The 57,671-nt window shown below is 65.8% G+C and carries 49 protein-coding genes (1 of these 49 cut by a window edge); 30 read left to right on the top strand and 19 right to left on the bottom strand.

Features of this window, described 5'->3' with window-relative positions; translation table 11 throughout:
- Window positions 1–177 precede the first annotated feature (177 nt).
- A complete protein-coding gene (locus tag ABW18_RS23020; protein WP_197494605.1) occupies window positions 178–327 on the bottom strand; it encodes a hypothetical protein in 150 nt (49 codons plus the stop codon).
- A 127-nt stretch (window positions 328–454) separates the two neighbouring features.
- Between ABW18_RS23020 and ABW18_RS17420 the strand changes: the two genes are divergently transcribed.
- The gene (locus tag ABW18_RS17420; protein WP_049700238.1) at window positions 455–1,525 is read left to right on the top strand and encodes a winged helix DNA-binding domain-containing protein; all 1,071 of its coding nucleotides are present in this window, start codon (window positions 455–457) and stop codon (window positions 1,523–1,525) included.
- Between the two features lie 25 nt (window positions 1,526–1,550).
- Here the strand turns inward: ABW18_RS17420 and ABW18_RS17415 are convergent, their stop codons facing one another.
- Window positions 1,551–2,294, bottom strand: a complete 744-nt coding sequence (locus ABW18_RS17415) for a VOC family protein (protein ID WP_049700237.1) — start codon at window positions 2,292–2,294, stop codon at window positions 1,551–1,553.
- Between the two features lie 71 nt (window positions 2,295–2,365).
- Here ABW18_RS17415 and ABW18_RS17410 point away from each other — a divergent pair, with 71 nt between their 5' ends.
- The 5 genes from ABW18_RS17410 to ABW18_RS17390 all read left to right on the top strand — a co-directional run bounded on the left by ABW18_RS17410 (window position 2,366) and on the right by ABW18_RS17390 (window position 6,890).
- The gene (locus ABW18_RS17410; protein WP_049700236.1) at window positions 2,366–3,208 is read left to right on the top strand and encodes a S49 family peptidase; all 843 of its coding nucleotides are present in this window, start codon (window positions 2,366–2,368) and stop codon (window positions 3,206–3,208) included.
- Between the two features lie 430 nt (window positions 3,209–3,638).
- The gene (locus tag ABW18_RS17405) at window positions 3,639–3,998 is read left to right on the top strand and encodes a rhodanese-like domain-containing protein (RefSeq protein ID WP_049700235.1); all 360 of its coding nucleotides are present in this window, start codon (window positions 3,639–3,641) and stop codon (window positions 3,996–3,998) included.
- 301 nt (window positions 3,999–4,299) lie between these two features.
- Window positions 4,300–5,091, top strand: a complete 792-nt coding sequence (locus tag ABW18_RS17400; protein ID WP_231894316.1) for a DUF4328 domain-containing protein — start codon at window positions 4,300–4,302, stop codon at window positions 5,089–5,091.
- Window positions 5,088–5,879: a glycerophosphodiester phosphodiesterase gene (locus tag ABW18_RS17395; RefSeq protein WP_049700315.1), complete on the top strand. Its 792-nt coding sequence runs from the start codon at window positions 5,088–5,090 to the stop codon at window positions 5,877–5,879. Before ABW18_RS17400 ends, ABW18_RS17395 begins: the two co-directional genes overlap by 4 nt.
- A 24-nt stretch (window positions 5,880–5,903) precedes the next feature.
- Complete coding sequence (locus tag ABW18_RS17390; RefSeq protein WP_049700233.1) at window positions 5,904–6,890, top strand: DUF5926 family protein; 987 nt, start codon at window positions 5,904–5,906, stop codon at window positions 6,888–6,890.
- Window positions 6,891–6,894: 4 nt separating this feature from the next.
- On the opposite strand, the gene ABW18_RS17385 is transcribed toward ABW18_RS17390, so the two are convergent.
- Complete coding sequence (locus ABW18_RS17385) at window positions 6,895–8,166, bottom strand: DUF7373 family lipoprotein (protein ID WP_049700232.1); 1,272 nt, start codon at window positions 8,164–8,166, stop codon at window positions 6,895–6,897.
- Window positions 8,167–8,185: 19 nt separating this feature from the next.
- The gene (locus ABW18_RS17380; protein WP_231894314.1) at window positions 8,186–9,457 is read right to left on the bottom strand and encodes a DUF7373 family lipoprotein; all 1,272 of its coding nucleotides are present in this window, start codon (window positions 9,455–9,457) and stop codon (window positions 8,186–8,188) included.
- A gap of 312 nt (window positions 9,458–9,769) precedes the next feature.
- Here ABW18_RS17380 and ABW18_RS17375 point away from each other — a divergent pair, with 312 nt between their 5' ends.
- From ABW18_RS17375 to ABW18_RS17340, 8 genes are all read left to right on the top strand, one after another.
- Window positions 9,770–11,602 (top strand): dynamin family protein, encoded by a 1,833-nt coding sequence (locus tag ABW18_RS17375; protein ID WP_049700231.1) that lies wholly within the window; start codon window positions 9,770–9,772, stop codon window positions 11,600–11,602.
- Window positions 11,599–13,032, top strand: coding sequence for a GTPase (locus ABW18_RS17370; RefSeq protein ID WP_049700230.1), 1,434 nt, complete (start codon window positions 11,599–11,601; stop codon window positions 13,030–13,032). Before ABW18_RS17375 ends, ABW18_RS17370 begins: the two co-directional genes overlap by 4 nt.
- Window positions 13,029–14,933, top strand: a complete 1,905-nt coding sequence (locus ABW18_RS17365) for an Hsp70 family protein (RefSeq protein WP_049700229.1) — start codon at window positions 13,029–13,031, stop codon at window positions 14,931–14,933. Before ABW18_RS17370 ends, ABW18_RS17365 begins: the two co-directional genes overlap by 4 nt.
- Before the next feature lie 111 nt (window positions 14,934–15,044).
- On the top strand, window positions 15,045–16,634 hold the full coding sequence (locus ABW18_RS17360) for a hypothetical protein (protein WP_049700228.1): 1,590 nt from the start codon (window positions 15,045–15,047) through the stop codon (window positions 16,632–16,634).
- A 166-nt stretch (window positions 16,635–16,800) separates the two neighbouring features.
- The gene (locus ABW18_RS17355; protein ID WP_049700227.1) at window positions 16,801–19,062 is read left to right on the top strand and encodes an ATP-binding cassette domain-containing protein; all 2,262 of its coding nucleotides are present in this window, start codon (window positions 16,801–16,803) and stop codon (window positions 19,060–19,062) included.
- 118 nt (window positions 19,063–19,180) lie between these two features.
- Window positions 19,181–19,597, top strand: coding sequence for a CD225/dispanin family protein (locus ABW18_RS17350; protein ID WP_049700226.1), 417 nt, complete (start codon window positions 19,181–19,183; stop codon window positions 19,595–19,597).
- Window positions 19,598–19,678: 81 nt separating this feature from the next.
- Window positions 19,679–20,095, top strand: a complete 417-nt coding sequence (locus tag ABW18_RS17345; protein ID WP_049700225.1) for a hypothetical protein — start codon at window positions 19,679–19,681, stop codon at window positions 20,093–20,095.
- 112 nt (window positions 20,096–20,207) lie between these two features.
- On the top strand, window positions 20,208–20,765 hold the full coding sequence (locus tag ABW18_RS17340; RefSeq protein ID WP_049700224.1) for an RNA polymerase sigma factor: 558 nt from the start codon (window positions 20,208–20,210) through the stop codon (window positions 20,763–20,765).
- A gap of 17 nt (window positions 20,766–20,782) precedes the next feature.
- On the opposite strand, the gene ABW18_RS23015 is transcribed toward ABW18_RS17340, so the two are convergent.
- The 4 genes from ABW18_RS23015 to ABW18_RS17320 all read right to left on the bottom strand — a co-directional run bounded on the left by ABW18_RS23015 (window position 20,783) and on the right by ABW18_RS17320 (window position 26,203).
- Window positions 20,783–22,450 carry an AAA family ATPase gene (locus tag ABW18_RS23015; RefSeq protein ID WP_420841310.1) on the bottom strand — a complete coding sequence of 556 codons (1,668 nt, stop codon included), beginning with the start codon at window positions 22,448–22,450 and terminating at the stop codon, window positions 20,783–20,785.
- 79 nt (window positions 22,451–22,529) lie between these two features.
- Window positions 22,530–23,615 carry an LCP family protein gene (locus tag ABW18_RS23430; RefSeq protein WP_420841312.1) on the bottom strand — a complete coding sequence of 362 codons (1,086 nt, stop codon included), beginning with the start codon at window positions 23,613–23,615 and terminating at the stop codon, window positions 22,530–22,532.
- A gap of 622 nt (window positions 23,616–24,237) precedes the next feature.
- Window positions 24,238–25,053: a CPBP family intramembrane glutamic endopeptidase gene (locus ABW18_RS17325; RefSeq protein ID WP_049700222.1), complete on the bottom strand. Its 816-nt coding sequence runs from the start codon at window positions 25,051–25,053 to the stop codon at window positions 24,238–24,240.
- A gap of 346 nt (window positions 25,054–25,399) precedes the next feature.
- Complete coding sequence (locus ABW18_RS17320; protein WP_049700221.1) at window positions 25,400–26,203, bottom strand: DUF2470 domain-containing protein; 804 nt, start codon at window positions 26,201–26,203, stop codon at window positions 25,400–25,402.
- 227 nt (window positions 26,204–26,430) lie between these two features.
- On the opposite strand from ABW18_RS17320, the gene pheA reads away from it, so the two are divergent.
- Together pheA and ABW18_RS17310 are read left to right on the top strand one after the other, a co-directional pair.
- Window positions 26,431–27,423, top strand: a complete 993-nt coding sequence (pheA, locus tag ABW18_RS17315; RefSeq protein WP_049700220.1) for a prephenate dehydratase — start codon at window positions 26,431–26,433, stop codon at window positions 27,421–27,423.
- A complete protein-coding gene (locus ABW18_RS17310) occupies window positions 27,423–28,097 on the top strand; it encodes a histidine phosphatase family protein (RefSeq protein WP_049700219.1) in 675 nt (224 codons plus the stop codon). Before pheA ends, ABW18_RS17310 begins: the two co-directional genes overlap by 1 nt.
- 58 nt (window positions 28,098–28,155) lie before the next feature.
- Here ABW18_RS17310 and ABW18_RS17305 read toward each other — a convergent pair whose 3' ends face one another.
- Together ABW18_RS17305 and ABW18_RS17300 are read right to left on the bottom strand one after the other, a co-directional pair.
- The gene (locus tag ABW18_RS17305; RefSeq protein ID WP_049700218.1) at window positions 28,156–28,506 is read right to left on the bottom strand and encodes a metallopeptidase family protein; all 351 of its coding nucleotides are present in this window, start codon (window positions 28,504–28,506) and stop codon (window positions 28,156–28,158) included.
- A gap of 14 nt (window positions 28,507–28,520) precedes the next feature.
- Entirely contained in the window at window positions 28,521–29,822 is a 1,302-nt protein-coding gene (locus tag ABW18_RS17300; RefSeq protein ID WP_420841309.1) for a septum formation family protein, read from the bottom strand.
- 58 nt (window positions 29,823–29,880) lie between these two features.
- Between ABW18_RS17300 and ABW18_RS17295 the strand changes: the two genes are divergently transcribed.
- From ABW18_RS17295 to ABW18_RS17280, 4 genes are all read left to right on the top strand, one after another.
- On the top strand, window positions 29,881–30,276 hold the full coding sequence (locus tag ABW18_RS17295) for an ankyrin repeat domain-containing protein (RefSeq protein ID WP_049700217.1): 396 nt from the start codon (window positions 29,881–29,883) through the stop codon (window positions 30,274–30,276).
- 54 nt (window positions 30,277–30,330) lie between these two features.
- Complete coding sequence (serS, locus tag ABW18_RS17290) at window positions 30,331–31,599, top strand: serine--tRNA ligase (RefSeq protein WP_049700216.1); 1,269 nt, start codon at window positions 30,331–30,333, stop codon at window positions 31,597–31,599.
- 56 nt (window positions 31,600–31,655) lie between these two features.
- On the top strand, window positions 31,656–32,570 hold the full coding sequence (locus tag ABW18_RS17285) for a hypothetical protein (protein WP_049700215.1): 915 nt from the start codon (window positions 31,656–31,658) through the stop codon (window positions 32,568–32,570).
- Between the two features lie 66 nt (window positions 32,571–32,636).
- Window positions 32,637–33,491 carry a DMT family transporter gene (locus ABW18_RS17280; protein ID WP_049700214.1) on the top strand — a complete coding sequence of 285 codons (855 nt, stop codon included), beginning with the start codon at window positions 32,637–32,639 and terminating at the stop codon, window positions 33,489–33,491.
- Window positions 33,492–33,828: 337 nt separating this feature from the next.
- Here ABW18_RS17280 and ABW18_RS17275 read toward each other — a convergent pair whose 3' ends face one another.
- Window positions 33,829–35,556 (bottom strand): glycerol-3-phosphate dehydrogenase/oxidase, encoded by a 1,728-nt coding sequence (locus ABW18_RS17275; protein ID WP_049700213.1) that lies wholly within the window; start codon window positions 35,554–35,556, stop codon window positions 33,829–33,831.
- A gap of 85 nt (window positions 35,557–35,641) precedes the next feature.
- Between ABW18_RS17275 and ABW18_RS17270 the strand changes: the two genes are divergently transcribed.
- A complete protein-coding gene (locus ABW18_RS17270) occupies window positions 35,642–36,640 on the top strand; it encodes a sugar-binding transcriptional regulator (protein ID WP_049700212.1) in 999 nt (332 codons plus the stop codon).
- Between the two features lie 26 nt (window positions 36,641–36,666).
- Here the strand turns inward: ABW18_RS17270 and glpK (ABW18_RS17265) are convergent, their stop codons facing one another.
- Both glpK (ABW18_RS17265) and ABW18_RS17260 read right to left on the bottom strand, forming a co-directional pair.
- The gene (gene glpK, locus ABW18_RS17265; protein WP_049700211.1) at window positions 36,667–38,184 is read right to left on the bottom strand and encodes a glycerol kinase GlpK; all 1,518 of its coding nucleotides are present in this window, start codon (window positions 38,182–38,184) and stop codon (window positions 36,667–36,669) included.
- Between the two features lie 50 nt (window positions 38,185–38,234).
- Window positions 38,235–39,080: an MIP/aquaporin family protein gene (locus ABW18_RS17260; protein ID WP_049700210.1), complete on the bottom strand. Its 846-nt coding sequence runs from the start codon at window positions 39,078–39,080 to the stop codon at window positions 38,235–38,237.
- A 242-nt stretch (window positions 39,081–39,322) separates the two neighbouring features.
- Here ABW18_RS17260 and ABW18_RS17255 point away from each other — a divergent pair, with 242 nt between their 5' ends.
- From ABW18_RS17255 to ABW18_RS17235, 5 genes are all read left to right on the top strand, one after another.
- Window positions 39,323–40,081: an IclR family transcriptional regulator gene (locus tag ABW18_RS17255; RefSeq protein ID WP_049700311.1), complete on the top strand. Its 759-nt coding sequence runs from the start codon at window positions 39,323–39,325 to the stop codon at window positions 40,079–40,081.
- Window positions 40,078–41,583 (top strand): glycerol kinase GlpK, encoded by a 1,506-nt coding sequence (gene glpK, locus ABW18_RS17250; RefSeq protein WP_082938011.1) that lies wholly within the window; start codon window positions 40,078–40,080, stop codon window positions 41,581–41,583. Before ABW18_RS17255 ends, glpK (ABW18_RS17250) begins: the two co-directional genes overlap by 4 nt.
- Before the next feature lie 257 nt (window positions 41,584–41,840).
- Window positions 41,841–44,426: an ATP-dependent Clp protease ATP-binding subunit gene (locus ABW18_RS17245; RefSeq protein ID WP_049700209.1), complete on the top strand. Its 2,586-nt coding sequence runs from the start codon at window positions 41,841–41,843 to the stop codon at window positions 44,424–44,426.
- Between the two features lie 5 nt (window positions 44,427–44,431).
- On the top strand, window positions 44,432–45,100 hold the full coding sequence (locus ABW18_RS17240; RefSeq protein ID WP_049700208.1) for a hypothetical protein: 669 nt from the start codon (window positions 44,432–44,434) through the stop codon (window positions 45,098–45,100).
- A gap of 56 nt (window positions 45,101–45,156) precedes the next feature.
- On the top strand, window positions 45,157–46,446 hold the full coding sequence (locus tag ABW18_RS17235) for a lipase family protein (protein ID WP_420841308.1): 1,290 nt from the start codon (window positions 45,157–45,159) through the stop codon (window positions 46,444–46,446).
- Between the two features lie 3 nt (window positions 46,447–46,449).
- Here ABW18_RS17235 and ABW18_RS17230 read toward each other — a convergent pair whose 3' ends face one another.
- The 3 genes from ABW18_RS17230 to ABW18_RS17220 form a co-directional block, all read right to left on the bottom strand.
- Window positions 46,450–47,823, bottom strand: coding sequence for a lipase family protein (locus tag ABW18_RS17230; protein ID WP_231894230.1), 1,374 nt, complete (start codon window positions 47,821–47,823; stop codon window positions 46,450–46,452).
- Between the two features lie 216 nt (window positions 47,824–48,039).
- Entirely contained in the window at window positions 48,040–48,663 is a 624-nt protein-coding gene (locus ABW18_RS17225; protein ID WP_049700205.1) for a TetR/AcrR family transcriptional regulator, read from the bottom strand.
- Window positions 48,664–48,716: 53 nt separating this feature from the next.
- Window positions 48,717–50,360, bottom strand: a complete 1,644-nt coding sequence (locus ABW18_RS17220) for a Rieske 2Fe-2S domain-containing protein (protein WP_049700309.1) — start codon at window positions 50,358–50,360, stop codon at window positions 48,717–48,719.
- A gap of 208 nt (window positions 50,361–50,568) precedes the next feature.
- Between ABW18_RS17220 and ABW18_RS17215 the strand changes: the two genes are divergently transcribed.
- From ABW18_RS17215 to ABW18_RS17205, 3 genes are read left to right on the top strand one after another with little or no spacing between them, the layout of a single operon-like run.
- Window positions 50,569–51,336, top strand: a complete 768-nt coding sequence (locus tag ABW18_RS17215) for a lysophospholipid acyltransferase family protein (protein ID WP_049700204.1) — start codon at window positions 50,569–50,571, stop codon at window positions 51,334–51,336.
- 55 nt (window positions 51,337–51,391) lie between these two features.
- Window positions 51,392–52,198, top strand: a complete 807-nt coding sequence (locus tag ABW18_RS17210) for a lysophospholipid acyltransferase family protein (RefSeq protein ID WP_049700203.1) — start codon at window positions 51,392–51,394, stop codon at window positions 52,196–52,198.
- Complete coding sequence (locus ABW18_RS17205) at window positions 52,188–53,066, top strand: HAD family hydrolase (RefSeq protein ID WP_049700202.1); 879 nt, start codon at window positions 52,188–52,190, stop codon at window positions 53,064–53,066. The genes ABW18_RS17210 and ABW18_RS17205 overlap by 11 nt, the downstream gene beginning before the upstream one ends.
- A 24-nt stretch (window positions 53,067–53,090) precedes the next feature.
- Here ABW18_RS17205 and ABW18_RS17200 read toward each other — a convergent pair whose 3' ends face one another.
- Together ABW18_RS17200 and ABW18_RS17195 are read right to left on the bottom strand one after the other, a co-directional pair.
- The gene (locus ABW18_RS17200; protein ID WP_049700201.1) at window positions 53,091–54,260 is read right to left on the bottom strand and encodes an acyl-CoA dehydrogenase family protein; all 1,170 of its coding nucleotides are present in this window, start codon (window positions 54,258–54,260) and stop codon (window positions 53,091–53,093) included.
- Between the two features lie 78 nt (window positions 54,261–54,338).
- Window positions 54,339–54,926: a peroxidase-related enzyme gene (locus ABW18_RS17195; RefSeq protein WP_049700200.1), complete on the bottom strand. Its 588-nt coding sequence runs from the start codon at window positions 54,924–54,926 to the stop codon at window positions 54,339–54,341.
- A 414-nt stretch (window positions 54,927–55,340) separates the two neighbouring features.
- Between ABW18_RS17195 and ABW18_RS17190 the strand changes: the two genes are divergently transcribed.
- The gene (locus ABW18_RS17190) at window positions 55,341–56,915 is read left to right on the top strand and encodes a SpoIID/LytB domain-containing protein (protein WP_152930125.1); all 1,575 of its coding nucleotides are present in this window, start codon (window positions 55,341–55,343) and stop codon (window positions 56,913–56,915) included.
- 106 nt (window positions 56,916–57,021) lie between these two features.
- On the opposite strand, the gene ABW18_RS17185 is transcribed toward ABW18_RS17190, so the two are convergent.
- Window positions 57,022–57,671, bottom strand: partial view of a GAF and ANTAR domain-containing protein gene (locus ABW18_RS17185; RefSeq protein ID WP_049700199.1) — the 3' portion only. It continues 73 nt past the right edge of the window; 650 of the gene's 723 nt are visible here — the last part of the coding sequence; its start codon lies off the right edge, out of view; its stop codon occupies window positions 57,022–57,024.

Here is a 57,671-nt window from a genome sequence, read left to right as displayed (position 1 = left end):
CTCGCGCGGGGCCTTCACTGAGTGTTGTGGACGCTCGCGCGGGTAGTTCCAGCCTTCCGCAGACAGTGGGGGAATGCAACAAACACGACCCAACTAACTTCAAGTCGGGTTGAAGTATCAGAAGGCCTATGTGAGCCGGACGCCAACGAGAAGGGCTGCGCCCCAATGGGATTGATGTCAGTAGAGAATCAGCGCGAAGAGGAGCACCAGTAACGCGACGACGCTGAGTCCAATGGTGATGCACGACTGTCGGACGTTGTAGGCCGCGCTCGGAACACCGCGACGCGATCGCGTCACCCGTGATTGTCCCGAAGCGTTAACGGCCATGGAGAACCTCGTCCCGAGTTGTCGATCGTGTGCGGCTGCGCGTTGCCGGTGCGACGCCAGAACCAAGAATAGTGACTGGCATCACAGCGATGTGCGATTAGCCAGAATAGTAGACACACTTCACGCTATGACTCAAATCACGCCGAGGCAGGCCAACCGGACCCTGCTCTCGCGGCAGCATCTGTTGACCAGAGTCGACGACGACGCCATCGAGGTCATCGACCGCATCGTCGGTATCCAATCGCAGGATCCGTCGAGCGCTTTCTATGCGCTCGCGTCGCGGATCGACGAATTTCAGCCCGACGAGCTCGACGCTCTGCTCACCGACCGCGAAGTGGTCAGGATCGCGCTACTGCGAAGCACCGTCTTCTTGCTCGACGGTCTCGACGCACGATGGATTCGTGCGCTGGCACAAGACACGATCGACGCCGGAGTGCGCTCCAACCGAAGCCACGCGCTCGTCTCGTCGACGCCCGAGGCGGTTCACGCCGACGCCGCGGAGCTACTCCGCGGTCGAGCACTCGGCGGTGCCGAGTTGAAAAGCCTATTGGCGCAACGGCATCCGGACGAAGATCCGGCTGCGCTCTCCGCCCATGCGCGGTGTGGACTGCCGCTCGTCCAAGTGCCTCCGCGGGGATTGTGGAAGGGCAGCGGCGCGCCCACCTATCAACTCCTCGACGACTGGATCGGTCCCGGTGAGCCGGCCCTCGTCGGCGACGACGCTCGAAAAGAGTTGATACGCCTGTATCTTCGCGGCTTCGGTCCTGCCTCGGCCAAGGCGATCGCGACGTGGTCGGGGCTCACGCGCCTGCGCCCACTGCTCGACGAGATGGCCGCCGATTGGGAACTCGTGGAACTGGAGGGACCCGCGGGTGAGGTCCTCTTCGACCTCGACGGCCTCGCACTCGCCGACCCGGACGAACCGGCGCCGGTGCGGTTGATCGCACCCTTCGACCACATCCTCGTCGCACAGGCCGACCGCTACCGGATCGCCGACGACGCCGCCTACCGACGCACCGTCACACCCAACGGCCGCTCGCCGGGGTTCGTGCTTGTCGACGGCCGGCTCGCCGGGACGTGGCGCCCGGGCGACGGACCCGACGTCGACGTAGAGCTGTTCTCCGAACTGACCCGGGCGCAGCGCGCAGAACTCGACGCCGAGGTCGAGCGCCTGCGTGAGTTCAGAGCGAGCCGCTGACACCGCTCGGCCGGCTCGAGTCGTGCTAGTCGCCGGTACGCGGATTGCGGGACGTGATGCAGTACGGCCGCCCGACTGGATCGGCCATGACCGTCCAATTGTCGAAACGTTCGACGACCCGCGCACCCCAGTCCTCGTGGCGAGCCACCTCCTGCTGCACCGAGTTCGTTGCAAGATCGACGTGCCCGGTGGCCGACATCTGGCCGTCGGGGTTGACTCGCTGAAGCAGGATTCCGACGGCCAGGTGCGGATCGCGTTGTAGCCGAACGAATTCGGGCCGTGAGACGGGCTGCGTCGGCCTGCCGGTGAGCCGCGCCCAGAAGGTGAGTTCACGGTCGAACAGACTCGCGGGCACGTCGATGCACACCTGGTCGATGATGCTGATCGTGTCGTCGGGCCATCGGATGGGTCGTGACCTCGACGACTCGCCGGCCCAGTCGACGAGGCAGAAGATGAACCCCGCGGGCGATTCGAGCACGAGGAGCTCGCCGAGGTCGTCGCGAATGTGAGCGCCGAGTTCGACGGCCTCGAGCGCAGATGTCCTCGGGTCGTCGACATGGAGGTCGAGGTGCACGCCGCCCGGGCCGGACCCGACCCGCTGCACACGCAGGTGCGGGTCACCGTTGAACGGTTCGAGGGTTGCGAATTCGCGGTGGTCGCCGCGTGGCGGTGACACCGTACTGCCGGCGATCGCACGCCAGAACGTGACCTCGTCGCCGAACTGGTCGGCAGGAAAATCCAGAAACGCCGTGAGCCACCGGATGTCCACGGCTCCAGAGTCTACGGTCGGCTCGAGCGTCGCGTCGGGGGGTGTCGGACTCGCGCACTAGACTCGATCCAATGAATGGGCCACTCGGCGAGATCGTCAAGAAGTTCCAGAAGTCCCGCGCAGACAAGGTTGCGGTGGTGCGCCTCGATGGCGTCATCGGACATGTCGGGGCGGGTCGCGGGATGACCATCGACTCGGTCGAGCCGATGTTCAAACGCGCCTTCGAGACCGAGCGCGTCAAGGCCGTCGTGATCGTCATCAACTCGCCGGGGGGTTCGCCCGCGCAGTCGGAGTACATCGCCGAGCGAATCCGACAGCTCTCATCCGAGAAGGGCGTGCCGGTTCTGGCGTTCTGTGAAGACATCGCGGCGTCCGGTGGCTACTGGATCGCGTGCGCGGCCGATGAGATCTTCGCCGCGCACACCTCACTCGTCGGGTCGATCGGCGTTGTCTCGTCCGGCTTCGGCTTCAACGAGGTGATCGACCGGCTCGGGGTGCAGCGTCGGCTCTACACCGCGGGCGACAACAAGGCCAGGCTCGATGCCTTCTCTCCCGAGAACGCCGACGACGTCGAATGGCTCAAGGGAATGCAGTCCGAGCTGCACCAAGCGTTCATCGCGTGGGTCAAGCAGCGGCGTGGAAAGAAGCTCGCCGGTACCGACGAGGAGTTGTTCAACGGCGACATCTGGATCGGCGCGAAGGCCCGCGACGTCGGGCTCGTCGACGGCATCGGAGTGATGCGGTCGGTGGTGGCAGAACGCTACCCCGACGTCGAGATCACGGTGATTTCCGCCCCGAAGCCGATCCTCGCTCGGCTGCTCAGCGGCCCGTCGGGTGCAGCTGCGCTGACCGATGCTGTCGTCTCGGGAGTTCTATCCGCTGTGGAGAAAACTCAGCGGATCGAGTTTCGCTGAGCAAACCATCCACAGTTGTCCCCACGTTATCCACAGGGCTTGTGATCTTGACCAGATCGTTTACGACGGCGCCGACAATTTCACTGATGTGAAGAGAATATGCTGGCTGACCTGCTGATTAGTGACCGGCATCACACGTTGTGGACACCCGAGCTCGAGTTGTCCACAAATCCACAGCCTCATTCACAGGTTGACACTCGTCCGAGTTGTCTAAAGCGACGCTTGTCAAACCGGCATGTGGATAGCATTATGCAGACATACATAGCGGGATGTGGATGGCGTTCGCGCGTCCGCACGCTGTCAAATTGCGCGTCCCGCGCACGACGGACACGCTCGAAGCATCAGCGAGCCTCGACGAGACCGTGACCGTCGGGTTCAGGCGAGGTGGCAGTTCCGCCCCTGCGCGATGTGCCAACATGGAAACGTGAGCATGGGCGACATTCCACAGGTACCGGTGACCGAGTTGCCGGACGACTTCACCGACGAGCCCGGCCGCGTTCTCCTCGACGTGCGCGAGGACGACGAATGGAACGCGGGGCACGTCCGAGGCGCAGTGCATATACCCCTCGGCGAGATTCCCGGCCGACTGGACGAGATCGACCTGGACTCAGAACTCCTCGTCATTTGCCATTCCAGCGGACGCTCGATGCGTGTCCTGCAGTACCTCGAGCAGGCGGGAATCGACGGTTCGTGTGTGCGCGGCGGCATGATCGCGTGGATCGAGAACAACAAGCCGGTGCAGACGGGACCGGGAGACACGGGTTCCGGCAACTCTCCGGACGCGAACTAGCGGCGGCACGATGTACGACATGTGTCCGCGGTGCCGCATCCAGGCACCGCACCGGGACGGGCGCGAGCACTGTCCGCGCTGCGGCGGCAACCTCGTGGTGGTCGAGTCCGCTCAGGCGGCCGCGCGGGTCCCGCGCCAGTCGGGGCCGCCCACCGCCGGGCCTCCCACACGTCCCGCCGGGCCCCCCGCACCTCCCGCCGGGCCGCCGGTCAACCGCCGCGCCGCGCCGCGGCCCGCGCCCCAGCAGCGTCCACAACAGACCCAAGCGCCTCGCATGTACCGCAGCCGCAACGTGCGCTGGGTGGCCAGGCGACCACCCGAATCGTTTCCGCAGCGTCGACCCCAGGTGTATCGCGGTCCACGACTGATCCCTCGCTACACCTACCTGCCGCGCTGGGGACTGCGCGACGATCCCATCGACGAACATCGGCTCGACGCTCCCGCTGAGCGCGCGTCCGAGACGCTGCGAAGCGCGCTCGTGATCAGCGCAGGAGCCCTCGCCGCGTCGGCCGTGGTGCATCTCCTCCGCTACATCCTGCTGGTGATCAATCGGGGCACCCCGCTGCCGGCGTGGCTGATCGTCGTGAGCGGCGCCCTGGTCATCCTCGCTGGACTCGTCGCCCTGGTCGCCGTCATCAGTACCCTCGTCGCCACTGTGCGCTGGTTGATCGCGGTGCGCGAACACGCTTATCGACACCGCGGACGCCGCGATCCGCGCCCGCGGTGGCAGATCATCGTCCTGGCCGGTATCCCGGTGGTCAACGTGATCGGGGCTCCGCTGCTGCTGCATGAGGCAGCCAACGCGGCGGCCGACGACTGGCGCGAACGAGGCGTCGACGGCATGACGCGCGCGGCACTCGACCGACTCTGGGTCGCGTGGGCGCTCGTCAACGCACTGGCCATCTGGGCGGCAATCACCTGGGCGGTCTCGCTGGCCTCGGGCTCGATCCAGACCGGCGCCGACGCCCTCGCCTTGATCACCATCAGCGCAGCGGTGTCCGCAGCGTTCGCATTCTGGGCGTCGCGCCACCTGCCGAACGTCCTCGTCGCCGATGACCCCGTCGTCAAGAAGCGGTGGGTGGCGGTCGCGTGAGCACCGTCGAGAAGGTGTCGCGGTCGGGAAAACCCGCCGTCGTGGCGCATCGGGGCGCGTCGTCGCAGGCGCCGGAACACACCCTCGCCGCATACGAACTTGCGCTCGACCAGGGTGCCGACGGCCTCGAATGCGACGTCAGGCTCACCGCCGACCACGAACTCGTCTGCATCCACGACCGAACCGTCGACCGCACGTCGAATGGCTCCGGTGTGGTCAGCGAGATGACTCTCGCGGAGCTCCGTGAGCTCGACTTCGGCAGTTGGCACGACGCAGACGCGCCCGCTTCGGTGCTCACGCTGCGCGACCTGCTCACGCTGACTCTCGACTGGCGACGCCCCGTGCGGCTGTTCATCGAGACCAAGCACCCCGTCCGTTTCGGAAGTCTCGTCGAGCAGAAACTGCTCGAGGCGCTGCACGAATTCGGCGTTGCCACACCGCCGTCGGCCGATCACAGCCGCGCCGTGGTCATCTCGTTCTCGTCGGCGGGCGTGTGGCGGATTCGACGTCACGCGCCGATGTTGCCGACGATCCTGCTCGGCGACACGGCCCGGGTCCTTGGCGGTTCGGCGGCGACCGCGGTCGGTGCGACCGGAATCGGACCCTCGGTCGAGACGCTCCGCATGCACCCCGAGATCGTCGACAAGGCCGCGGCAGCCGGACGCGTCACGTACTGCTGGACGGTCGACGAGCAGGCCGACGTCCAACTCTGCGCAGACCTCGGTGTGCGTTGGGTTGCCACCAATCGACCGGCCAAGGTCCGTGACTGGCTGGTGACCGTCGACTGATCCCCAACGTGAGAGGGTGGACCCATGGCCAAGAAGAGCAAACGAGGATCCGGTCCGCGTCCCGGGAGTAACCGAGCCGAGCGCGTCGCCGCGCGAAAGGCCCGCGCTGCAGCGACACTCGAGCCCTCACCCCGTCCGTTCGCGGGCCTTGCGGCCGAGTGCGACCTGGTGGCACTGCGGTCGTTCGTCAGTTCCGCGACAGCGGTACTCGACCTCATCGAGCCGGGGCCCACGCTGCCCGAACCTACGTCGGTGATGCCCGACAACGCGCCCCGTCCCGCCCCCAAACCGGGCGAGCGCAACAAGGTGCTGCTGGCAACCATCCTGCCCGGTGCCGTCCCCGCCGTCGTGCGCGAATTCCGCACCGCGCCACAGGGCGTCGCGGCAACGCAAACCGATCCCGATCCGGATGACGTCAACTCTGCTCTCGCCCAGTCGATTTCATGGGCTGCGCACGCGAAGATCGGCGACGAGTACGCGGGTCCGGCGGCGGAGTACGACGGTACGCTCGCCGACGTTCTGAAAGCCGATGCGCCACTGGACATCATCGTCCACGACGACTTCTCGTGGTGGTTCCCCGACGGTGCCGAGGTGCCCGCCGAGATCGCTCCGATGGTCGAGCGCGCGAGCGACACCGTGCTGCCGACAGCGAGGCTGCACCCCAAGAGCGGCGTCGGCGCTCCGTGGTGGGTCGACGCAGGCGATCGCGCACACCTTCGGTGGGTACGACCAGAAGCCGAGGACGTACTGATGAACGCGCTGGCGCGGTTACACGCGGCCGGGCACCTCACGCTCGGTGAGGGCTCGCGGTTCGCCGGTTCGTTCCGCACGCATGGTCTCTTGGTGCCCGTCTTCGATCTCGACAACGAGATGCACCACGAAGAGTGGTATCCCGGCCTCGATCAATTCGACGCCTGGCTCGCCGAAGCGCTCACCGCCACAAGCGATCTGACCATCGACGAGCGCAGCTCACGAGATGGGCTGCGTACCCGCCAGGTGACGATTCGCTGACCGCTCAGTTTGCCTTCTGGTCGGCTTTGGTGAAGATGACGTACTGGGCAGAGGTCTGCTGGTACACGTCCTTGGGGTCGGTGCCGACCAGCTCGGCCACGTACCGGCCATAGCTGACCTCGCACCAATAGCCCGTGACATTCTGGGTGACCTCGGAGAGGCAGCGCGCCGCAGGAAGATTGGGGGGTGCGGGCACGGGCTTCATTCCGCGCGCACGGTTGGAATTCTCGAAGGTGTCCATGATCTTCTTCGCGCCCTCGGGGGTCTTCGCCCGGTAGACGGTTGCCCTGTCCATCGCGTTGGCGGTCGATCCGACCTCGTTCAGCAGGCGGAAGTCTGCCGGCGGATCCGACGAGAAGAACGACATCGATCGCGGCCCGTATACGGCTCGGACGTTACCCGGATTGGGCGTCTTGACCTTCGCGTCCTTGATCTCCTGGTCGGTGTAGGGCAACGCATAGATCAGGATGTGGTTCTGGTCCATGATCAGCTGCTTCTTGGGCTGATTGCGTGCCTCCCGTTCGGCCTTGGTCGGCGTGGCCGGGAACTGATCGATCAGTGCGGTCTGCAGGTCGACGGCCTTCTTGATGGCAGGCTGTAGCTGGTCCTTCTGCGCGTCTGTCGTCTGGTAGTAGGTGAAGAGCACGTAGGTGTTGTGCGCGGTGATGGAGACGAGGGCGGTGGTTCCGTTGGTGTTCCCGGGGACCGAGATCACCCGGCTCCCCGACATCCCGTCGACGCGAACCGTGGTGGCCTTGGGGCGCTTGAGATAGGCGTCGGCCATCTGATTCGCCGCGGCGGTGGCGTCGGCAGGGGTGATGTAGCGGGTCACGAAGTTGTTCAGTTCCCGCTTGGTGCCCGCCCGAATCGTCTCGTCAGGCGTAGAGGCCGAAACGACGTAGCCGTAGAGGATCGCGTCGTTGGCCTTCACATTTGCGACGTCGTCGCCGACGACCGCTCGGACATTGGTCGTGCTGTAGAGAACCTGCATCGGCAAACCCATGTTGGTCAGGTCGGCGTCGATCTCGAACGGCGCGACGATGTACTGCGCCATCCGCTGCGCGTCGTAGGTGACGACCTCGTCTCCGGTTGCCTCACCGAATGGTTTCCGAGGTTCGGTCGGGTACTTGCCGGTGTCGAGGGACTTGACGTCGACGACCGCGTTCGCTGCCGGGTCGGAGTCGTTGACAGCGTTGCCGTCGACGGTGCACCCCGCGAGTGCGGCGGCAACGGCGAACAGTGAAACTGTCTGCGCGACAACGTGTTTACGACGCATCGGTGCTCTCTTCATGTTGTTAGTTCGCATTCTGATCGGCCTTGGTGAGAATCACGTACTGAGCGGAGGCCTGCTGCTGTACGTCCTTGAGGTCTTCGCCGAAGACCTCGCCGACGTAGCGGCCTACCCGAACCTCGCACCAGTATTGGGTGAGATTGCGCGCGATCTCTTGAGCGCATCGCGCGCCGGGGAGGTTGGGTGGTGCCGGCTGCGACTTGCGCCCGCGGGTTTTGTTGCCTGTGGCGAGGGTGTCCATGATCTTCTTGGCGCCATCGGCGGTCTTGGCCCGGTACACGGTCGACCGCTCGACCGCGTTGGCCGTCGAGCCGGTTTCGTTCAAGAGCGCGAAGGTGCCGGGCGGATCGTCACTTCTGAACGACATCGCCCGAGGGCCGTAAACGGCTCGCACGTTGCCCATATTCGTGTCGGCGATATCGCCTTCTTCGAGTTCCTTGTCGCTGTAGGGCAGCGCATAGATCAGAACGCGGCTCTGGTCCATGAGGAGCTTCTGGGAAGGCCGCGTGTGTGCGGCCGCTTCCTCCTTGGTCGGCGCCGCCGGGAACTGATCGATCAGTGCACTCTGCAGATTGACCGCTTTGCTGATCGCGGGCTCGAGCATGTCCTTCTGAGCGTCGTCGACCGTGTATGAGGTGACGAGCACGTAGGTGTTGTGGGCGGTGAACGACGCCATCGAGGTGTTGCCCGGCTCGCCGCCGGGGGATGTCAGGACACGGCTTCCCGACAATCCGGCCGGGCGAACCGGCGTGGTCTTCGGTCGCTTGCCGTACACATCTGCCATCTGGTTCGCGGCCGCGGTGGCGTCGGCCGCGGTCAGGTATCGCGCCACCATATTGTTCAGTGAGCGCTTGGTCCCGGTGCGCAACATGCTGTCAGGAGTCGACGCCGAGGCGACATAGCCGTAGAAGACGTTCTCGTTGGCGGGAACTCCGCCGACGTCCTCGCCGACAACAGCCTTGACGTTGCTCGACCGACTGAAGAGCATCTGTGTCGGCAAGCCCATCTGAGTGAGATCCCGGTCGATTTCGAAGGGCGCGACGATGAACTGCGCCATCCGCTGCCCCTCGTATTGGAGGACATTCTCGACGGTCGGCTTGCCGAACGGCTTGCGTGGCTCGGTGGGGTACTTACCGGTGTCGAGCGACTTGACGTCGATTGCTGCGCTCGCGGCAGGGTCGGAGTCGTTCACGGCATGCCCGTCGACAGAACAGGCGCTGAGCAAGATCAGCGCAGCAAGTGCGCTGGTCATCGCCGCACGCGTTCCAGGGCGCATGCCAGCCATCACGTTGTTCACCCCCTCCGGTGCTGCGCAATCGGTCGGTTCCGGCCACTGACCGAATTGTTCACTTCGCTCAGCAGGCTAGTACACGACGCCCCGATGACCGCTGCCCGTGTCATTCACGTCATCTAGATGGCACAGTGCCAACGGCAGGACGTTAGACTCACGCCCTGTCGGGCCGCGGATGGGGTTTCGGTCGGAAGCGGTGTACCGGCAACGCGGCGCCGCGGCGAATCCGTCGGGGCATGAATGACGTCCGGGCATCAGCGACGTCGAGGCATAAACGATCGGGTACGGGGCGAGAGAATGGCTGCACAGGCGCAGGGTGCGACGGAGCGGAAATCCGCTGCCGGCGACGCGTCGGCCATTGTCGATGCCGCTTCGACGGTGCTCCGCGCCTACAAGATGGACACCCTTGCCGACGTTGCCGCCGCCAAACTCGCCCGCGACCGGCAAGCCCGCACGGTTGTGGTCGTCGGAGAGGTGCAGCGGGGCAAGAGTTCGCTGGTCAACGCCCTCGTCGGGCAACGGGATCTGTGCCCCGTCGGTGTCGAGGTGACCTCGTCGACCGCGGTGTCGGTCACCGTCGACTCCGCCCTCGACGTCGACGAGACGGCCGAGCTGTTCTTTCCGTCCGGGACGTCGCGGACCACGCCCGTCGACGAACTCGCGCAGTGGGTGACCACCGACGGTGCACATGTCCGCGATCCACAGGCCGAGGAGCTTCCGACGTCGGCCGCGGTCGCGGTGCGGACTGCACGCGTCTCCGACATGACGATGGTCGACACCCCGGGGGTTGGCGGGCTCGACGTCGGGTTGGCCAAACTGGCTACGCAGTCGGCCCAGCAGGCGTGTGTGCTGGTTCTGGTGTGCGACGCGTCGTCGCCGTTGACTGCCCCGGAGATGGAGTTCGTCCGCGAGGCGTCGTCGACAGTCGATTCGGTCATCGTGGTGGTGACGAAAACCGACAAGAATCTTCGACGCTGGCGAGAGATCGTCGGTGAGAACGAGCGCCTGCTGACCCGCGAGATCGGACGTCCATTCCCGGTTTTCGGGGTGTCGAGCCTTCTCGCGTCGCTCTCGACCGAACTCGCCGACCCCGCAGAGCAGGAGCGGCTGGAGCACGAGAGCGGCATCGCGACGTTGCGTTCCGAACTCACCCGACGACTCGACGCCGCGGCCGAGCTCCCGGAGGCCGACGCGGTGCGCACCTGCCTCGAAGGTCTGAAGGTGTTGCGCTCCAAGATCTCTCGTGAACTCGACGCCGTGCAGGCCGGCGCGAAGGCGCTGCCCGACCTCACTGCTGAGCGGGACAGGCTCACCGAATTGCAGGAGCAGGCACGCGAGTGGGAGCAGTACCTCGCCCGTGACCTCACGTTGCTGCGGCAGCAGGCGGTCGATGGTCTCGAACGACGCCTCGACGACGTGCGCGACAAGTGGACGCTGTACGTCAACAAGCACGGCATGCAGGTGCTGCGCCGCAGCGAACAGAAGTTCACCGCCGACATGCACGCCGACCTCCAGTTGGCGATGGCGCAGACTCTCGCCGAGTTCCTGCAGCGACTTCACGACACCGTGGTCGCGCCACGATTCACCGACGACCCCACCGTGTGGGAAGAGTTGCGCTCGCAGATCGTCGAATCCATGCAGGACAAGCGAATCGAGACACATCAGGTCGCGAGCAAGCGGCACGGTCTGCTCGATCCGACGCTGCTGACGATGGGTGTCGTCGGATCATCGACGCTCGGCGGAATACTCGGACTGAGCGCTCTGATGGGTGTCGGCGTCGTGGTCGGCACGGTGTGGGTCGGCGTGAATCTGGGTTTCCGCGCGATCCGAGCAGGCAAAGCGAACCTGCTGACCTGGCTGCGGGAGACCATCGGAGCGACGAAGGCAGCAACCGGTCGCCTCCTCGAGAGTGCCGTCGCGCAGGCGCGGCCCGAGATCGTCATCCGCTATCGAAACTATCTGCGTGAGAACATCGAGACCCTGCAGAACACGATCAACGAGGTTCAGAAGGCGGCGCAGTCCGACTCCGCGTCGCGCGACAAGACCGTCACTCGTCTGACGTCGAACCTCGAGGTTGTCGACAAGCGGATCGCCTCGGCCGAGAAGTACCTGGCTCAGGTGAAACGATGACCACGTCCTCCGGCAACGATCCGGTGCACGCCGCTCTCGATCGCGGTCTGCGACAACTCGCCGGTCTCGGTGGCGACCTCGTCGAGCACGCCAACTCGATCGGCACCATCCTGTGGTCGCCGCCCCGCGTGGTCATCGTCGGACGGCTGAAGGCCGGTAAGTCGACGCTGGTCAACGCGCTGATCGGGGCGCCGGTCGCCGAAACCGCTGCGCTCGAGGCCACCAACGTCGTCACCGTCTACTCCGATGGCAGCCCGTCGCGTGCCGAGATCGTCGGAATCGACGGCCGACGCCATCGCGTCGCCGTCGCGGCTCATCAGCCGGTCGACCTACCGCTGCCGTCGTCGGAGATCCAGTTTGTCGAGCGGTGGATGCCGTCGGCGTCGTTGCGCCAGCTCACGCTGATCGACACGCCCGGATTGTCGACGCTGACAACCGAAAACGACTCGGCGACGAGGCGCGCCGTGATCGACGGGTTCGAGCAGACGCGCACGGCGTCCATCGACGCCGACGCCGCGGTCTTTCTGTTCGACGCCGCGCCGCGCACCGACGAGATCGAGTTCCTCTCCCAGCTCCCATTCACTCCGCTCAACATGCTCGGAGTGTTGTCGCGAGCCGATTCGTTCGGCGAGGGCGCACTCGGACGACGCGACCCGATTCCGTACGCCGCCGACCACGCGCGCGTTCTGGCCAAGCAGTTGTCGGAGACGGTCAGCGACGTCGTGGCGATTTCCGGACTCATGGCCCAAACCAGCCACACCGGCATGCTGACCGAGGATCTAGCGGCGGCGTTGGCGCGGCTCGCGCCGTTGTCCAGGCTCGACGTGGTGCGCACATTCGACAACGACGACGTCCGCAGTGAACTGTCGCCGCAGGTACGCGCGCGCTTGCTCGGCCTACTCGGGGAATACGGCGTGCTCAACGGTCGCCAGATCGCCGCGCGCGGAGCGTCGGAGCTCAATGCCTGGCTGATGTCGCTGTCGGGTATCGGTCAGTTGCGTGGCGAATTGACCACGTCGATAGCCCGGTATGCCGTTCTGCATCGGGCACACCGTATTCTTGCCCGACTCGATCAGTTGGCTTTCACCCATCCGGCGCGCGATCACATTCGGACGCTCACGATGGAACTTCGCAACAAGCCGGAGTTGCATCTGGTCACCGTCCTCGAGGACTACCAGCGCATGCTCCGTACCGACCCCAACGCGGCGGTCACCGAGGAACTGCACACCATCCTCCGTGCAACTTCAGCGGCCGGGCGCGTCGGGCTACCCCCATCCGCACCGTCGCATGCCGTCGCCGCAGAGGCACAGCGTCGTCTGGCGATCGCGCACCAGCGTTCACTCGCCACGAGCTCAGCGGCAGAGGATGCCGCCATCGTCACCCTGATCCGCAGCTACACCCCGTTGACCACACCGACCGCCACCAGATGAGCAACCGCTCACCGAGCAACACACAGGACACCCACACGCATATGTCACCGACCTGGATTCTCGCCATCGACTTCGGTACGTCGAATTCCGCTGCCGCGCATTCGGGTGCGACAAGCGGAAGTATCGAGACGCTGTCGCTCTCGCATACGAGCAATCTGATGCCGTCGAGCGTGTATGTCGCGTCCCCCGAACGGATTTCCGTCGGTGAGCCCGCGCGCAACCTCGCGCAGCAGAATCCGGTCGGTTTCGTCGCCTCTCCCAAGCGACTGATCACGGGTGCCCCCACGACGGTGATCGCCGGCTACACGATGCCGTCGGCGCTGCCGGTGGCCGCGGTGATGTCGGCGATCATCTCCCGCGGCAAAGCAGCGCACGCGGGGCAATTGCCGGCGCAGGTCGTCCTGACCCATCCCGAGGCGTGGGCGCCACAGCAGGTCGGCGTACTCGCCGAGGCGGCGATGCGTGCGGGCATCGACGGCTCGCGCATCACGACCATCTCCGAACCACGCGCTGCCGCAGCGCATTACAGCCGATCACACGCCATGCAGCCCGGAGCGCGGATCGCCGTCTTCGACTTCGGCGGCGGCACCCTCGACATCGCGGTACTCACAGTGACCGGGCCGAACGCGTTCCAGGTGATCGCTGCGCGCGGTGACAACGGCCTTGGTGGCAAGAACATCGATGCGCTGATCCAGCGATGGGTGGAGCAACGGCTCGCCGACCGCGACCCTGAACTGGTCGAGTGGCTGCGTCGACGTGCGCCGGTCGACGTCATGCAGAGCCTGCAGGAGTCCATCCGCAGCGCCAAAGAGCTGCTGTCCGAAGCGCCCTCGGCGACCATCACGATCAACAACACACCGCAGGGTCGGCAAACCCTACAGATCACCCGCGACGAATTCGACGAACTGATCGCGCCGGCAGCCGAGCAGGCGTTGCGTCTGACCAGGGCAACGCTGCTCGACGCCGGGATCACGCATCCGGAACAGTTGACAGCCCTGTACCTGACGGGCGGGTCGTCGAGGATTCCGCTCATCCAGCAGCGGCTCGGTGAAATCGGTCCCGTCGCCACGCTCGACGACCCGAAAACCGTTGTTGCACAGGGCGCTTTGGTGACAGCGGTCGGCGATCGTGCTGCCGACACCCGTGAGCGTCCGGCCGCCCCGGCCGCAGCCGACCTGATGGCGCCGACCGCGCAGCAGGCTGCAGACGGCCGATATCCCGCCGGTGCATCGCAGGCGCCCGCCGGGCAGCGCGCTGCGGCGACGCCGTCGCCGACACCGCCGTCGTCGGGCGGACGAAAGTGGGGTCGGGTCGCGCTCGTCGGTGTCGCGGTCGTCGCGGTGGCCGGCATCGTGGTCGGTGGTATTGCGCTCGCGAATCGTGGTGGCGGAGATGACAATCCGAACCAAGCGGCGCAAAGCTCGACGGCCGCCACGCAGACGGCGGCGAATGGTAGTGCGATCGTCACAGATGAGAAGCAGCTCTACAGCCTCCTGCCCTCGGCGTTGCAGGACGGCGTCGAAGATTGCCGCAAGAGCGACTTCACCACCAATGGCGCGCTCTCCATGATGTGCAACATCAAGGAGGACGGACCGTTGGGGTCGTTCTTCGAGAAGAAGTCCTACGGGGGAATCGACGGGTTCGTCAGCTTTTCGTCTGACTCCACGGGAGCGCAGAGCTCGATCACCTCGCTCCGCAACGGAACCCAGAGCGACGGGAAGGGCACGCTGGTCGAGGATTCCGCTCGCGTGTCGGCAGCGGAGATCAAGCCGGACGGCGGCACCAAGTCGTACATCGCGACCTACGCGAACACGTCGACCAACCTCCAGGTGACCACGTTCGGACTCGAATCGGTCGCCGACGGCAAGACGTATCTGAGTCGCGCCGGATTGATTTCCTGATCCGCGGAACATTCCACGCATCCGGTCGCATCCAATCCCTGAAAGCGTCCAAACCCTGCACGCATCAGTAAGCCCGCTCGAGATGACGGGCTCGAGAGAAAGAAGTCGGACATGAGCGAGACCCGAGATCCCGGCAACATCGCCGACAACATCGAGGTCGAAGGCAACTTGACCGTCGTCTCCGTCGAAGACGCCGACAAGGACGGGACTCCCGAGAAGGTCGAGATGCAAGACGACGCCGGAAACAAGATCGTCGCAACCTTCGAGGACAACGGCGACATCAGCTACACGCGGAACGGCGAGCCCGCGGGAACGCTATCCGCCAACGGGGAGTACTCGAACGCTGACAATTCGAGCACTGAGGCTCCGAGCGAGGATTCGAGCACCGAGCCTCCGAGCACGGAGGCCCCGACTGCCGAGGATTCGAGCACCGAGGCCCCGAGCGCCGAGGATTCGAGCACTGAGGATTCCAGCACTGAGCCCACTGAGGCCACTGCCTCGACGTCCGAGCAGGACGCAAAGCCGAGTATCAGTCCGGACGAGCCCTACGACGAGAAGTCCGCCCCGGACGCCCAGGCAAGCCCTGCCGACGCCCAGTCCGAGAACTCATCGCCCTCGGACCCGGCACCGGCCGAGGACGCGGAGGCGCCGGCCGAGGACGCCGCGCCGGCCGAGGATGCCGCGCCGGCTGATGACGCTGCACCGACTGATGACGCTGCTGCACCGGCCGAGGATGCTGCTGCACCGGCCGAGGACGCTGCACCGGCTGAGGATGCTGCACCGGCTGAGGATGCTGCACCGGCTGAGGATGCTGCACCGGCCGAGGATGCTGCACCGGCTGAGGACGCTGCTGCACCGAGCGAGCCTGCTGCACCGGCTGAGGATGCGGAGGCACCGGCCGATGATGCTGCTGCACCGACAGAGTCCGCTGCCCCGACTGACGCTGCAGCCCCGACTGACGCTGCTGCACCGACCGAAGCTGAGGCACCGGCCGAGGATGCCGCACCGACCGACGCTGCCGCGCCGACCGAAGCCGAGGCGCCGACGAAGGATGCTGCGCCGCAGGAGTCCGAGAAGTCCGCGGTGGAGTCGCAGACCGGGCTGCACGCTGATTCGACTGTTGACGTCGATGGCGACGGCAACGTCGACGTCGTGCACCTCAGCGACGACGACGGCAATCAGGTGAACGCCTACCTCGACAGCGAGGGCAACGTCACTCTCCTCGAGGGAGATACCGATGGCGACGGCAAGATGGACACGGTTGCGTATGCGGGCGAGAACGGCACAACCGTCTTCGAATCGGATACCGATGGCGACGGGGTCGCGGACCTTCGCACGATCACCGACGAGCACGGCCAGGTCCGCGAGGTCGATACGTTCGACGAGCAGGGCAAAGTCGACAGCGCGACCATTGACGTCGACGGGGATGGCACCGCCGACGTGAAGCTCATCGACAGTGATCACGACGGCAAGTTCGACACCACCGTTCTCGACGTCGACAACGACGGCGTTGCCGACACCGTGCTCACCGACGCCGATGGTGACGGCAACGCCGACACCGTGAGCTACGTCTACGGTGGCCCCGACGGCGCGTCCGATCCGTCGGCACACGACGACTCGCACGAGACGTACGGCACCGATTCGGATACCTACGACGACCACGGTGCGCACGACGATCACCACGGAGACGTTTCCGTCTGATCGGCAGGTCGTCTGGTCGAGGCGGAGTTCGACCTGTCGTCCAGTCGCCGGACACCACACATTCGGGCCGCACCGGGCGGCAGCCCCATCGCAGATCGCGGGGCTGCCGCCCGGTGTCGGTCGCGGCGCCTGAGCGTCGTTCACCCATCGAGAAGGCGGACCTTCCATGACAACCACTGTTCCCATGCCCGGAAGCGTGAGTGTCGAATCGTGTGTGTACGCGCTCGGTGACACGACGCGGTTGACAGTGGGAGCGGCGCTCGACAACGACATCGTCGTCGATCACCGGGATGTACGCGAACACCACCTCGCGATCGAATGGCGTGATGACACATGGCATCTCGTGAGTGTCGACGGGGCGACGCTGGTCGTGTCGGGTGCATTGGTCGTCGACTTTCCGATCACCTCGACGACGTCGGTGCACCTCGGACCGCCGGCATCGGCGCCGATTCTCGTCGTCGCGCTCGCGACCGAAGAGGTCGAGCACGGTTCACCCTCCGACAACCCGTCGGTGACGCTCATCGGACGTGGCCCGACCAACGATCTCGCCGTCGACGACGTGCTCGTGTCTCGACGACATGCTCGCCTGGTCGTCGGACCCGGCGAACGGCATCTCGAGGATCTCGGCAGTGTCAACGGCACTTTCGTCAACGGACACAGGATATTTGGGCGAGCCGCGGTCACCGACGGCGACCTGGTCACCGTCGGCAACACCGACCTCATCGTTCGAGGCGGCGATCTCCTCGCAGCGGGGATCAGTGCAGTCGGGTCCAACACTGCCTGGGGAGGGTTGCAGGTCGAGGGCATCGGGCTCGTCGTCGACCGCACCAAAGAACTCCTCCACGACGTCGATCTGGTCGCCGGGCCGGGAACGCTGACAGCACTCGTCGGCCCATCCGGTGCAGGCAAGTCGACCCTGTCGAAGATTGTCGCCGGCCTGACCGCTCCCACGTCGGGGCGGGTGTTGTTCGACGGTCACGACGTCCACGCGGAGTACGAGTCGCTGCGCACGCGCATCGGCATGGTGCCCCAGCACGACGTGCTGCACCGCAAACTGACTCTGCGGCAGGCACTTCGGTTCGCAGCCGAGCTTCGGCTCCCGGAGGACCTGCCCGAATCCGAGCGCGACCGCGTGATCGCGGGGGTGCTCGATGAGCTCCAACTGTCCGAGCACCTCGACACCCGAGTCGACGCGCTATCCGGCGGTCAACGCAAACGAGCCTCGGTGGCGATGGAATTGCTCACCGGCCCTTCACTTCTCATCCTCGATGAGCCGACGTCCGGCCTCGATCCGGCACTCGACAGGCAGGTCATGACGACGCTGCGTCGACTCGCCGACGCGGGGCGCACGGTCATCGTTGTCACGCATTCGCTGACGCACCTCGCCATGTGCGATCAGGTGCTGTTGCTCGCACCCGGCGGCAAGACGGCCTTCCGCGGCCGCCCCGACGAGGTGGCTCCCGCGATGGGAAACAGCGATTGGGCCGAGATATTCTCCTACGTGGCAAGCCATCCCGACGATGCCTATCGCAGGCATCTCGCGCGAACCAACGGGCACGCCTCGCATCGGCACCAATCGACGCCGAGCACACGGGTTGTGCGGACGTCTCCCCAGACCAGTGCTCAGCGCCAGGCGAGCACCATTGCCCGCCGCCAGCTGCGACTGATTCTCGCCGATCCCGGATACCTTGCCTTTCTCGTGGTGATGCCGCTCGTCTTGGGGCTGCTGACGTTGGTGATCCCCGGCAGTGCCGGTTTCGGCGTCAACACGGCTCAGAACACCGCGGGAGAATCGCTTCAGGTTCTCGTCATCATGGTGATCGGAGCCTGTTTCATGGGCACGGCGCTGACGGTCCGCGACCTCGTCGGTGAACGCGACATCTTCGAACGCGAACGCGCAGTAGGACTTCGCCCCGGCTCGTACCTGACCGCCAAGGTCGGGGTCTACTTCGGCGTGGCGATCGCGCAGTCGACGACGATGGTGGTGATCTGCTATCTGGGCAAGGGACTGCCGTCCGGAGGTGTCGTGGGGGCGGCGCCTGTCGAGTTGCTCGGTGCGGTCGCGGCCATCGCATGCGTGAGTACGGTTGTCGGACTTGCTATCTCGGCCACCGTGAAGTCCAACGAACAAACAATGCCGCCCCTGGTCATCCTCGTCATCTCACAATTGGTGTTCTGCGGCGGGCTCTTTCGACTCAGCGCACCGGGACTGTCGCAGCTCGCGTGGCTCTTCCCGTCGTACTGGGGGTACGCCGCGTCGGCGATGGCGGTGGACCTGCCATCGATCGCGCCGCTGGCCCCACAGACGCGCGGGGCGCACCTCTGGGAGCCCGCATTCGGCAACGCGCTTCTGACCGCAAGTGCGCTCACGCTACTCGGCGTACTCCTGATCGCGTACACGGCGTCCAAGCTCCAGTTGAAACGATGAACACCAGAGTGACCCATGTCACAGAGATTCTTCGACGCCGCGCGGCACATTCGGAGGGTCTCGGCGCATCCAATCTCTGACGGTGCGAGAAGCGCACCGAACGAGCCGAGGAGATCCGATGTACCCCAACCAGAACCAGCCGATGCCCGCTTACCGTGCCGCTGCCCAGGTCGGACTCGATGACCGCACCACCGTGATGAGGCCGTCGGGTCGTGACATGAATGCCTCCGGTGTGCAGCGTCCGCCGGTGCAGGAGAGCCCTTCGACGGCGTGCCCGTCGTCGAACATGGGTTGGGCCGCCGCGGCGCTGATCTTCTTCTGGCCGCTGGCCTTCGCGGCCTTCGGGCACGCGGGCAGGGTCTCGACGCTGTGGATCTCGGGCGACCGCGTCGGTGCGCAGCACGCGTCCGACCAGGCAAAGAAGCTCGGAAAGTACGCCCTGATCATGTTCGGGGTGGGGTTCGTACTCACGATCGTGCTCTACGTCGTGGTGATCGCATCGGCGGTGTCATCGATGTCGGCGTACCAAGGCTGACACACACCTGGCAGCATCTAACCGAGAAAGCCGGCGCGCAGTGGAACCGACAGCCGCCTGCTACGAACGAAGGAGATACGGATGAGCGCTGATGACGACTCCATCCTGACTGCGCTGGGCATCTCGCCCGACGACGTGCAGGCCCCTCCGCCCGGGGTGTTCGAGCACGCGCTGTCCGCTGCATTCGAGTCGGATGCTCCCGCAGACGACAGCACCGTCCCCGACATGGACGACGAGCCCAACGTGCCCGCTGACGACGACGTCGTCGTCGAAGACGGCGTGTATCACGAAAACGGTCAAGACGGTGACGACCAACATCAGGGCGGCCACGACGACGGTGGTGCTGTGTCGGCAGACCCCGCGGTCCTGCATGGCGACGACGATCCGACGTTGCAGCACGACGATTCAACCGGGCACGACGTCGACCTCGCCGAGGGCGATTACGGCGATCACGACGGTGGTAGTGGACATCACGACGGGGGCGACTACCACCTGTGAGCGCCGCATGAGCACAATGCTCGATGAGCTGAATTTCGAAGACCGCACACGTCTTCGCACCGGTGGCATATCTGTCACCGGTGCGGAGGCGTTTGATTGATCGGGAGCATCTGTGGACGAAGCGGTACTCGTGATGCAGGCACGCGACGGCGACCAACGCGCCTTCGCGGATCTGGTCAATGGCCATCGCAACCAGATCTGGGCCGTCTGCCTACAGATCTGCGGCAATCAGCACGACGCCGAGGACGCGCTCCAGGCAACGTTGCTCGCCGCGTGGCGCAACCTCGACAAGTTCCGCGGCGAGGCGAGATTCTCCACCTGGATGCACCGGATCGCCGCCAACAATGCGCTCGCACTGATCCGCAAGCGCAAGGCGAACACCACCCTCACCGACTTCAGCGACCCCGAGGCGCCGGTGACCCTCGACGCCGACGATTCGGCACCCCGATTCGATGAGCAGATAGCGCTGCGCGATCAATTACGCGAAGCACTGCAACAACTCTCGGACGACATCCGCGAAGCGGTTGTGCTGCGTGAGTTCGGCGACTTCAGCTACGCCGACATCGCCGAGCATCAGGGCGTCGGCGTGCAGACGGTGAAATCGAGACTCAACCGCGGGCGCACACAGCTCGCACAATATCTTCGCGCGCACACGACGGTCGAGTCATAGCGCGCGTACGGATTTCGTCACGGCTGCCAGGTTTGTGCCGACCGCGGATCGACGTTGTCACGACGGCGGTGATCGCCGACAAGGGCGAAATCCTCAGCGACAGTTGCGGCCAATTCGACGAACGCGCGCCGCGTCGACTTGGCGAGGAGATCGAGGTCGACTTCTGCTCCCTCGGAGAGGTGTTCGTCGAACGGGATCACCTGTACGGCACGGGTCCGTGCCAGGAAGTGTTGCGCCAGTTGGGTGAGATCGATGCTGGCGCTGCCACGTCGGGGTCCGCTCAGGACGACAACAGCCCGTGACACCAGGTGGCCGTAGCCATGCGCTTCGAGCCAGTCGAGGGTCGCGCTGGCACTGCGTGCGCCGTCGAGGGCGGCCGTCGACACGATGATCAACGAGTGCGCGAGATCGAGGACACCGTCCATCGCCGAATGCGACAGTCCCGTACCGCAGTCGGTGAGGATGATGTTGTAGAAGCGCTCGAGAACCTGGATCACCGTGCGGTAGTCCTGCTCGTCGAAAGTCTCTGCCGTAGCCGGATCACGTTCGGAGGCAAGGACTTCGAGTCGACTGACAGACTGTGAGGTGTGTCGTCGGACATCTGAGTAGCGGTGGATCTGATCGTCGAGGAGGACGTCCTGCACCGTCGACGAGGTCTGCTGGGGAACCCGCTGCGACAACGTCCCGAGGTCGGGGTTGGCGTCGACGGCGATCACGCGATCGCCGCGCAGACTGGCGAAGGTCGAGCCGAGACCCACTGTGGTGGTTGTCTTTCCGACGCCACCCTTCAGTGACAGCACCGCGATGCGGAAGTCGCCGTGGACCGGCGCATTGAGCTGCCTGACCAGTTCGTCGTGGTACACGGTCGCTCGCGACTCACTGGGGCTGATGGTGCCTCCGGAGATGCGGTGCACCGTGCGACGCCAGCCCGACCGTGGTGGTCGACGCGCCTTTCGGAGGAGCATTCCGGAGTCGAGGCCGGGTGCGTTGTACTCCTGCGGCGCAACGGGTGCACCGAACTGTGGCGGCGCCCCGAATCCTGCGGGGGCACCGAATCCTTTGGGCGCACTGAATCCTGTGGGCGCACTGAACTGTTGGGGTGCGCCACCTTGCGGCGGGACTTGCTGGGGTGGGACTTGTTGCGGTGGGCCTTGCTGGGGTGCCCCGAAAGGGGGTCCGGCGTGCGGTGGCAGTGATTGAGGCGGCACTCCGTGGTTTGGTGCGGCGTGCGGTGGCACGGTGCCGCGAGGCGGCGGCGCGAAGTGGGGCGCGTCGGGGTGTTGCGGTGCCGCTACGGGGTCGCCGGCCCACTCATTCTCGGCGGCAGGAACCCAGCTCGGCAGTGGCGCCGGCGGTCCAGCTTCCGACTGTGGCGCTGCAGATTGTGCAGCTTCGGAGTGGGCACCTTGAGACTGTGGGTGCTCTTGCGGGGCGACATCCGGCCGGGCAGTGCCGCTTTCAGCAGAAGCATGGCCTTCAGGCGATGCAGCGACCCCAGAGGGCCCAGCGACCTCAGACGACCCAGTGGCCTCAGAAGATCCACGAACCTCCGGAGCGGCGGTGGTTTCCCGAGGAGCGGCGGGTGCGCGCAGCGAATCGCCGCCGGCTGGGGCAGGCGGGCCCGCCAGCCACGGCGGAACGTGTGGTGCTCGGTGGTTGTCGGCCGTCACGGTACATCCTCGCAATGTCGAAGTTCGGCCATGACGTTACAACGGGGCGGGTGGCGGTGCGGAATCGCAAGTCTGAAATCGCGGTAGTCGTCATTCACCCGATTGCGCCGCCCTGATCGGACAGCAGATCCTTCGGTATCTGCTTGCCAGACCGGATTGCGTCGAAGAACTGTTTGGTGTTGTCTCCCACGGCAAGTGAGTCGCCGTCGTCGGTCAGCTCAGACCCACCGGTCGGTGTGGTCGTGGTGATCGGGTCGTCGCTCAGCCACCACCCGAGCATGCCGAGGTTCCACAGATGTGTGCTGTTGTCGACGGTCAAGCCGTCGACCGCACCGCTGATGAACGGGAACAGACGGAACGGGTTGAGAAGCACGCCGGGGCTGGTGGCCTTCGACATCAGGGCCGACAAGAACTTTCGTTGATTGACCACGCGCTCGAGGTCGGCGTTGGGGAATGCTCGGGTGCGGACCAGGCCGAGTGCCTGTTGACCGTTGAGATCGTGACAACCCTTCGTCAGGTTGAGTCCTGCCTTGGGGTCGCGGAGCGATTGGTCGATGCAGATGTTCACACCGCCGACAGCGTCGACGAGGGTGTCGAAACCGCCGAAGCCGATCTCGGCGTAGTGGTCGATGCGGATGCCGGTGAGTTGCTCGATGGTTTTGGCCAGCAGTTGCGGACCGCCGAAGTTGTACGCCGCGTTGATCTTGTAGCTGCCCTGACCGGGGATCGCGACGTAGAGGTCGCGCGGGATGCTGATCAGCGTGGCCTTACCGCTGGGGGGCTTGTACGCGAGCATGATGGTGTCGGTCCGCGACCCGTCGCTGTCTCCGGTCGCGAGATCGTCCTTCTGCTGTTGGGTCAAGCCCTCGCGGGAGTCGCTGCCGACGATCAGCCAGGTGGTGCCGGGGGTGTCGGAGGGACGCCCGGCGTAACCGGGCAGAGCGTCGACGCGGTGCAGTTTGCTGTCGTAGTAGAAGAACAGTCCCAGCGACCCGAGGACGATCACGAGCAGGATGATCAGGATGATCCTGCCGATGCGTCTGGGTCGGCCGAGCTGTGGTCGACGAAAGCGTGGCTTTCCACGTCGAGGTGGCGACGCAGGGGGTGCGGTCTGACCCCGATCCGGGCGTCGAGGGGGAGCAGACGACCCGCCGCGCGACCGGCGGTCGTCGGGAGACACCGGCTCGGGCTTCTGCGTCGGCGCGTACGCGCGAGCGGCCCCGGCACCCGCGGCTGCACCCGCTGCCGCGTGCGAGGGTGTTGCGTCGGCGGGTTTGGCGTGGTCAGCGCCGCGTGGAGCGGGCTGTCGTGAGGGTGCGGGAGGCGCGGGGCGTCGAGGACCCGGCTGCGGGGGTTGGGCATGGTCGGGTGCTGCCGACCATGCCAGCGGAGGTTGGTACTCCGCGACACGACGACCTCGATCGTTTCCGCCTGCACCCGGCACCTGTCGGGTGGGGTCGTAGGCGTTTTTGGGCGCGGCGTTCGGGGGTGCGGCGTTCGGTGGTGCGGCGCGTCGAGGGGCGTGGTGCTGCGGGTCGGCCTGACGAACCGGATGCGGCACGGGATTGCGCGGTCGGCGGTCAGCGGGTGGCTGAGGTGCTGGATTTCGGCGCTGACCTGCGGGAGCGCGGTCTCTTCCAGGTGGCGTGGGCGCCGGATTCCGCGGCTGCTGCTCGTGCGGCGACGGACCACCGCGGCGCCGCATGTAGCGCGGATCTGGCTCATTCATCAGATCAAATGTACGCGGGCGCTCAGGCCTCAAGCGTCATTCACGCAGCGCACGGGCCGATGGCGTCGAGTGCTCACCCGACCCAACCGAGGTGATCGTGGAGCAGTGCGTAGCCGATGAACGCGACGACGTCGATGACCGCGTGCGCTATGACCAGCGGCCACACCCGGTTGGTGAGCTGGTAGTAGCGCCCGAAGACGAGACCCATCACGACGTTCCCGACGCCCGCGCCCACACCCTGGTACAGGTGATAACCCCCACGCAGGAGAGCGCTCGCGGCCAACGACATGTTCTCCGACGCTCCGAGCTGTCGTAGGCGGGTGATGAAGTAGGCGACGACGATGATCTCCTCCGCGGCCGCGTTGCCGATTGCGATGGCAATCAGCACCGGCCAGCGCCACCACGGACCGTCGACTTCGCTGGGGACGAGATGAGCGTTCATGCCGAGAGCTCGCGCTGCGGCGACGAGTGCCAACCCGGGCAGTCCGATCGCGGCAGCGAGGACAAGTCCCGGTGGAACGTCGCGGCCGCTCAGGCGGGCGAGTCCCACGCCGCGCAGGCGCAGGCCGGATCGCCACAGGAGATAGACGCCCAGGCCGGCGATCGCGAACAGTCGGAGCACGCTCATGAGTTGTCGCAGGAAATCGATCAGTCCGACGGACGAGCGGCTCGGATTGAGCGCGACCGTAGCGTTGCCGACTCCGCTGGTCAGCTGCAGCTCGATCAGCGAGAGGATGGCCGAGATCGCAGAGAAACCGAAGGTCAACACACCGACGATGACGAGTTCGACGATCAGCGCCCGTCGCTCGCGGGGGTCGTCGACCACGTCAACGACTCGCTGCGGGGCCGGTCGGACGATCGCTGCGATCCCACGCGTCACGTCGACCATGGCCGACAGCCTACGGCGCCGGCTGGGGCGAGGCGGCGCGGGAGCAGAGGCCAGCGCGGTCGGGCTGAGCACCGCGGTGGGTGTGGGCCGTCGTGCAGAAACTAGGGGAAGGATTCTTTCCTCGACTTGTGTGCCTTTGCTCGCGTTGTTTCTCGAGGAAGGGAACGGGACCCGGGGAAGAGTCGCGCCGACGCGCTGGAACCCGGGGAAGAGTCGCGCGGCCGGTCCGGAACCAGGGGAAGAGTCGGGCGCGCGGTCGGGCAGCCCTCCCGACCGCGCGCCCTGGCAGTCCAGTCGATGTCAGACGAGGGGTCTTCCGATTCGACTGGGCGGGGGTGGTCTTCGATTAATCCGGCAGGCTGTTCATAAACGGACAGCCAGCCAGGTTGCGTAGCGCCCGCGATAGCTCGGTGACGTCGTTCACCGGATGGGGGAAGGGAAGTCGGACGTCGGAGTCGCCTGCCGAACCCTCGACGCGGAAGCGCAGTCCGAAGCGGTCGAGTCCGAGTGGGCGCACCCGGCCCTGTCGGAGGTGGCGCGGAAGTCGACGTGCGAGTTGTCCGACGATGTCGGCGTGCGCGGCGTCGAGGTGGCTGATCCAGTCGTTCTCGTACTCCCAGAACGGGTCCGGCTCTGCGCGAGCGAGTTCGTGCGCGGGAACCGACGCGGCGCCGGCACCGCTCGCGACGACGGCGGTCTCGATCTGCAGCCGCATCATCGACCGTCCGTGGCCGATGTCGAGGAGTCCTTCGTCGGGGTGTTCCGTGGCGATCTCGACGGCGAGGTCGCGTTCGAGATTGGCCGGGATGTGATGCAGCCGTCCATTGAGCCAGATCAGGGAGCGAACCCGTTCGCGCAGGTCGATGGGTGCGCAGTCGGTGACCTCGACCATCGCGGGTAGGCCGTCGGGACTCTCGGCGGCCGCACGCATCGCCGGTCCCGCAGTGGGGACCAGGACGAATGCCTGTGTGTCGAAGAGGTGGACCAGGTCGACCTGGGTCGGGGTGGCGAGGTCGGCTTCGTGGCTGTGCAGTGCACTCTGCGAAGGCTCGACGGGCGATTCGACGGCCAGCATCGCGCTTCCCGCCCTTCGACATGCGGTGGCGATGACCTCGGCGTCCGTCGGTCTGTCGGTGACGGCTCGTGTCATGCGGTGCTCACTCCCGGTCGGCTGATGTGCTGTCCAGCTCATAGTAGGTAACCCTAACCTAAAGTCGTTTCGGGTGATCCGTCAATGGTTGTGATCGCGCGGAATCTGACGAGCGCGCGGCCGACGGGCTTCTCTGCGCTCGGCGTCGGACGACCGTTTCTTCGTGGCCGACGGATTGTCTGCGCAGGTCAGGGAGATGTTCACCTTGTGTCGACTAAGCTCGGGTCGTGTCAGTGTTCGCGTACTTCGGTCCGGCAGGGACCTTCACCGAGATGGCGTTGGACAAGATCCTCGCGACCGAAACGGGTGCCGCAGGGGTCCCGCGCCGCGACGATCACGACGAGGTGACCAAGGTTGCGGCGGCCAGTCCGGCCGCTGCGATCGCGTTGGTCCGCTCCGGCGACGCCGACTTCGCGTGCGTGCCCATCGAGAGTTCACTCGAGGGATCGGTACCGGCGACGATGGACGCGCTCGTCCCCGACGGCTCCAAGCGCGTGCAGGTCGTCGCCGAAACCGTGCTCGACGTCGCATTCGCCATCGCCGCCCCAACGGCCATCGATGCGTCGCAGGTGAGGCGGATCGCCGCATACCCCGTTGCATCGGCACAGGTTCGATCCTCCGTCGAAAAGCTGTATCCGGGAGCTGAATTCGTCGTGGCGTCGTCGAATGCCGGTGCGGCACAAGATGTCGCGGCCGGTAAGGCCGACGCCGCGGTGACCACGCGTCTGGCAGCGGAACTGTCGGAGCTGACCGTGATCGCCGACGAAGTTTCGGATGCTGTCGACGCCACGACGCGATTCCTTCTCGTCGGCAGACCGGTGTCGCCTCCGCCGCCGACCGGCGCCGACCGCACCGCCGTGATCCTCGAACTGCCGAACGAGCCCGGTAGCCTCATGTCGGCGATGAATCAATTCGCTTCGCGCGGAATCGATCTCACCAGAATCGAATCTCGACCGCGGCGCGACCCGGAAACCGGCGAATCCAATCCCGGGCAGTACCGATTCTTCCTCGACGCCGTCGGGCATATCGACGACGACGCGGTTGCCGAAGCGCTCCAAGCGCTCTACCGCGAAGCCGAACACATTGTGTATCTGGGGTCGTGGACGGCGCGCGGGGTGATCGGCTCGCCGCCACCGGACCATCGGCCGGGCAAGGAGTGGGTCTCGGCGATGCGTCGAGGACTGGGAGATGGCGACGACGTCAAGGATGGTGATGACTGATGGCCCGTCTGTATCTGGTCCGCCACGGCGAGACGACGTCGAATGTGATGCGTCGACTCGACACCGCACTACCGGGCGCCTCGCTCACCGATTTCGGTGTGCGACAAGCGGTTCGGTACGGCTTGGAGAATCCGATCACGCGCACCGATGACGCCGACGCCCCGGTGCTCCTGAGTTCGCAGGCGACCCGCGCCCAGCAGACCGCGGAGGTCATCGCGTCGGTCTGGGGCGCCGATGCCGATATCGTGCCGGGGGTGCACGAGGTGCAGGCCGGCGAGCTCGAAGACCGCACCGACGACGAGGCTCACGGTGTCTTCCGCGAAATCATCGACCGCTGGTACTCCGGCGACCCCGACGCCCCGATCCCCGGCGGCGAATCGCTCACGATGGTGTTCGAGCGGTATCTGCCGGCCGTCACCGATCTCGCGCAGCGCTATCTCAGCGGACCCGACGCCCGCGACGTCTACCTTGTCAGCCACGGCGCGGCGATCAGGCTCGTCGCCGCGCACCTCGCGGGTATCGACGGAAGGTTCGCGGCCGCAACACATTTGCCCAACACCGGCTCCGTCGAATTGGAGTACACCGACGGCCTGTGGGTCCCGCACCGCTGGGGCGCCACCCGCGCCCCGTTCGAACTCGTCGACGAGCCACTCGTCGCCGACCCGATGGGGTAGGGGGCCGGGGGCGCGGGGTGTGCGCGACGTCCCGGCCCGCGCCCCGAAGCCCCGCCCCTCAGCCCCAGCCGTGCGCGTGGAGCCAGGCGTCGTCGATGCCGAAGTGGTGGGCGATCTCGTGGATGACCGTGACGGCGACCTCGTGGACGACCTGCTCGCGGGTGTGGCACATCCAGAGGATCGGCTCGCGGTAGATGGTGATGGTGTCGGGTAAGAAGCCGCCGTAGTCGTGGTCGCGGCTGGTGAGTGCGACGCCCGAGTACAGCCCGAGGATGTGCGGCGACTCGGGGTTGTTCGGCTCGACGAGGATCACCACGTTGTCGATGGCGTCGGTCAGTTCCTTCGGGATGGTGTCGAGTGCATCGGACACCAGGCCCTCGAACTCGTCGTCGGACATGGCGACGGGCATGGGTGTACTCCTGATCAGCCCGCCGGAGCGGGGACCTCTTCGGGGTTCGGTTGGATGCCGGGCGGTAGTGGGACGGGCGTGGGCAGCACGCGGCCGGGTGGCGCCTGCGGGGGCGGTGCCGGGAGCTTGCCGTTGATCAGGAGTGTCTGTCGCGCGTCGCCGACGAGCGTCGCGAATCCACCGCGATCGGGTAGCCCGATGTAGCAGACCACCTTGCGGCTGCCCGCGAGCCAGCTCGGCTCGCTGATGACGGACCACTGAGTGTTGAGTGTGGTGGCGTCGAGCTTCTCCTTGCCGCCGAGGAATCGCTGCGCCTGCGCCGGGCAGATCCCGGCCAAGAACTTGTTCTGGTCATCGATCTGCGGCCACGGCTTACCCGACGTCCGATTTCCGAAGCGCGCAGAAAGGTCGACGATGCCGGTCGTCTGGAACGCGTGCGGTTCACTGCAGCCGACGACGGTGGCGGGCACCGTGGGGCGTCGAGTCTGCTGATCGATACCGATGCATGTGCCGGGTGGCCACGAGAACGATTGGTCGTTGTCGATGACGCGTCCCGCCACCTGGTCTGGCTGGCCGCCCTTGCCCGTCTGTTGCAATCCGCAGCGCAGTTCGCGAGCACCCTTGTCCCACTGCGCCTGTGAGGGATACATCATCCCGACGGAGAAGCGCCCCTGCGGGTCGAGCTTGCCCTGCAAATAGTCGTCGACGATGACCGGGCACTGCTCGTCGCGAATCGCGGCGAATCGCTCGGCCCCAGGCCACGCCGCGGAGTCGCCGAATTCCGATCCGGGAAGAAGCGCGGTGTTGAGCGGACCCGCCACCTCGAAGCGATGCAACTGATCGCACGCGACCTTCGACGGCTGGCCGGGCTGCCCGTCGGGCCAGTCGAGGCAGTCGCCGGCGACCGATCGCGTGAACGCGTTCTGTGTCAAACGTTCGTTCTCGCCGATGTCGGTGCTTCCGACGTTCCCGTTGTCGGTGAACGAGCCGAGAGCAAACGCGATGCCACCCGCGACGATCGCACCGATCACGATCGCCGCCAGCACCACCCGCATCGGATTCGCGGCGAGTACTCCACTCACCCCGCGTCGACGCGCCGGTTCTGCGGTGGCTGCTTCGTCATCGACGACGGGTCGCTCGGTCTCCGGCTCGTCGCTCTCTTCCGCCCCAGCCTCAACGCCCTCTTCTGCACCGATGGGCTCGAACTCTTCGGTGACCGGCTCGAACTGCTCGGTGACCGGTTCGACGTGGTCGGTCGCCGAGGGGTCGGGCGTCTCGTCGTCGGACACCTTGTCGGGATCGTCGTTCATCGGCATCCATCATGCACTTTCCGAGCGTCCGGGTGCGCCGATACCTGTGCTTAGACTCGGACGGGTGAGCGCAGAAGACCCCGAACCGAGTGCCGACGTCCAGGAATTGGCCGGACGACTCTTCGACATGGCCCGCTCGGGCGACGCCCCATCCCTCGCCGCCTACCTCGACGCCGGCGTGCCCGTTGACCTGCGCAATCAGTCGGGCGACTCGTTGCTGATGCTCGCCGCGTACCACGGCAACGTCGAGGCGGTGACGGCTCTCACCGAGCGCGGCGCCGACGTCGACCTCGCCAACGACAAGGGCCAGACACCGCTCGCTGGTGCCGTGTTCAAGGGATTCGACGACGTCGTCGCGGCATTGGTGAAGGCCGGAGCCGACCCTTTCGCGGGAACCCCGAGCGCCGACGACGCGGCGTCGATGTTCGGCCGAGCCGACTACCGCGAGCACTGGCAGTAACCGCGGCAACGTCCGCCGATCCGCCCGCCGGGCGCTCCAGTATCGTTGACAGGCGTGATCGACCTCAAAATCGTCCGCGACGACCCCAACCTCGTCCGCGCCTCGCAGCGCGTGCGCGGAGAAGACCCCGGCCTCGTCGACGTTCTACTCGACGCCGACTCGACGCGTCGATCAGCCATCGTCGAAGCCGACTCGCTGCGCTCCGAGCAGAAGGCTCTCGGTAAGCAGGTCGGCAAAGCATCCGGCGACGAGAAGGCAGCGCTGCTGGCCAAGGGCAAAGAGCTCGCCGATCAGGTCAAGGCTGCTGTCGCGCGGCAGAACGAGGCCGACGAGGCCGCGTCGAACGCGCAGCGCGCGATCTCCAACATCGTCGAGGGTGCGCCCCCCGGAGGCGAGGACGACTACGTCGTTCTCGAGCACGTCGGTCAGCCGCGCGAGATCGAGAATCCCAAGGACCACCTCGAACTCGGTGAGTCACTCGGCCTCATCGACATGGAGCGCGGCGCGAAGGTCTCCGGCTCGCGGTTCTACTTCCTGACCGGTCAGGGCGCGATGCTGCAGCTCGGACTGCTCACGATGGCTGCGCAGAAGGCCACGGCCAACGGGTTCACGCTGATGATCCCGCCGGTGCTGGTCCGGCCGGAAGTGATGGGCGGAACCGGCTTCCTCGGCGCACACGCCGACGAGGTCTACCACCTCGACAAGGACGACGATCTCTACCTCGTCGGAACGTCGGAGGTGCCGCTCGCCGGCTACCACATGGACGAGATCATCGACCTCTCCAACGGCCCGAAGCGCTACGCCGGATGGTCGACGTGCTTCCGACGCGAAGCGGGTAGCTACGGCAAGGACACACGCGGCATCATCCGCGTGCACCAGTTCGACAAGGTCGAGGGCTTCGTCTACTGCAAGCCGGAGGACGCCGCGGCCGAACACCAGAAGCTCCTCGGCTGGGAGAAGGAGATGCTCGCCGCGATCGACGTCCCGTATCGGGTCATCGACGTCGCCGGAGGCGACCTCGGGTCGTCGGCCGCGCGCAAATTCGACTGTGAGGCATGGGTTCCCACGCAGCAGACGTATCGTGAGCTGACCTCGACGTCGAATTGCACGACGTTCCAGGCGCGTCGCCTTTCTATTCGGTACCGCGACGAGTCGGGTAAGCCGCAGGTCGCCGCGACGCTGAACGGAACGCTTGCCACCACGCGGTGGCTCGTCGCGATCCTGGAGAACCATCAGCAGGCCGACGGTTCGGTCGTGTTGCCCGAAGAACTTGCACGGTTCGTCGGTACCGACGTGCTCAAGCCCAACGCCAAGACTCAGTAGCGCCGCATGACGCGTGGTGTGACGGCGACCTGTTCGCGGTGTGTGCTGGTGTCGCAATGACATTCGGAATCATCGTCGCGGTGATCGGTGCGCTCTCGTTCGCGGCGGCATCTGTCTTACAGGCGCTCGGCGCGGAGCGGGTGGCGCAGCGTGCTCAGCACAGGACCGAATTGCGTTCGAACACACCACATCCGACGCTGCGCTCCACTGCGGCGACCATGCTGACGGTGCCGTTCCTTATCGGATTCGCGTTTGACATCGTCGGTTTCGTCGCGACCATCGTGTCCGCGCGCCTGATCCCGCTGTTCCTCTCGCAGACCATCATCTCTGCGCGGATGGTCGCGACCGCGGTACTCGCCGCGATCGTGCTGAAGGTGAGTCTCACCTGGAGAGAATGGGTTTCGGGGGCGGTGGTCATCCTCTCGCTGATCCTGCTCGCGATATCTGCCGGGCGCGAGGGCTCCGACTACGACGCCTGGATGGGCTGGGCGACGCTCGTCGCCGGACCGTTGCTGATCGTGATCGGCATCGTGGGAGCTCGAGTGCTCAAGCGCCGAATCGCGGCATTCGCGGGACTGATCGCGGGCGCGATCTTCGGGGTCATGGCCGTGGCTTCCCGTGTGCTGACAGGTGTTTCACCGTTGCAGCCGGGAGTGCTGTTCACCGATCCCGCGCTCTATGCGCTCCTCATCAGTGGCATCGGTGGCTTCTATCTGTTCACGGTTGCGCTGCAGACGGGGTCGGTCAACGGCGCGGCCGCGGCGCTCGTCGTCGGACAAACGGTGCTTCCGGGTGCCGTTGGCATCATCTTTCTCGGCGATGTCACGCGCTCCGGTTGGGGGCCTGCCGCGATCGTCGCGTTCGTGGCCGCTGTCGTCGGCGGCGTGATCCTGGCGTCGTCGGGCGCCGTGACCGCCGTCGAGAAAGCGGAATCGGTCAACCTTCCGGCTGGCTACGGGCACGGCAGCTGATACGTCGGGCCGTCGCGTTGCCGTGACGTCCCGTTCTCTCCACGCGGATGATGAATACTGAACCGCATGGTCATCGGCATCGTTGCTGCGATCCTCGCGGCGTTGGCGTACGGCACTGCGTCGGTGCTGCAGGCGCGCGGTGCGCAGAGCGTCGAGGATGGCACGGTCGGGGCCGCACCGTCGTTGCGTTCGACGGTCACCGCCATGCTCACGGTGTCATTCCTGCTCGGGCTGGCGCTCGACGGGATCGGCTTCGCGGGAAACCTGGTTGCGGACAGGCTCATTCCGCTCTTCCTCGCGCAACCCATCGTGAGTGCGAACCTGGTTGTCACCGCGGTGTTGGCGACGTTGGTCCTCGACGCTCGGCTCAGCCGTCGAGAGTGGACCGCGGTGGCCGTCGTGGTGATCGCGCTCGTCGTGCTCGGCATCGGTGCCGGCGAGGAAGGCCACCGCGACCACAATTGGCTGCACTGGGCACTGCTCGGTGTGGGTGTCGCTCTTTTCTTGGCCATCACCGCTGTGACCAGAGTGATTCCGCGGGGAGTCGCCGTTGTCGCGGGACTCGGCGGCGGTGCGCTGTTCGGTCTGATGGCCGTGGCGATCAGGATTCTCGACGGCGTCGACCCGTTCGACGTCGGCGCGATACTCACCGACCCGGCGGCGTACGCGGTGGTGATCTGCGGGGTGGGCGGGTTCTATCTGTTCACCGTCGCGCTGCAGACCGGGGCGGTCAGCGCCGCGGCGGCGTCGATCGTGGTCGGCGAGACTGTGGTCCCCAGCGCGCTGGGAATTGCGCTGCTCGGCGACAGCACCCGTCCCGGCTGGGCGGTGCCGACGCTGATCGCGTTCGCCGCCGCGGTGAGCGGAGCGATCGTCGTCGCGACGTCGTCTGCCGTCGAGGCGACAGAGTCCGCGGCCTGACTCGGGGGTGGTTTCGACTCGGGTGTTCGCTGCGCTCACGCCCGCTCAACCAGCGGAGGCCAGCACCGATGATCGAGCTTGTCGAGATCACCAGCGGGGGCCACCACCGCGGATCGGGCTGACCACCGCTGATCGGGCTGACTACCGCTGATCGAGCTTGTCGAGATCACCTGCCGCGGTGGGTGTGGTTTCGACTCGGGTGTTCGCTGCGCTCACGCCCGCTCAACCAGCGGAGGGGCACGCCCGCTCAACCAGCGGGGGGACGCTCAACCAGCGGGGGCCAACCACCGCTGATCGAGCCAATCCGATGATCGAGCTTGTCGAGATCACCCGGCGCTCAGACGCTGGCCGTGCTGGCCGTCACCTGCACGCGGTGGGCGTCGTTGAGATTCTCGACGGCGGCCTCGATCTCGGCGGCGCGCTGCTGGCCGTCCCAGCCGAGGATCTCGGCCATGGCGTCGCCGAGCTCGGTGAGCACGGCTGCGGTCACTCCGCCGACGAAGGCCAGATCGGTTCTGCGCAGCAGGATGTCGCTGATGTGCACGGCCTGCTCGGTCTCGATCATGTAGCGCAGCTCGGCGGTCGAGAGTCCGCTGGCGGGCAGCGGGGCGTCGGGGCCGGTGGTGATCGCTGCGATGACCTCGCTGGCGCGGGTGCCGTAGCGGGTGAGCAGCTCATCGGCGCGGTCGGCGGGTACGTCGCCGCGTCGGCTAGCGACCCATGCTCGACGCTGCGCGTCGGTGGTCGGGTAGTCGCGGCCGCCGCCGATGGGCAGTCCGACGGTCGAGACCTGTCGGGCAGCGCCGAGCAGCTCCATGATGCGATCCGACAACTGCTCGCCGAGGGCGCGGAACGTGGTCCACTTACCGCCGACCAAGCTGAGCACCGGAACCGAAACCCCGGGCAGCTCAGTACGTTCGACGTTGTAGTCGCGCGAGACGAAGCCCGGCGTCGTGTCGTCGTGGCGGGGCAGCGGGCGGATGCCGGAGAACGAGTACACGATGTCATCGCGGGAGACGGCGATATCCGGGAACACATGCTTGATGAGATCGAAGAAGTAGTCGATCTCGTCGTCGGTGCACCGCGTCGGCGTGCTCGGGTCTGCGTCGATGTCGGTGGTGCCCACCAGGACTCGGTCCTTGAGCGGGTAGATCAGCACGATGCGACCGTCGGAGTGCTCGAAGAAGATCTCGCGCCCACGAGTGGCCTCGACGAGGTCGGGGTGATCGAGAACGATGTGAGATCCCTTGGTGCCGCCCATGTACCGGGTGTCGCCGCCGAGCGCGTCGTTGGTGAGGTCGGTCCACGGACCACTCGCGTTCACGATGACCTCGGCAGACACGGTGAACTGTTCACCGCTGACACGATCGGCGAGCACCACCTCGCCGTCGCGAATCGCGATGGCTTCGACGTGGTTGGTCGCACGGGCGTGCGGGCCGGTGGCCAGGCCATCCTTGAGGACGTCGAGTGCTAGACGCTCGGGATCGTGCACTGAGGCGTCGAAATAGGTTGCGGTATAACGAATGCCGGAGTTAAGTCGGGGCATGTCGGCGCGAGCCTTGTCGCCTGCGCGGAACTTGTGACGTGGCACCCGGCGCTTACCGGCGCCGGAGAAGGCGTCGTACATGACCAGTCCGGCCTTGATCAACGCCGCGCCGCGCTCGTTGGGCTTGCCGGTGTTGTGCGTGAGAAAACGCCTCGGCGCGTTCAGGATTCCGCTGAACGTCGAGAAGATGGGGACGGTGGTCTCGAGGGGCTTCACGTAGTGGGGTGCGATCTCGAGCAGGCCGTTGCGCTCGTGCACCGACTCACGGACGAGCCGGAACTCGCCGTTCTCCAGATAGCGGATACCGCCGTGGATCATGTGGCTCGACGCCGACGACGCGCCACTGACCCAGTCGTCGCGCTCGACGAGCACGACGTCGATGCCCTGCAGTGCGAGGTCGCGGAAGGTGGAGATGCCGTTGATGCCGCCACCGATGATGAGGACCTGTGCCGACGGGCGCTCGGTGAGCGTCGCGACGCTTGGCCGGAGCGGTGCGGTCGAGGTGGTGTTTTCGGTCATGATTCCATCCTGATGGTCTCTGCACATAAGAGCAATACTTCTGCACATATGTGCACGGGTGGGTTTTGCTGGTAGAACGTGTGGGGTGGAAAGAGTCGCGGCCGACGATCCGAAGCGCAGTGCGCTCGCAGTGCGTGCGGCGCATCTGTACTACATGCAAGACCTCGACATGGCAGCCATCGGTCGCGAGCTGGGGATGAGCCGGTCGTCGGTGTCGCGACTGCTGAGCTTCGCCCGCGCGACCGGCCTCGTCGACATCACGATCCACGCGCCGGCGGGTAGAACCGGCGAGGTTGCCGACGAGTTCGGCCGACGCTTTGGTGTGAACGCCTCGGTCGTGCCGACGACCGCGCAGATGTCCGACGCCGACCGACTCGAGCGCGTCGGGCAGGAAGCCGCGCGATCGCTGGGCAGGATGTTGGAGGCCAATACGACGCTCGGTATCGCCTGGGGCGCCACGATCAGCGTCGTCAGCAGACATGTTGTGCCAAAGGAACTGTGGAACACGCAGATCGTGCAGCTCAACGGTGCGGGTAACCCGACGAGTTCGGGAATCGACTACGCCAGCGAGATCCTCCGCAGATTTGCCACGGCGTATTCGGCTCGCGTGGAACAGTTCCCGGTGCCCGCGTTCTTCGACGACCCGAACACCAAAGTCGCGCTGTGGCACGAGCGCAGTACCAAGCGAGTCCTCGACGTCCAGCAGACGATGAACGTCGCGCTCTTCGGGCTCGGTGCCCCCGACGCCGACGTCCCCAGCCACGTCTACACCGGCGGCTACCTCGAGCCCGCCGACTTTGCGTCGCTGCGCTCCGAGCGAGTCGTCGGCGACGTCGCGACGGTGTTCTACCGACACGACGGCAGCGACGCGGGGATCGAGTTGAACAAGCGGTCGTCCGGCCCGGACCTGGACGTGATCCGGGCCGTCCCCCGTCGTATCTGTGTGGTGTCGGGAGAGTCGAAAGCCGCTGCGACAGAAGGTGCTTTCGCAGCGGGACTGATCACGGACATCGTGCTCGACGAAAACCTCGCCCGACTGCTCATCCACCGCGACACGACGCACCATGTGCGACGTGGCGGGTGAATGGCAGCCGGGCAACGGTGACATCGTCAGTCCACATCGACCCAGTCGAGGGTGCGCTCAACGGCCTTGCGCCACTGCTTGTAACCGGCTTCGCGCTGGTTCTCGTCCCACTCCGGCTCCCACCGTCGGGCTTCATTCCAGTTCTCGCGTAGTTCGTCCGTGTTCTTCCAGACCCCGACGGCCAGCCCGGCAGCGTACGCCGCGCCGAGTGCCGTTGTCTCGGCCACGACCGGTCGGCTGACCGGAACGCCGAGCACATCGGCCTGGATCTGCATACACAGTTCGTTGGCGGTGACGCCGCCGTCGACCTTCAGAACATCAAGCGTCACACCGGAATCGGCGGTCATCGCCTCGGTGACGTCGCGCGTCTGGTAGCAGATCGACTCCAGGGTGGCACGCGCGAGGTGCGCGTTGGTGTTGAACCGCGAGAGTCCAACGATCGCGCCGCGCGCATCCGACCGCCAGTACGGAGCGAACAAGCCGGAGAAGGCAGGCACGAAGTAGACGCCGCCGTTGTCGTCGACCTGGCGGGCAAGTGCCTCGGATTGTGATGCGCCACTGATGATTCCGAGCTGATCGCGCAGCCACTGGACGGCGGAGCCGGTCACCGCGATCGAGCCCTCGAGTGCGTAGACGGGCTTCTCCTCGCCGAGCTGATAGGCGACGGTGGTCAACAATCCCGACTTGCTCCGCACGATGTCGGTGCCGGTGTTGAGCAACATGAAATTGCCTGTGCCGTAGGTGTTCTTGGCCTCACCGGGGGCGAAGCAGACCTGGCCGACGGTCGCCGCCTGCTGGTCGCCGAGCACGCCGGTGATGGGAACCTCGCCTGCGAGCGGTCCGGTCGACTCGGTGACACCGAAGGCCTTGGGGCTCGACGACGGCAGGATGTCGGGAAGCATCGCGCGCGGAATGTTGAACAGGGACAGCAGTTCGTCGTCCCAGTCGAGGGTCTCGAGGTTCATCAGCATGGTGCGGCTCGCGTTGGTCACGTCGGTGACGTGTTCGCCGCCGCGATAGCCGCCGGTGAGATGCCAGGTGAGCCAGGTGTCGGTGGTGCCGAAGATGGCGTCGCCACTTTCTGCTGCCTCACGGACGCCCGGCACGTTCTCGAGGATCCACTGGATCTTGCCGCCTGCGAAGTAGGTGGCGGGCGGAAGTCCCGCCTTGTGGCGGATGGTGTCGCCGTGTCCGTTTCGTTCCAGTGCGCTGGCGATCTTGTCGGTGCGGGTGTCCTGCCACACGATCGCGTTGTAGTACGGGCGTCCCGTTCGACGGTCCCAGACGACGGTGGTCTCGCGCTGGTTGGTGATGCCGAGGGCGGCAAGGTCGCTCGAGGTCAGTCCGGCTTTGCCGAGTGCAGTCTGGATGACGGCCGATGTCCGCTCCCAGATCTCGACCGGGTTGTGCTCGACCCAGCCGGCGCGGGGGAGGATCTGCTCGTGTTCGAGTTGGTGGCGGGCGACCTCGTTACCGGCGTGGTCGAAGATCATGAATCGGGTGCTGGTGGTTCCCTGGTCGACGGAACCGACGAAATCTGGCATGGGTGTATCTCTCGTTCTCGATGAAGTCAGGTGTCAGGTGATGAGTGTGTTCAGTGTCGCGCGCTGATGTGCTCGGGTTCGGTGGGTTCGGAAACACCGATCTCCTGGCTGTCGTCGCCCTCTGTCGGGAGGAAGCGTTCGATGCCGAAGACGAAGATCGCCCCGCCGAGTAGTCCACCGATGATAGGCGCGACGATCGGTATCCAGAAGTAGAGTTCCGGACCGTTCGCGGAGTACATCGCGTCGCCGTATCCGGTGATCAGCGACGCAAGTCGTGGACCGAAGTCACGGGCAGGGTTGATGGCGTAGCCGGCGTTGGTGCCCCATGCCATACCGATCGCGACGACGAGGATGCCGATGATCAGCGGCGCCATGTTGCCGAGCGGAGGATTGTTGACCACGCAGGTCAGGGCAAAGATGACGGCGACGAGGATCGCGGTGCCGACGATCTGATCGATGAATGCGGTGGTCAGCGAGACGCCGCTGCCCGGGGACGTCGAGAAGATTCCCTGAGTCGCCTTGGTGTGGTCGGGGTCGATCGCCCTGATCTGGTCGGCGTAGGTGTAGCGGACGATCAGGGCTCCGATGAACGCGCCGACCATCTGCGCAGCGATGAACGGTGCGACCTTGCGGCGGTCGAAGCCCTTGAACGCGGCCAGGGCGATGGTGACGGCGGGGTTGAGGTGCGCGCCGCTGAGGCGACCCGCGACATAGACGGCAAGCGCGACGCCGAAGCCCCACGCGAATGCGATCGAGTTGTGGTCGCCCGCACCGAGCGTCTTGGGGAAGCCTCCGCAGACGACCTGGGCTACCACACCGCAGCCGAACAAGATGAGGATCATCGTGCCGATGCATTCTGCGGAGAGTTCACCCACCAGCGGGGTTTTCTTCGTCATGGTTTCACTCCTTTGTGACCGGCTCGATGTCCTGATGGTGTTGTCGGTACCAGCCGGATGGAGGAAAAAGTAAGCCGAGACTGTGACCCAGATCAATGATTGTCGTTCGACAATGTCGAACGAAGGTCGGCCATTCTTGATCGCGAGGAGTGTAAGCGGCCGTAAAGTCGAGCAAACGGAGCACGTTCACAAGGCTCACGGGACCAGTTGTAGGACCAGTGGGACTCCAGGGAGGAGGCAAGGTGCCGGGACCAATCCAGTCGATCCAGCGCGCCGCTGCCGCGCTCGACCTGCTCGAGCGCAGTCCGCGGTCGTTGTCGCTCCGTGAGATCGCGGCCGAGTTGGGCCTACCGAAGGCGACGGTGCACGGCATCCTCGGCACCCTTCTCGATATCGGCTATGTCGATCAGGACGAGGACGGCTCCTACCTCACGGGCGTGCACCACAACGGCTCGCCGTCGAATCTCGACGGCAACGTGTTGCGGTCGGCGGCGATGGGGTGGTGCGACACCCTGGCGGCGATGCTCGACATGCAGGTCTGGCTCGAGGTGCTCGACACCGACGCCGCTGTCGTCGTGCATCACGTCTTCAGGCCCGACGACTCGCCCCAGCGGATGCGCGTCGGCGAGCGCGTGCCGCTGCACGCATCGGCTGGCGGCAAGTTACTTCTTGCGTACTCGCAGAATCGGGATCGGTTGTTGCGCAACATGATTCTGGACAGGTTCACCTCGGACACGGTCGTCTCCCGCACCGAGCTCGCAACCGAAATCGCCACCGTGCGTCAAACCGGACTGGCCACCGAACACGGCGAATACGAACGCGGCAGCGCGGCGACGGCCGTCCCCGTACACGGTCGCAGGCCCGGTGAGATCGGCGCGCTCGTCGTCGTCGGACCGCCGTCGACGATCTTCCGGTCGGGCACGCTGCCGCGCAACGTCGTGATCGATCAGATGCGACAGGCCGCGACGTCGATCGACCGGGAGTTGGGTGCTGCGCGGTGAGCGTGAAGGCCAACGACGGCTCGGTCGTCGCCGCGATCGATGTCGGCACGACGTCGTCGCGCTGCATGCTCTTCGATAGGCACGGCCGCATGGTCTCGATCGCCCAACTCGAGCAGAAGCAGTCGTTCCCGCGGCCCGGTTGGGTGGAGCAGAACGCGCACGAGCTGTGGGTCAACGTGCAGAAGGTCGTACCCAAGGCGCTGGCCCTCGCCGGCCGGACCCCGTCGGACGTCGTGGCGCTCGGCGTTGCCAACCAACGCGAGACGACGGTCATCTGGGATCGCCGTACCGGCCGCCCGCTCGCCCCCGCGATCACCTGGCAGGACACGCGTACCGGGCCGATGGTCGACCAACTCGGCGAACATGCCAGCGAGATCCGCGACGTGACAGGACTCGACCCGGCGACCTACTTTGCCGCGCCACGTCTGCGCTGGCTGCTCGACAACATCGGCGGCGCGGAAGCGTCGGCCCAGCACGGCGAGGTCTTGTTCGGGACGCTGGAGACCTGGCTCATCTGGAACCTGACCGGTGGCCCCAAGGGCGGCATCCACATCACCGACGTCACCAACGCCAGTCGCACCCTGTTGCTCGATCTTCGACGACGCGACTGGAGTTCACGAATGCTTCGTCTCCTCGACATCCCCGAGGCGATGATGCCGCGGGTCGTCGGCAGTAGCGAGGTGTATGCCAAATGTGCCCGCGTCCTGCCCGGCGTGCCGATTGCCAGTGCCCTCGGAGATCAGCAGTCGGCATTGTTCGGCCAGACGTGCTTCGCTCCCGGTGACGTCAAATGTACCTATGGCACAGGCGCTTTCGTGCTGATGAACGTGGGAACGTCGATTGTCCCGTCGGCGCGTGGCCTCGTGCCCACCATCGCCTACAGCCTGCCGGGCGAGGCTCCGGTGTACGCACTCGAGGGTCCGATCGCGATGACGGGCTCGTTGGTGAACTGGTGCCGAGACCAACTCGGTCTGATCGATACCGCGCCGGAGATCGAGACGCTCGCGCGCACCGTCGACGACAACGGCGGCTGCTACGTGGTACCCGCCTTCTCCGGACTGTATGCGCCGCACTGGAATTCGGAAGCGCGAGGGATCGTGACCGGGCTGACGTCGTATGTGACGAAGGGTCATCTCGCCCGCGCGGTGCTCGAGGCCACCGCGTGGCAGACGGCCGACGTCGTCGAAGCGATGCGCGACGTCGCTGGGATACAACTGCAGCGGCTGGCCGTCGACGGTGGGATGACGGCGAACAACCTGCTCATGCAGCACGTCGCCGACGTCCTCGACGTTCCTGTCATCAGGCCATTCGTCTCCGAGACGGTGTCGCTGGGGGCGGCATACGCCGCGGGACTGGCCGTCGGGTACTGGGACGATCTCGATTCGCTGCGGGAGAACCGCCACGTCGCGGCGTCGTGGACGCCGTCGATGGACCCGCAGCGCAGGCGTCGGGAAGCCGCGGGCTGGCAGTCGGCGGTGCGTCGAGCGCTCGCCGACGTCTGAGCGCCGAGACGCGATCGAGATGCGGCGGTGTCGGGTGCATTGCAGATCTCGTGGCAAAGCTTCGACATAGCGGCTAACGTCGAAACAGAGGTTCCTCTTCGCGTGACCGGGACGGGCGATCGACGTCCCGGGAGTTCCGTTGTGTCGGCTCCGGCCACGTCGCTGCTGCCGAGACATCCGCATGGCTACACGAAAACTGCGCGTGCCCTCCTGAATTCGTGCTCAGTGAAGTCGCGCCCGAGTGAAGTGAGGAAGCTTTGTCCGAATCATGGTTTGGTAGCGACCCTTTCAGCAGCAACGACGCCTTCGGCGACATCTTCAACAGGTTCTTCGGCAGCAGCGGAACCCGTCCGCAGGTACAGCGCGTCGACGTCAACCGATTGTTCAGCGACGACACCAAGCGACTGGTCTCGGTGGCCGCGCAGGCAGCCGTCGAATGGGGCAACGCCGAGATCACCCCCGAGCACCTCCTGTACGGCGCCACGCAGGTCGAGCCGTCGCGTTCGATCATCGAGCAAACCGGCCTCGACCCGGAAACCGTCGCCTCACAGATGCAGGCGATCTCGTCGGTCGACGGCGGCGGCACCAGCGACGAGAGTCCCGGTCTGAGTCCCGCGGCGCGGCAGGCGCTGCGCAATGCGCAGCAGCAGGCGGCTCGTGCGAACGTCGGCTACGTGGGGCCGGAGCACGTGCTCCTCGGTATCGCGATGTTGCCGTCGGACATCCCGGCTGCGCGAGTGTTGAAGGGCGGGGCGGGAATCGAGGAGGGACGCAAGGCCGAGGCCAAGCCTGCAGCACAGTCGGACACCCCGACACTCGACGAGTACGGGCGCGATCTCACTGAACAGGCCAGGGAGGGCAACGTCGACCCCGTGGTTGGCCGCAACGACGAGATCGAGGAGACCATCGAGATCCTCTCGCGGCGTCGGAAGAACAACCCGGTGCTGATCGGCGATCCCGGCGTCGGAAAAACGGCGATCGTCGAAGGTCTCGCGCAACGCATCGTCAACGGCGACGTCCCGTCGACGCTCGCGGGGCGACGCGTGATCGCGCTCGACATGAGTTCGATGGTCGCGGGCGCCAAGTATCGCGGCGAGTTCGAGGAGCGGCTGACCAAGGTGCTCGACGAGGTGCGGGAGCACTCCGACGAACTCGTCCTGTTCATCGACGAACTGCACACCATTGTCGGCGCCGGATCCGGCGGCGAGGGTTCGATGGATGCGGGCAACATGCTCAAGCCTGCCCTCGCCCGGGGCGAGTTGCACACCATCGGCGCGACCACGATCGACGAGTACCGCAAGTACATCGAGAAGGATGCGGCGCTCGAACGTCGCTTCCAGCCGGTGATGATCTCCGAACCGTCCGTGGACGACACGATCCAGATCCTCGAGGGCCTCGCCGACGTCTACGAAGAACACCATCAGGTGCGGTACACGAAGGAATCCCTCGTCGCCGCAGCCGAATTGACCGACCGCTACGTCACCGACAGGTTCATGCCCGACAAAGCGATCGACGTGATCGACCAGGCGGGTGCGCGAGTCCGGTTGCGTACCAAGACTCCCGACCCCGAGACGCGAGAGTTCGAGGAGGAGGTCGCTCGCCTCGAACGCGAGAAGGAATCGGCCGTCGCCAACGAAGACTACGAGCGCGCGAACCAACTCAAGACCGAGATCGACGAGAAGCGCGCGAATGCCGGTGCCGCGGGTCAGTCGCCGACGCCGGAGGTGACCGTCATGGACATCGCCGAGGTGGTGTCGAGGCAGACCGGAATCCCGGTGTCGGAGTTGACCACCGAGGAGCGCGAGAAGTTGCTCGGCCTCGAGAACACACTGCACGACAGGGTGATCGGCCAGGACAAGGCGGTGACCGCGGTGGCCGAGGCGGTGCGCCGGGCGCGGGCTGGACTCTCCGATCCCAACCGGCCGATCGGATCGTTCCTCTTCCTCGGCCCGACCGGCGTCGGCAAGACGGAACTCGCGAAAGCCCTTGCCGCAGCGGTCTTCGGCGACGAGGACCGGATGATCCGCTTCGACATGAGCGAGTTCCAGGAGAAGCACAACGTCGCACGACTCGTCGGTGCGCCTCCCGGATATGTCGGATACGACGACGCCGGTCAGCTCACCGACAAGGTTCGCCGCCAGCCGTATTCGGTGATCCTGTTCGACGAGATCGAGAAGGCGCACCCGGACGTGTTCAACGTGTTGCTGCAGTTGCTCGACGACGGCCGGGTGACCGACGGTCAGGGTCGCACAGTCGATTTCAAGAACACTCTGGTGATCATGACGAGCAACATCGGTTCGGATCTCATCCTCAACGCACCCGACGGTGACGTGGAGAAGGTGGTCCCCGACGTGATGGATCTGCTGCGGCAACGATTCCGTCCCGAGTTCCTCAACCGGATCGACGAGACCGTCGTGTTCGATCGACTCGACAAGACGCAACTACGCCAGATCGTCGACCTGACTCTCGACGGGACACGACGCATGCTCAAGTCGCAGAGCATCGGGCTCGACGTGACCGACGCCGCGAAAGATCAACTCGCCGAAGAGGGTTACCAACCGGAGTTCGGTGCGCGCCCTCTGCGCAGGTTGATTCAGAAGCAGCTCGACAACGAGCTGTCGAACCTCGTGCTCAAGGGTGCGGTCGAACCCGGCGACACCGTCGTCGTCGACGCGGGAGAGCCGAGGCTCACCCTGTCGGTGAAGAAGGATGCGGCGGCTCAGACGCCTGCCGACGAGCTCGCTGAGGCGCCCGCGCCGTCCGCAGAACCGGCGACGACTGATACGTCCGCTACCAAGGAATCCCAACAACCAGCCGCATCCGGTGCGGCACAGGAGAACTGACACACGTGAACGCTCACAACCGCAAGACACGCGACGCGATCCTCGGACATCCCGCTCCGCGCGACATCGAGTGGACGCAGTTCATCAACATGTGGGAGGACGTCGCGGACGAGGTCGAGCAGGAGCACGGCGACCGTCTGTCGGTATCGCTCAACGGGCATCGCGAAGTCTTTCACCGCCCGCACGACGGGCGCGTGTCGATCGAGGACATCGAGCTCGCTCGCCACCTGCTGGCTGCCAAGCCGGAGGACCAGGGTGAGGGAGATCTGGCCGTGGTCACCGTCGACGCCAAGGGAGCGCGGATTCTGTCCTACGACCTCGACGAGGTGAAGGTCACCGACGCCGCGGAACAGGTGCGCGACAAGCAGTCCGTCGCGCGTCACCTGCGGACCGTCGAACGCGCAACCGGCCGCGACGACGAGAAGGAGCTCGACGCCTTCTTCAAGGAATTGTCCGGATCGATCAAGCTCGATCTGAAAGACCGTTCGTTCGTTCTCCTCGGGCACGGGAAGGGCAAGGCCGACGTCGCGGAGCAGTTCTCGAAGTGGTTGGCAGAACACGACAAGTCTGTCTATGACCGCATTCTGGGCGTAGCTGCGATCGACCTGTCCGCTGCGACCGACGCCGATATCGAGCAACGCGCAATCGAAGTGACCCGCGGGGGCGTCGTCTGATCGGCGTCTTGGTGGATCGTGCTGCGCGGATGGTGGCGCTGTTCTAGTTTGAGCGGGTGCGCAGAGTAGATGTGAGTCGACGGTCGGTGTTGGTACGAGCGGTCGTCGTCGCGCTTTTGTTGTCATTGTCGCTGCTGGGGTACTCGGGGTATTCGGCGGGTTCGGCGTCGGCGGCACCCCCGTCGACCGGGCAGGCCGCGAGTCCCGCTCCGGCGCCAACGGTTACGCCTGCGAACGACCCGTTCTACACCCCGAGCGAGCCGATCGGTGGGCTGCGGCCCGGCGCGGTGATCTCGTCGCGTGTGGTGACGCTCGGCACGAACGGCACGAGCCTGCCCGCGACGGGCACACAACTGCTGTACCGGACCAACGATGCCTTCGGGGCGCCGTCGTCGACGGTCACCACGATCATCTCGCCGCCGGGCAGCAGGCCGGGAACGCCGCGACGCATGATCTCGTATCACGAGTTCTACGACGCGCTCGGCAGCCAGTGCGATCCGTCGTACACGCTGCGCGGTGGCAAGTCATCGTCGAGTGCGGTCGATGTCACGATGATCGCGTCGATGGTCTCGGCAGGCTACACGGTGGTGGTTCCCGACTACGAGGGTCCCAACATGCGGTGGACCATCGGAAAGGAGTCGGCGCACGCCGCGCTCGACGGAATCCGTGCGGCACAACGGTTTCTGCGCGCCCCGGCCTCGACGCCGGTCGGCCTCTACGGCTACTCGGGTGGTTCGATCCCCACAGGATTCGGTGCTGAGATCGCACCGTCGTATGCACCTGAGTTGAACCTGGTCGGTGCGACGGCCGGCGGCGTGCTGGTCAACCCGGCACACAACCTCGCCTATGTGAACGGGACCACGCGGTGGTCGGCGGTGATCCCCGCACTCATGAGCGTCTACGACGAGACGTACGGCATCGGTATCGATAAGTACCTGTCGCCGAAGGGTGTTCAGGTTCTCGGCGACATTCGTGGTGAGTGCATCAACAACTTCCTCGGCAAGTACCCGAATCTGACCGATTCGTCGTTGCTGCTCCCGCAGTATCCTTCGCTCCTCGACGTTCCGGGTATCCCCGCAGCGATCAAGGCGAACGTGATGGGTTCCCTCGGCACACCTCGAACACCGATGATGCTCGGCGTCGGAGACAAGGACGGTCGAGGTGACGGGGTGATGCTCACCGCCGATGTGGTCGGGCTGAGCAGAAGCTACTGTGCGCGTGGACTTTCCACGTCGATCCATGTGTACCAGGGACTCGACCACGCCGAGGCGCTCGCGCCGTGGACCGGCGACGCGTTGGCCTACCTCAACGACAGGTTCGCCGGTCGGCCGGCGCCGCGCTGCTGACGGTCAGGGGTGCACCGGGTTTCGGCCGAGTTGCTGCCCCACGAGCGCCGCGAGGTTGTTGCCGACGAGGTTGACGAAAGCGGGCCAGGTGTCGGGGTTGAGTGCCATCGTTCCCTGGTCGCTCGTAGAACATCCGCGTCGAACGGGCTTGCCGTCCAGGCGATCTGCCATCCAGACGACTGCAGGAGCGAAGCCCTCGACGGCCAGCGTGATGTGCTCGCTGAAGTGGTCGCGCGTGTACTGTATGTCGGCTCCCGGCGTTGCGCAGTAGGTCTTCACGAGGGTGTTGACCGGACCGACCGGGGCTATCCAGTCGGGATTCGATTGGTAGATGAACATCGGGAAGGTCGGAGTGTTGCGCCCCATCTTCAACTCGTTCAGCACTTTTCGTGGTGCCGGGTAGTCCAGTGGGTCGCCGGGGACATCGATCAATCCCTTGATGTTGAGGAACGGGGCGAGCGCCGCCTGGTAGGAGAGGCACAGCGGATTCTTGCCCTCGATGAGCGCCTTGCCCAGCGGGTTGGTATGTGCGCGTAGGAAAGCCGCGAGCTCTGGGTACTCGCGACTGACACCGATCACGCCGGCGAGGATGAGGCCGGACGCCGCGTTGTTGTTGGCGAGGTCGACGAGCGCGCGGATGTTCGCGGGCACACCACCTTCGGCTGCCCCGACGATCGGCAGCTCGGGAGCATAGGACTCGTGAAGCTCCGACGCCCAGCCGGTCGCGATCGCACCACCGGAGTAGCCCATCAAACCAACTCGCAGGTCGCGCTTTAGTCCCAACGGCGTGAAGTTCCGTGCACCCCGAATCGCATCAAGGGTGATACGCCCGGCGAGAGGGCCTGCGGCGAAAGCGGAATCGGGTCCCTGATGGTCGGGGATCACCACCGAGTAGCCGGCCGCGACAAGCGACGTGATCTGGAGTAGTTCAAATGTGGAATCGACCGAGCCGGTCAGGGTTCCCGGAATCGAGGCCTGCTGCAATGCATACGACGGCGCGCAGTACTGCGCCGTCGAGTCCTCGGCCGACTGCCACGAGATCAGCTTGGACGGACCGGGTTTCGCCTTGCCGCGGGGTTTGAGCACGGTGGCGACGGAGGCGATGGGCTCGCCGCGAGTGTTGGTCGAGCGGAAGGAGTACTGCCAACTGTCGACGTTCAACGGAAAGATCGAGAGCGCGGCCAGGTTGACCCGTCGAGCTGCGATGAGTTCGCCGGGCTGCTTGGTGGCCACGGTCTGCGCGGGTGGCGAGTAGAAACTCTTGTCGAACTCGGGGATCGCCGGCGGTACGGGGAAGGGGAGCGCCGGCGCGACCGGCACCGCCGACGCCTGCCCTGCGCCGGATATCAACGCTCCCGCAATCAATCCGAGCGCCATCAGTGCCGCAACCTCGACCGTCCACACACGTCTGACTGCGTGACCTGTTCCCCGACTCACCTGGATGACTCCTCGCTGCCAATGAGTGAGACACCGACGTCTCACTGTGGGGAGAAGCTACTCCAGTGTGGTGTGGCACACAAGATCGGCGCGGAGTTGGTCAGATCTCGACAGCGTCGGTCAGGTCTCGACAGGCTGGTCGGATCCTCAGAGGAGTCAGATTTCGGCGAACGCCAGGAGGACGTCGGCGAGAAGTTCAACGACGTCGTCGATCGACTCGGGATCGGGGGAGAGGCTCCAGCGGTGCACGATCGCGGTGAGTGCGCCGACGAAGGCGATTCCGAGCTGATCGGTGCGTGAGTCGGTGGGCCTCCCCGCGAAGGTCGACATCGCGGCCACGAAGTACGACACCCACTCGTCGCGGCCGTCGAGTCTGTGCTGTTCGACGCGCGGACTGACTCCGACGATCTGTGCGAACGACACCTCGGCACGCCGGGGGTCGGTGCCCACAGAGCGCATGTAGGCGCGCATCGCAGCGGTTGCCAAGACGTGCGTGTCACGAGAAGTGCTCTCCGACAACGCGGTTGCGACGGCATCTCGGGCGGCACCCTGGATTTCGTCGTAGAGCGCGACGAGGAGTTCTTCGCGGTCGGAGAACAGCTCGTAGAACTGTCGACGCGACAGACCTGCTTCTCGGCAGATCGACGTCACCGACGACTTGGCGTAGCCGACGGAGGCGAATTCGCCCAGTGCCGCGTCGAAAAAGCGTCGACGCCTCTCTGCCAGCCGGTCGGCGACAGGACGCCCGGCGTACGTGCGCTGGCCCGGTTCGGTTGTCACAGTTCTGTTGTCACGGTTCGTATGTCACGGTTGAGTTGTCACGCTCAGGACTGTCACATTGCGTCAATGTGCTTGGAGCGCAACTCATGTCCCTTCGACGTCAGGCAGCGCCCCGACGGAAGGTCCCACTGCCAGCCGTGCAGATTGCACGTGAGCTTCTCGCCCTCGATCACACCGAACTTGGAGAGGTCGGCCTTGAGGTGCGGGCAGCGGCGTTGAATTTCCCAGCCGTCCTTGACGATCGACGCCGAGTCGTCGTGCGCTTCGGAGAACCAGCCGTCGGCGTATGCGATTCGCTCGTCGGTGAGGCATTTGAAGAAGGTGTAGAGGTACTCGTTGTAGCCGCCGATGCGCCACGTGGTGAACCGCGTCGACAAGAAGATGGTGTTGACCCAGTCGGGCTCTTGATCGCGCAGCACCGTGCGCACCAGTTCGGGGGCGATGCGGAAACCGTAGCGGTACTTGCCTTCTCCCTCTTTCGGCTCGCGCACGATGCGGTTGGGGAAGTCGAGGACGACGGTTTGTGCCTGCGGGTGGTCGGCGCCGTCCTTGCTACGGAAATCCGGGGTGATGACCAGGCCGACCGGGTACCCGATGCCGTCGCAGATCAGGTCCGACTGCACCATGATCGGCTCGAACAACTCGCGGAGAGGTTCGAGGAGCGACTCGCCGTCGTCGACTGCCCAGGTTTCCTTCTGTGCGGCGATGACCGGTGCGAACTTCTCCTTCATCTGCTCGAGGTACGCCTGCTTGTTCTCGCCGAACACGTCGTGCGGGGCGTACGGGTGGCTGACCTCGTCGAGCGTCGAACCGGTGAAGCGGGCCGTCGATCCCGACACCATCATCAGGCCGCGGTGATGCTCGCCGTCGTCGGTGCCGTGGATGACCATCTGCTCGAGAAAGGTCTCCTGGTCGGGGAAGATCGACGTCACGTCGCCCGGCCGTGCGTTCTGGGAGGGATCGTCGATCCCGGAGCCGAAGTCGTTCAGCTCGAACAGGTCGTCGTCGAGGAACATCGGTGGGCCTGCTGTCGGGATGACCCACGTCGCCCCGACCTGCTCGATGTAGGAGCGGGCGCGGTCCATGCCGCGCTGACGCTTTTGCGCGGCGAAGTTGGCCTTGGAGCGCTTCGGGATGTCGTAGACCATCGGGTACCAGATGGCGCCCGAGTACTGCAGCATGTGGACGTCGACGTGGCCGAACTGCTCGGCGATGACGTCGAGGTCGATCGGTCGGGCGTCGTTCATGTTGAACGCGGTGGTCTCGCCGTCGGAGACGACGAGGCCGGAGTCGCCGATCGGGCCGTCGGCGGGTGCGCGCAACGCGATGATCATGATGTCGAGGTCGCCCTTGGGGCCGCTGACCGTGGTCTTGACCGAGTCGGTCGTCTCGACGAACTTGGTGAACCCGAGCTTCTCGAGCTCGCGCTTGAGGTCGGGGACCGGGTAGTCGGGGAGCAGGACCGTCGCGTCCTTGCTGACGTTCTCACGCAGGTTGCGCTCGTCGAAATGGTCGAGGTGCAGGTGCGAGACGTAGAGGTAGTCGCACTGGCCGAGCGCTTTCCAGTCGAGTTCGGAGTTGTCGGGGAACGGCACCCACGACGCGAAGTACGTCGGGTTGGTCCAGGGATCGCAGAGGATCGAGCCTGCGTTGGTCTGGAGGTGGAAACCGGCGTGTCCGATACTGGTGATCTGCACGTGGGGCCTTTCGTGTTCGCGCGGGGGCTGAAGTTCTACGGGTCGCGCGGTGGAGCTCTCGACCATCCAATCTATCGACTGCGTGCAACTCGCGTCATGGGGCTTCGGTACCGTTCTCGATCGCTGTGACAGGGCGCACTTCCTCGTATGTGCCTGCGGGTGTAGATGAGTCACGCTCAGGTGTTGCGGCACTGGCTAAGCTCGACACATGGAACCCGTGTACGCCTCTGTGATCACAACCGCGCGACTGTTGTGGCTGGCCGAAGGCCTGAAGTTCGAGATCTCCGGCGTCGAGAACGTCCCGAAGAGCGGGCCGGGCGTGGTTGCGCTCAATCACACGGGCTACATGGACTTCACCTACGCGGGCATCCCGGCGTATCTCCAGGGCAAGCGGTACGTGCGGTTCATGGCGAAGAAAGAGGTCTTCGACAACAAGGTCTCGGGGCCGATCATGCGGGCGCTCAAGCACATCCCGGTCGACCGGGCCAATGGCGCCGACAGCTATCACCAGGCAGTCGAGTACCTCAAGCAGGGCGAGCTGGTCGGGGTATATCCGGAGGCGACGATCAGCCGGAGTTTCGAGCTCAAGGACTTCAAGAACGGTGCCGCGCGCATGGCACTCGAGTCCGGGGCGCCGCTGCTCCCGACGGTGATCTGGGGGGCGCAGCGCGTCTGGACCAAGGGATACCCCAAGCAACTGGGCCGCACGGGCTACAAGATCATGGTCGGCGTGGCCGAGCCGATCGAGCCCGTCGGCGACCCTGACACCTTGACCGCGCAGTTGCACAAGTCGATGGGCGAGAAGCTGCTCGAACTACAGGACGCCTACGGTGAGCACCCCAAGGGCGAGTTCTGGGTGCCCGCGCGACTGGGAGGTTCGGCGCCGACGCTGGAGGAAGCCAACCGCCTGGACGCCGAGGAGAAGGCTGCCCGGGACGCGCGCAGGGCGGCGCGTGACGAGTCGTCGCCGGAGTAGGCACCCCGAGTGGTTGCCCTCAGGTGGGCGGCGGCCTGCCCGATAGGCTGGACGGGTGAGTTCTGAGTCGAGAGGTGACAACGGCGACTCGTCGCGTCGGGAGCCGGTCTTCCGTGTTCTCGAACTGATCGCCACCGGAATCGTCCGCGGCCAGAAGATGGACCTCCGATTCGACGGTCTCGACAACATCCCCGCCGACGGCGGTGCGGTCCTGGTGATCAACCACACGAGCTACGTCGACTTCCTGCCCGCGGCGTACGGCGTGTACCAGGCGGGGCGTCGAACGCGGTTCATGATCAAGTCCGAGATGATGGATATCGCCATCATGCGGTTCTTGATCACCCTCACCCGCTCCGTGCCCGTTGATCGATCGCAAGGTGTCGAAGCCTTTCGGGGCGCGGTCTCGTCGCTGCGAGAGGGTCGGATCGTCGCGGTGTATCCGGAGGCGACGATCAGTCGCAGCTTTGAGCTCAAGGACTTCAAGACCGGTGCGGTGCGCATGGCCGCAGAGGCAGGAGTGCCGTTGATTCCGACCATCGTCTGGGGAGCGCAGCGACAGTGGACCAAGGGTGGCACACGTGACATGGGGCGCAGTCGGATTCCGGTGCGCGTGCGCTACGGCAGTCCGATAACGGTTGCGGCCGCGAGTAATCCGGAGCAGGAGACATCGCGATTACGAGACGTGATGCGCGAGCAACTCCTGCGTGTTCAGCACGATTACGGATCGCACCCGGAGGGTGAGTTCTGGGTGCCCCACCGACTCGGTGGTTCGGCACCCACACCCGAGGAGGCTGCGGTCATCGAGAAGGACGAAGCCGAGCGCAAGGCTGCTGCCCGCGAGCGAAAGGCCAATGGTGAGTGACGCATCCGCAGCGTCGACCGGCGAGAGCACAGTCGGATTCGACGGCCCGCCGACACTGATTGCCAGCGACGTCGACGGCACCCTGATCGACGACCAGAACACGGTGTCGCCCTTCACGATCGGCGTACTCGGGGCAGCGTGTGATGCCGGCACCGAGTTCGTCCTGGCGACGGGCAGGCCACCTCGTTGGATCGCCGAGATCACCGACCAATTCCCGGGTTCCGCGGTCAACGTGCGATATGCGGTATGCGCCAACGGTGCGATCATCTACGACATCGCGAACGACAAGATCGTGTATTCGGCTCTGCTGCAAACCGATCGGCTCGCGGTGCTCCGCGAGGTGATCGCGCGGTGTCTTCCCGACGCCGGGGTTGCCGGAGAACGGGTCGGCTCGTCGGAATTCGACGCTGCGACACCGCCCTTCGTGGCGACCGCGGGTTATCGACACGCGTGGCTCAACCCCGACCACATCGAGGTAGGCGACGACGAGGTCTACTCGGAGCCGGTGGTGAAACTGCTTGTGCGACAGCCCGATCTGGCCAGTGGTGAGATGGCGCGGCGACTTCTGCCGGAGGTCGACGGCATCGCGCAGGTCACCTTCTCCACCGACAACGGACTGATCGAGCTCTCGGTGCCCGACACGCACAAGGCGTCGGGTCTCGACAAACTGATCGACCTCGCAGGGCTTTCGGGCGAGCGCACCGTGGCGTTCGGTGACATGCCGAACGACGTCGAGATGCTCACCTGGGCCGGGCACGGGGTTGCGATGGGACACGCGCATCCGGCTGCGATCGCCGCCGCCGACGAAGTCACGGTCGGCAACAACGAGGACGGCGTCGCGCGGGTGCTCGCGCGGTGGTTCGGGTAGAACCACCGTGCGAGCTGAGGAGTTTTAGGCGAGTCCGAGCGCGAACGCCCCGACGAAAGCGCGCACCGCGTCGGAGTTCGGTGGGTGGAAGCTGCCCGCGCGTACGTCGCGGTAGAGCCGCTCCAACTCGTTACGACGATGCAGCGCACCGGCTCCCGCGATCTCGAGCGCAAGGTCGGTGACTTGTCGGCCGACCCGGGTGCTGTTCTCCTTTGCGGCGAACAGCCGTAGGAGGGCACGGTCGCCGAGATCCTCACCGGCGGTGAGCGACTTGGTGAGGTCGTCCAGTGCGCCGGTCACGGCTTCGAGTGCCAGTTCGGCCTCCGCGACGTGATACTGCGTGAACGGCTTGTGGGCGACGGTTTCACCGTCGAGGCTGAGCGCGCTGCGCGACGTCGCCGAGGCGATCGCGAGATCGAGTGCGCGGCGGGCGATTCCGACGTAGATGTTGCCGAGTGCCGGAAGTACCCACGGGAAGATGCCCGCGACGTATCCGGTGGGTTGCTCGCCGAGTTCGACGACGCCGACGGTGCGTTCGTGCGGAACGAAGACGTTGTCGAGCAGAGTGTCGTGGCTTGCTGTTGCCCGCACACTCAGGGTGTCCCAGGTCTCGACGGTGGTGACGCCTTCTCCGCGAGGAATGAAGGTGTGCACGATCTTTGGGTGTTCGGGGTCGGAGTTGTCGCGGGCGTGCACGCCGAGCCAATCCCACGCCGGTGACAGCGAGGTGAAGATCTTTCGGCCGGTGATGCGGTAACCACCCTCGACCGGAGTCGCGATGGTCGTCGAATCGTCGATGACGAGGTCGTTGCCGGGTTCGCCGTGTCCGGCGGCGATGACCTTGCCCGCCGCGACCTCGTCGGCAAGCCAGGAGACATCCGAATTGCCCTGTGCCAGTTGATCGGTGATCGGGCCGACCCAGTACAGGTGCATGTTGATCCCGAGCGCGGTGGCAGGTGCGAACGTGGCCAGGCGGCGCTGCTCGGCGTTGAGCTGGTGCAGCGTCAGGCCGAGGCCGCCGCGTTCGACCGGCAGCGTTGCGCGCAGGTAGCCGAGTTCGGAGAGGTCGGCGAGGTCGTCGGCGAAGAAGGTGTTGTCGCGATCATGGGCGACGGCGCGCTCGCGGAAGCGTTCGAGGGTGTCCTCGGGGATCACCCATTCGGTGGTGGTCGGTTGAATTGTTGTCTCTGTCATGGCGTTTCCCTTATGGAGTTGCGGCTGTTGTGTTTTCGGCGGTGGAGTTTCCGCTGTGGCGGTGTTGGGCGGTGGGTGTCAGTCGAAGAACTGGTCGTCGGGGCGTACCTGCAGCGCGATGCTGAACCGGTTCGCCGCGGCGAAGGCTGCGACGACCTGGATCGCCTCGTAGATTGCGGCGTCGTCGAGTCCGAGGTCGCGCAGCGCGTCGAGGTCGTCGTCGGAGACTTCCCCCGGGCGGACCGAGAGCGTGGCCGCGAAGTCGGCGAGTGTGCGCTGGCGGGCGGTGAGTTCACGGACCTCGCGGTAGTCGACGGCGATTCGGGTGCCGAGCTTCTTGTCGCCGAGTGCATCGCCGAGGCTCACGGCGTGATTGAGACGGCAATAGGAGCAACCGTTTTCGGCAGAACTGACTGTGGCGATCAGTTCACGGTCGGCGTAGGGGAGCAGGCCGGCGTTGGGGTCGAGCAGTCCGAGGATGTATTCGTTGAACCGCGCGGCGTGTGCGCCACCGAGCGCGAACGCGCGCACCCAGTTGGGGATGTAGCCCAATTGACGCTCGATGGAACGGATCTGGCGTTGAAGATCGTCGGGCAGGTCGTCGATCTCGGGCACCGTGAGGCGCGAGATCTGGGTCTCGGGAGCGACGTCGAGCGTGTTTGTCATGAGGTGTCCCCTGAAGGTGGAAGTCGGTGCGGTTCTGATGCCGGTGAATCGTCGATCTGCGTGATGCCGTGCGGCAGACGGGCCCGCGGTGGTGCGTCGAACGATAGGAAGCGTCGCGAGCGACCGACAGGTTAAGAACTGCGGCGATCCGAAAGTTGGGCACGCCCAGTGGGCTTTACGGAGCGCCCAGTCGGCCGTACGGAACGCCCAGTCGGCCGTACGGAGCGCCCAGGCGGCGTGGATGCGCGCGTGGTCGGGGCGAGGAGGCCGTCCAACTCGTGACGCGGTTGTTATGCCCTGAGGTTGGTATTTGGAAGAAGAATCACTATGGTCACATACGTCCCATTAGTCACATCTGTAACAGGCCTCGATGGGGAGAGTCTGACCAACTGCGCGCTGGAGGTGCGGACAGCCGTGAAACTCCGACTGTCGAATCCGTTCGTCTCCCGGGCGCGTCCGGGGAGTCGACGTCGTCGAACATCGTCTGCGGTCGTCTGTGCCGTTGCCCCTGCGCTGCTGGTGGGAGGGGTCATCGCGGGCGACGGCTTCTCTGCGCGATCCGACATCGGTCTCGTGGCCGACCCCGGCGTGGTCCTGATCGGACACGGGCACGGTCACGGCCGTGGCATGGGCCAGTGGGGTGCATACGGGTACGCCAAGAAGGGCTGGTCGTCGTCGAAGATCCTGCAGCACTTCTACGGCGGGACGACGCTGAGCAAGGCCGACCGCCCCGACATCACCGTCGGGCTGAGCAAACAGTCCGCGGTCAACGTCCGCGCTGACGCAGGTGCGCGTGTGGGCAGTGTGCAGGTGCAGCCGGGGCAGGCTGTCAGCATCTCGGGTGGAACCGCGACCATCACCAACGGCTGTGGCGGCGGCGCGGTGCAATCGGTGCCCGCGACCTTCGTCGATCCGATCAACCCGGCGACCAATCGCCCCGGTGGCGAGTTGCTGAAGTTCTGCGGATCGAACGCGGCGTATCGCGGTTCGCTCGGGCTCGACGGCGGACGCGTGGTCAACAAACTGAACCTCGACGACTACGTCAAGGGTGTGATCGCCAAGGAGAGCATTCCGAGCTGGGGCGACTCGGGCGGCATGGAAGCGCTCAAGGCGCAGGCCGTCGTCGCGCGGAGCTACGCGCTCTCGGCCATCGCGGGCGGCAAGAAGATCGACGACACGCAGAACTCCCAGATGTACGGCGGAGTCGCGGGTGAGGACCCGCGCACCAATCGTGCGGCCGACGCGACCGCGGGACAGATCCTGCGGCAGAACGGCCAGCCGGCGTTCACGGAATTCTCCGCGTCGACCGGTGGTTACACCGCGGGTGGACGTTTCCCGGCCGTCGTCGACGAGGGCGATTCGATTGCGCCGGAACACAATTGGACTGCCAACGTGAGTGGGTCGAGCATCGCGTCCGCTTTCGGGGTCGGTGCGCTGCGTAGTTTCGAGGTGATCGAGGCCAACGGGCTCGGGCCGGAGAACGGTCGCGCCTTGCGGGTCCGCGTCTCCGGCTCGGGCGGCACCGTCGAGGCGACCGGCGAGGACGTTCGGACCAAGCTTCAGCTCAAGTCGTCGTGGTTCTCGGTGAAGGGCCAGACGAGTAAGCCGAAGATCGTGACCCCGCCGACGGGGCCGGGTGCTGGCGCCGGGTTGGGTTCTGCTGATCTCGGCTCGCTGATCCCCGACTCGCTGACCGGACTGGCCGACAACCTCGTGCCCGGGTCGTCGAAGCTCCTGGGCATCGCGACCGACGCGCTCAACGGCAAGCTCGGCGATCTCGGTGGCGTCACCGGGCCGCTCGGCCAGGCGGTCGGCGTCCCGACGCTGACGCCCGACGGCGCCGGGGTCACGCAGCTCTTCCAGAAGGGCATGATGTTCTTCAGCCAGCCGACCGGCGCCCACGCGCTCGCGGGCAAAGGGCTGGCCGACTTCCAGCAGCGCGGCGGCGTCCCCGTGCTCGGCTTCCCGCGCGCCGACCGGCTGCGCTGAGCGGTCGGGTCGGGCCGGCCGCGGTCAATCAGTGCGGCGGCCCGATCGCTGTGGCGTCGAGCCAACCGCCCGAGCCGACGACCCCCGAGCCGACGACCCGGCCCGACTACTCCGGGCCGGCGTCGACGACCTGGGCGGCGATGTCGACGAGTTTGGTGTTCGAGTCCTGGGAGAGCCGCGCGAGGAGGCTGAACGCCTGGTCGGGGCTGAGTCGGTACCGTTCCATCAGCATGCCCTTGGCCTGGCCGATCAGGTCGCGTGAACTGAGCGCCGTGCGGAGCTGCTCCTTCTCGCGCACCGCCGAGAACGCAGTCGCGGTGTGGGCGGCGAACAACTGGCCGAGGGCCCGCGCCTCGTCGTCGAAGGCGTTCGGAACAGTGCTGTGCAGGTTGAGTGCGCCGCGTTCTTCGCCCGCGATGTAGAGGCAGAAGCACGCCATCGACCCGATGCCGAGGTCGGCGGCCGCTGCGCAGAACGTCGGCCAACGCGTTTCTCGACGCATGTCGTCGATCCAGATCGTGGTGTCGTCGGTGGCCGAGCGGATGCACGGTCCCTCGCCGAGTTCCTGTTGAAGCGCGTCCGATTGTGCCGCGATCTCGCCGATCATCACCGGCGTCTCGATCCGGCCTTCGGTGACGATGGTGATGCTGGCGTAGTCCGAGCCGATCGCCTCGGCGGCGGCCTTGGTGAACAGGCGCAGCAGCATGTCGCTGTCGGTGCTCTCCGACTGCAGTTGCGCGACAATGCGAGCGATCT

The organism is Gordonia jacobaea (assembly GCF_001186365.1).
Taxonomy (GTDB): Bacteria; Actinomycetota; Actinomycetes; order Mycobacteriales; family Mycobacteriaceae; genus Gordonia; species Gordonia jacobaea.
The sequence above is the reverse complement of the archived record's forward strand: the minus strand, read 5'-3'. Positions and strand labels throughout refer to the sequence as shown.

What these genes read in the sequence shown, in the direction of transcription:
- ABW18_RS17195 (WP_049700200.1), bottom strand. Translation starts at nt 54,926, where the DNA reads ATGACAAACACGCTCGACGTCGCTCCCGAGACCCAGATCTCGCGCCTC.
- glpK (WP_049700211.1), bottom strand. Translation starts at nt 38,184, where the DNA reads ATGCCAGATTTCGTCGGTTCCGTCGACCAGGGAACCACCAGCACCCGA.
- ABW18_RS17345 (WP_049700225.1), top strand. Translation starts at nt 19,679, where the DNA reads ATGAGCGCTGATGACGACTCCATCCTGACTGCGCTGGGCATCTCGCCC.
- ABW18_RS17305 (WP_049700218.1), bottom strand. Translation starts at nt 28,506, where the DNA reads ATGCCCGTCGCCATGTCCGACGACGAGTTCGAGGGCCTGGTGTCCGAT.
- ABW18_RS17375 (WP_049700231.1), top strand. Translation starts at nt 9,770, where the DNA reads ATGGCTGCACAGGCGCAGGGTGCGACGGAGCGGAAATCCGCTGCCGGC.
- ABW18_RS17205 (WP_049700202.1), top strand. Translation starts at nt 52,188, where the DNA reads ATGGTGAGTGACGCATCCGCAGCGTCGACCGGCGAGAGCACAGTCGGA.
- ABW18_RS17370 (WP_049700230.1), top strand. Translation starts at nt 11,599, where the DNA reads ATGACCACGTCCTCCGGCAACGATCCGGTGCACGCCGCTCTCGATCGC.
- ABW18_RS17385 (WP_049700232.1), bottom strand. Translation starts at nt 8,166, where the DNA reads ATGCGTCGTAAACACGTTGTCGCGCAGACAGTTTCACTGTTCGCCGTT.
- ABW18_RS17230 (WP_231894230.1), bottom strand. Translation starts at nt 47,823, where the DNA reads ATGGCGCTCGGATTGATTGCGGGAGCGTTGATATCCGGCGCAGGGCAG.
- ABW18_RS17310 (WP_049700219.1), top strand. Translation starts at nt 27,423, where the DNA reads ATGGCCCGTCTGTATCTGGTCCGCCACGGCGAGACGACGTCGAATGTG.
- ABW18_RS17300 (WP_420841309.1), bottom strand. Translation starts at nt 29,822, where the DNA reads ATGCCGATGAACGACGATCCCGACAAGGTGTCCGACGACGAGACGCCC.
- ABW18_RS17405 (WP_049700235.1), top strand. Translation starts at nt 3,639, where the DNA reads ATGGGCGACATTCCACAGGTACCGGTGACCGAGTTGCCGGACGACTTC.
- ABW18_RS17285 (WP_049700215.1), top strand. Translation starts at nt 31,656, where the DNA reads ATGACATTCGGAATCATCGTCGCGGTGATCGGTGCGCTCTCGTTCGCG.
- ABW18_RS17410 (WP_049700236.1), top strand. Translation starts at nt 2,366, where the DNA reads ATGAATGGGCCACTCGGCGAGATCGTCAAGAAGTTCCAGAAGTCCCGC.
- ABW18_RS17380 (WP_231894314.1), bottom strand. Translation starts at nt 9,457, where the DNA reads ATGCGCCCTGGAACGCGTGCGGCGATGACCAGCGCACTTGCTGCGCTG.
- ABW18_RS17325 (WP_049700222.1), bottom strand. Translation starts at nt 25,053, where the DNA reads ATGGTCGACGTGACGCGTGGGATCGCAGCGATCGTCCGACCGGCCCCG.
- ABW18_RS23020 (WP_197494605.1), bottom strand. Translation starts at nt 327, where the DNA reads ATGGCCGTTAACGCTTCGGGACAATCACGGGTGACGCGATCGCGTCGC.
- ABW18_RS17355 (WP_049700227.1), top strand. Translation starts at nt 16,801, where the DNA reads ATGACAACCACTGTTCCCATGCCCGGAAGCGTGAGTGTCGAATCGTGT.
- ABW18_RS17200 (WP_049700201.1), bottom strand. Translation starts at nt 54,260, where the DNA reads ATGACAGAGACAACAATTCAACCGACCACCACCGAATGGGTGATCCCC.
- ABW18_RS17420 (WP_049700238.1), top strand. Translation starts at nt 455, where the DNA reads ATGACTCAAATCACGCCGAGGCAGGCCAACCGGACCCTGCTCTCGCGG.
- ABW18_RS17350 (WP_049700226.1), top strand. Translation starts at nt 19,181, where the DNA reads ATGTACCCCAACCAGAACCAGCCGATGCCCGCTTACCGTGCCGCTGCC.
- ABW18_RS17275 (WP_049700213.1), bottom strand. Translation starts at nt 35,556, where the DNA reads ATGACCGAAAACACCACCTCGACCGCACCGCTCCGGCCAAGCGTCGCG.
- ABW18_RS17365 (WP_049700229.1), top strand. Translation starts at nt 13,029, where the DNA reads ATGAGCAACCGCTCACCGAGCAACACACAGGACACCCACACGCATATG.
- ABW18_RS17260 (WP_049700210.1), bottom strand. Translation starts at nt 39,080, where the DNA reads ATGACGAAGAAAACCCCGCTGGTGGGTGAACTCTCCGCAGAATGCATC.
- ABW18_RS17390 (WP_049700233.1), top strand. Translation starts at nt 5,904, where the DNA reads ATGGCCAAGAAGAGCAAACGAGGATCCGGTCCGCGTCCCGGGAGTAAC.
- ABW18_RS17360 (WP_049700228.1), top strand. Translation starts at nt 15,045, where the DNA reads ATGAGCGAGACCCGAGATCCCGGCAACATCGCCGACAACATCGAGGTC.
- ABW18_RS17215 (WP_049700204.1), top strand. Translation starts at nt 50,569, where the DNA reads ATGGAACCCGTGTACGCCTCTGTGATCACAACCGCGCGACTGTTGTGG.
- ABW18_RS17320 (WP_049700221.1), bottom strand. Translation starts at nt 26,203, where the DNA reads ATGACACGAGCCGTCACCGACAGACCGACGGACGCCGAGGTCATCGCC.
- ABW18_RS17280 (WP_049700214.1), top strand. Translation starts at nt 32,637, where the DNA reads ATGGTCATCGGCATCGTTGCTGCGATCCTCGCGGCGTTGGCGTACGGC.